The organism is Streptomyces sp. NPDC059906 (assembly GCF_042730645.1).
Taxonomy (GTDB): domain Bacteria; phylum Actinomycetota; class Actinomycetes; order Streptomycetales; family Streptomycetaceae; genus Streptomyces; species Streptomyces rubrogriseus.
Map to the genome: position 1 here is coordinate 1 of NZ_JBHWKU010000026.1, position 55,995 is coordinate 55,995.

Genomic DNA, 55,995 nt, shown 5'->3' on the forward strand with positions numbered 1-55,995 from the left:
GGGGGGAGGTAGACGACGTCGAAGCCCATGGCGGCGATGGCGGGCAGGCGGCGGGCGGCGGTGCGGAAGGTGCCGTGCGGGGTGTCGGGGGTGCCCTCGGAGCGGGGGAAGAACTCGTACCAGGCGCCGTACAGGGCCCGTTCGCGTTCGACGAGCAGCGGGAGCGGGTCGGAGGAGGTGACCAGCTCCCGCAGCGGGTGGCGGGCCAGGACCGCGTCCACCTGAGGCGTCAACGCCGCCGCCAGGCGGGTGGCCACGGGCAGCGTGTCGTCGAGCAGGGCCGTGGCGGCGGCCAGCAGCACGTCCCGCCCGGAGTCCTTCGGCACTCCCGCGGCGGCCCGCCGGTACAGCTCGGCCCCCTCCTCGAGCACGAGGCCCGCGTCGATGCCGGCCGGGACCTTGATCCGCGCGGTGTGCCGCCAGGTGGCGACCGGGTCGCTCCACGCCTCCACCCGGTACGTCCAGTTGCCCGGCGCGCCCGGGGTGACCTCGGCGCCCCAGCGGTCGCTGCCCGGGGCCAGCTCCCGCATCGGGGTCCACGGGCCCGGCCGGCCCTCGGGGTCCTTGAGCACGACGTTGGCGGCCACCGCGTCGTGTCCCTCACGGAACACGGTGGCGGTGACCCGGAACGTCTCTCCCGTCACCGCCTTCGCCGGACGCCTGCCGTACTCCACCACCGGCTGGACGTCCCGGACCGGGATACGTCCGATCCCCACGGTCGCGCTCATCCGCATCTCACCTCCGCCGTGCTCGTGGCCGGGCGCGGGCCCGGCCGACTGGATTGGGCCGATCGGGTCAGGCCGCGCCGGAGGGGGCCCGGTGCCCCGACGGGGCGAGCCGTTCCGGCTGTTCCTGCGCATGGGTGACCAGGTTCGTCCGCAGATACCGTTCGGCCGCGTCCGCCGCCTCGCGTGCGCACCGCTTCCCCATCAGCACGCAGAGGGTGTAGCCGGAGTCCTCGAAGGTGGTCCGGACGGTGACGTCCGTGGGGGACGCCAGCATCGAGCGTTCCCAGGCGCGGTAATGCCGCAGCTGCCGGGCGACTTCGCTCTTCGCGGGGAGCAGCATGGCCGGTCACCTTCCGGACGGTCCGGTGGTACGGACGATCGGGTTCTGGACGTTCGGGATCTGAACGTTCGGGATCTGGGCGATCGAGTTCTTCACACATGGTGCACGGGCGGTCACGCCCCGTCTTGTTGGATCTTCAACCGTTTTTGTCACCCGTTCCCGCCCGGATTCCGGCCCCGAGCTGCTCGTGTTGCACGAATGGACTACCGCTCCCACTCTGGAGTGACTCAGAAGCGATCAGCGCTCACGCTTCGTGATCGGGGAGCCCGTCCCCCAAGGGACGAGGAGGAGCGAGAGCCTTCGCGGTGAGGAGCCACGACGATGAAGACCGCAGTGCCCTGCTACTACCACCTCGACGTGGAAGTGAGCCCGGAACGGGTCGGACAGGTCAGGCGCATCCTGGCCGCTCACCTCCGGTTCTGGAACCTGGAGAACCTCGTCGAACCCGTCTGCTCGGGCGCCGAGATGCTGCTGCTGGCGATCGACGAGCACGCGAGCGACAAGAACACGTCGATCGAGATGTGGTGGAACCGCCAGCACCTCATCACGGCCGTGGGGGGCAACGACCAGGCGCTCCGTCCCGACCACGACCTGCGCACCTGTCTGCAGCACCTCGCGGCCAACAGCGACGGCTGGGGCTGCTGCGCCACCGACACCGGGGCGAAGGTCATCTGGTTCTCACGCCGCGCCCGGGCCGGCGAACGCGTCCCGCTGGTCGCGACGGACCCCGAGCCGATCACCCAGGAGGGGCTGGACGTGCCGCGAGAGATCATGCCGGTGGCCCAAGTGGCCGGCTGGGCACGTACGGGCGGCGGCGTTCTGGAGGAGGCCCGGTGACCCGCGCCAGGCCGAACTGGAAGGGGTCGCCCGTGTGGAGCGGGCACCCCTACCCCCTGGGGGCCGCGTACGACGGGCAGGGCACCAACTTCGCCCTGTTCAGCGAGGTCGCCGAGCGGGTCGACCTCGTCCTCGTCGACGACGACGGCAACCACAGCACCGTCCCGCTGCCCGACGTCGACGGCTTCGTGTGGCACTGCTACCTGCCCGGCGTCGGCCCGGGGCAGCGCTACGGGTACCGGGTCCACGGCCCGTGGGCCCCGGCCGTCGGCCACCGCTGCAACCCGGCGAAGCTGCTCCTCGACCCCTACACACGGGCCGTGGACGGCCTGGTGGACAACCACGCCTCCCTCTTCGAGCGGGCCAGGGGCAAGGCCGACCCGGGCGACAGCGCCGGGCACACCATGCTCGGCGTCGTCACCGACCCCTTCTTCGACTGGGGCGAGGACCGACCGCCCCGGCGCCCGTACTCGGAGAGCGTCATCTACGAGGCCCACGTCCGCGGCCTCAGCCGCACCCACCCCGACGTGCCCGAGGACCTGCGCGGCACCTATGCGGGCCTCGCCCACCCGGCGGTCGTGGAGCACCTGACCTCCCTCGGCGTGACTGCCGTGGAGCTGATGCCGGTGCACCAGTTCGTCCACGACGGCGTGCTCCAGGACCGCGGCCTGTCCAACTACTGGGGCTACAACACCATCGGCTTCTTCGCGCCGCACAACGGCTACGCCGCCCTCGGCACCCGCGGCCAGCAGGTCAGCGAGTTCAAGTCGATGGTCAAGGCCCTGCACGAGGCCGGTCTCGAGGTGATCCTCGACGTGGTCTACAACCACACCGCCGAAGGAAACGAGAAGGGCCCCACCCTCTCCTTCCGCGGCATCGACAACGCCTCGTACTACCGCCTGGTGGACGGCGACTGGCAGCACTACTACGACACCACCGGCACCGGCAACAGCCTGCTGATGCGGCACCCCTACGTGCTCCAGCTCATCATGGACTCGCTGCGGTACTGGGTCACCGAGATGCACGTGGACGGCTTCCGCTTCGACCTCGCGGCCACCCTGGCCCGGCAGTTCCACGAGGTGGACCGGCTGTCCGCGTTCTTCGACCTCATCCAGCAGGACCCGGTCATCAGCCGGGTCAAGCTGATCGCCGAGCCCTGGGACGTCGGCGAGGGCGGCTACCAGGTGGGCAACTTCCCGCAGCTGTGGTCGGAGTGGAACGGCAAGTACCGCGACGCCGTACGGGACTTCTGGCGCGCCGAGGACCACTCGCTCGGCGAGTTCGCCTCCCGGCTGACCGGCTCCTCCGACCTGTACCAGCACAGCCGCCGCCGCCCCCGCGCCAGCGTCAACTTCGTCACCGCGCACGACGGCTTCACGCTGCGCGACCTCGTCTCGTACAACGACAAGCACAACGAGGCCAACGGCGAGGACAACCGGGACGGCGAGAGCCACAACCGGTCCTGGAACTGCGGCGTGGAGGGCGATACCTCGGACCCGGCCGTCCGGGAGCTGCGCGGCCGCCAGCAGCGCAACTTCCTGGCCACCCTCCTGCTCTCCCAGGGCATCCCGATGCTCTGCCACGGCGACGAACTGGGCCGCACCCAGCGGGGCAACAACAACGCCTACTGCCAGGACAACGAGATCTCCTGGATCGACTGGCGGCTCGGCGGCGAGCAGCGCGCGCTGCTGGACTTCGCCCGGCGCCTGATCGCGCTGCGCGCCGACCACCCCGTGCTGCGCCGGCGCCGCTTCTTCCACGGGGAGACCCTCACCCACGCCGACCAGCCGCTGCCCGACCTGGTCTGGCTGCTGCCCGACGCGCGGGAGATGACCGACGACGACTGGCAGCGCTCCGACGCGCACACCGTCGGCGTCTTCCTCAACGGCGACGCCATCGCCGAGCCCGACCCCCGCGGCCGGCCCGTGGTCGACGACTCCTTCCTGCTGCTGCTCAACAGCCACTGGGAGCCGGCCGACTTCCGGCTGCCCGACGCCGGCTACGGCGAACGCTGGACGGCCCTGGTCGACACCGCCGACCCGGACGGCGTCCCCGACGAGGCCGAGCGCAAGGCGGGCACCCGGCTGACCGTCGAGCAGCGCAGCCTCGTGCTGCTCTCCCGGCCCTCCCGCACCGGCCGGTGAGCCGGTGAGATCAGCTGCCGAGGCGGCGCGCGGTCACCGTGAACTGCGCGCCGTCGGCGTCCCGGAGCACCGCCTCGTCCGGGCTCAGCGAGAGCACGCTGCCGCCGTGCCGCTCCGCGACGCGGGCGCAGGCCGTGACGTCCTCGACCGCGAAGTGGATCTGCCAGTGCGGCCGGACGGCCGGGTCGGGAGCCGCTCCCAGCGCCCCCGACTCGATGCGGGCCACGACCTCGCCCTCGTGGCGCAGGACCACCTCGTCGCCCTCGTACCGGACCTCGCAGCAGCCCTGCCCCGACGCCCACTCGAAGATCTCGCCGTAGAAGATGGCGGCGTCGAAGGCGTCGCGGGTGTGCAGCCGGATGAAGGCGGGGCGCTTGGTGCGCCAGGTGTCCCACTCCGAGAACAGCTCGCCCTCCCAGATCCCGAACGTCGCGCCGTCCCGGTCGGCGAGCAGCGCCGCCCGTCCCGGCGGCAGGGAGATCGGTCCGACCGCGGTGGTGCCGCCGCGCTCCTGCGCCCGCGACACGGCCTCGTCCGCACTGCGCACGGCGAAATACGGCGTCCAGGCCACCGCCATCTGCCACATCGCGGCGACGGCGGCGATCCCGGCCACCGGCACCCCGTCGGCCAGGGCGATCCGGAAGGGTTCGCCCAGCCGGGCGGGCCGCCACCGCCAGCCCAGCACGGCGGAGTAGAACTCCTCGGTGGCCTCCAGATCACGGCTGGTGAGACTCACCCAGCAGGGGGCCCCGTACACGGAGTGCGTGGACAGGAGGCTCTCCCCGCGGGCGGAGGAGGTCGTGTCGTGGTTCATGGCAGTCGTGTCCTGGTCTCGTCCACCGGCAGCCACCGGCTCCACACCAGTGTCCGGCCGGGAGTGCGGCGGGCGCCTGGCGAGTACCCCGCACATGGCGCCGAAACGGAGGCCCCGAGGTGACCGTGCCCCCCGCCGACGTGCGCCCGAACCCCGACCCGAACCCCGACCCGGACTCCGACTCGGACCAGATCTTCCGGCTGCAGGAGCAGGTCAGGCAGCTCAAGGAGGCGGTCGTCTCGCACGCCGTCGTCGACCAGGCCATAGGGGTGGTCATCGCCCTCGGCGGGGTGACGCCGGACGAGGGGTGGATCGTCCTGAAGGAAATTTCCCAGCATACGAACATCAAACTCCGCAATGTGGCGGAAGCGATACTCATCTGGGGGCGCACCGGAGTGATACCGCCACAGATCCTGGCCGCCCTGGAGGACCGCCTGGGGCGGCCCGGGCTCAGCGGGCCTCCGTCAGGATCTCCTCGCGTATCCGGTCGAAGCAGCCGGTGAGCAGCCGGGAGACGTGCATCTGCGAGATGCCGAGCTGCTGGGCGATGCGGCTCTGCGTCATCCCTCCGAAGAAGCGCAGGTAGAGGATGGTGCGCTCGCGCTCGGGCAGTGCCTCCAGGCAGGGCCGCACGGCCACCCGGTCCACCACCGCGTCGAAGGCGGGATCGGGGCCGCCCAGCGCGTCGCCGAGGGCGTATCCGTCGGTGCCGGGCATCTCCGCCTCCAGCGACAGGGCCGAGAAGCACTCCAGGGCCTCCATGCCGGTGCGCACCTCGACGGTGGTCAGCTGCGCGTGCTCGGCGATCTCCTCGACGGTCGGGGCGCGCCCCGGCGTGGTCTGCGCCAGTTCCTTCGCCGATCTGCGGACCCGGTTGCGCAGGTCCTGGATCCGGCGCGGCACGTGCAGCGTCCACATGTGGTCGCGGAAGTGCCGTTTGATCTCGCCGGTCACGGTCGGCACCGCGTACGCCTCGAAGGCGTGGCCGCGCTCCGGGTCGTAGTGGTCGACGGCCTTGACCAGGCCGAGGGCCGCCACCTGATAGAGATCCTCCAGGTTCTCGCCGCGGCCCCGGAAGCGGACGGCGATCCGCTCCGCCATGGGCAGCCAGACCCGGATCAGATCGTCCCGCAGCGCCTTGCGCTCCGGTCCCTCGGGCAGCCCGGCGAGCCGTTCGAACGCCGCGGCCGTGTCGGGGGCGTCGTCGTGCGGGTGGGGCTGGGTTCTGCCGGCGACACGCATCACGCGCACCTCCCTCAGCAGGGGTGCTGGCAAGTCCTCGTATATATGGATACTGAGCGCGAATCCCCCGGACGGCCACTCGAACGGCTGCGTGCCGGTGACCGTGCGGTCGCCCCGTGGCGGGACGTGATGTGCGGCACGCTCCCGGTGATCGCGTGGACCGGCGTCGGCGGATCGTTGCTGGGCAACGCTTGATCACCGATCAAAAGGGACGAAGTCCCTGGCCACAGCGCATTCCGCTCATTTGACAGTGCGCTGAGCGTACGGATAGGAAGCAGCGTCGAGAGGTCGAGAGGGGCACCGTGTACGAGCCGAACGTGGTCGGGGACTGGCAGGAGTACGACGAGCACGCCGGCCTGCGGGTCCGCGTCCACCGTCTTGAGCCGGCCGAGCCGCCGCGGGGCCGCGACGACGCCGCCGAGGGGCTGACGTACTTCCGGGTCCGGGTGACCGTCGAGAACCGGGGCGGGCGGCACCTCGGCATCCACCTGGAGGACGGCCAGATCGACGTGCGGATCGGCCCGGACGGGGAGAGCGCCTTCCTCGACTGGCGCAACTCCCAGTTCATCGAGGGCTTCGACGTCTACCCGCTGCGCCGGGCCACCGCCGTGCTCTACGCGGCCGGGCCGGAGGCGAGCCTGAGCCAGGTCGACGTCCAGGTGCAGCTGAGAGTGGACGAGGAGTGGGCCGACCGCCGACTGTGGAGCGGCGCCCCCGGGCTGCCCGACGGCGCCGGCGCCGCCCCGTGCGGCGGGGTGCGGGACGAGGGCCTCGTACACCAGGTGAGCGCGTACCTGCGGGGCCAGTCGGAGGAGGGCCCCGCCTGATCCGCCGTGCGGCCGCCGCTCAGTGCGCGATGCCGTCGATGATCTCCCGGGCTCCCTGCCGCAGCAGGGCCACCGCGACCGATGTGCCCAGGGTCGCCGGGTCGAGGCGTCCGGCCCACTCGTGCGCGTTCAGCCGGACCTTGCCGTCGGGGGTGAACACGCAGGCCCGCAGCGAGAGTTCACCGCTGCGGTCCACCTGCGCGTGCCCGGCGATCGGGCTGTTGCAGTGCCCCTGCAGCACGTGCAGGAACATGCGCTCCGCCGTGGCCTCCCGGTGCGTACGGGGGTCGCCGAGTGCGCTGACCGCCTCGATCAGCGCACGGTCGCCCTCGCGGCACTGCAGGGCGAGGATGCCCGCGCCGATCGGCGGCATCATCGTCTCGGGGGAGAGGACCTCGCTGATCACGTCGGTCCGGCCGATGCGCTCCAGTCCGGAGACGGCGAGCAGCAGCGCGTCCGCCTCGCCCGCGGCCAGCTTCGCCAGCCGCCGGTTGGCGTTGCCGCGGAAGGGAACGCACCGCAGGTGCGGGTGGGTGGCGGCCAGCTGGGCGACACGGCGCACGGAGGACGTGCCGACCCGCGTCCCGTCCGGCAGCTCGTCCAGCGTGAGCCCGCCCGGGTGGACGAGCGCGTCCCGCACGTCGTCCCGCTTCAGGAACGCGGCGAAGACCGTACCGGCGGGCAGCGGCCGGTCGGCGGGCACGTCCTTGACGCAGTGCACCGCGAGATCGGCCTCGCCCGACAGCAGGGCGGCGTCGACCTCCTTGGTGAACGCGCCCTTGCCCGCCACCTGGGACAGGTCCCCGAGCCACTTGTCGCCGGTGGTCTTCACCGGTACGACCTCGGTGCGTACGCCGGGGTGGAGGGACGCCAACTCGGCCCGGACGCGCTCGACCTGAGCCAGCGCCATGGGGGAGTCGCGGGAGACGACGCGGATGAGTTCGGGGGCGGACATGCGGACACGATAGTGCTCCGGCGGAGGCCGGGCCGACCGCTTCGCCCGACCGGCCCACCGCCCGCCCCCGAAGGGTCAGGCGTTCGGGTCGAAGGGGATGCCGGCGGGCTTGGCGGCGGCCAGGTGGGAGGCGAAGCTGCCGTCTTTCAGGCCGAAGCCGGCGCTGCCGAAGTCGTGGGTGCTCAGCTTGTCGCGCAGGCCCGCCGGATAGCCGTTCCAGCCCACCAGGGCCGGGTACTGCCAGGCGCCCTCGTGGTTCTCCGGCGGCTCGTCGCCCGAGGTCGCCAGGCGGAAGCAGTGGGTGCCGATGCCGTCCTTGTGGTAGACGATCTTCGGGTGGCTGCCGTCGAAGCGGACGGCGGAGCGCTCGTGCACGCTGAACGAGCCGTGGTTGGAGGTCGACACGTACTGCGCGGCGCCGTCCCGCACCCACACCACCACGTGCTCCCAGTCGTGCCGGTGGCCGCCGAGGCTCGTCCCGGGCAGGGCCTGGTCCTTCTCGAAGTAGAGGCCGTACATGTAGGCGCACCAGTCGCCGTCGCACTTGGCGCGCGCGTAGCCGTTGGTGTTGTCCAGGTCGGAGGCGTCGCGGCAGTTGCCGTTGAGCGCGCCGGTCGGCTTCAGCCCGCCGTTGACCGCTCCGTCGGCGCCGATGGCCGGGGTGGGATAGCAGCCGTCGGTGTCGTAGTCGTAGGCGGGCTGGTACGCCCGCTCCAGGCTGTCGGCGTTGCCGGGCAGCCCCGGCGGCGGGGCGGCGAAGGCGGTGGCGGGAAAGGCGACGACGAGGGCGAGGGCACCGAGCGGTACGGTGAGCCATCTGTGGCGGGGCGTCGTGGCGGTACGCGGGGACATCGCGTCCTCCTCGGGCTGGCGCAGCCCAACGGCTGTGGGGGGAAGGGGAGTTCAGGGTCCCCTCTTTTCCCTCCCGCGCCAAGGGCGCACGGACGTCCCCGCGGTGAAGACGAGCCCGGCACCCGACCCGGAGTCGCACCTTCACACCAGGTCGTCCGGAAGGTCCGCGGCCGACTCCTCGGGCGCCAGGTCCGGCCGGAGCCTGAGCCAGGACGGCTGGCGCAGCATGCCCTCCCGGGTGCGCGTGCTGTAGCGGACCTCGCCGACCAGCCGGGGCACCACCCAGCGCGCCCCCGGCACCCGCGGCACCGGGTCGAAGGGGCAGACGTCACTCGCGGCGGCCGCCAGCAGCGCGGCCAGCTCGGTGCGCTCGGCCGCGCTCCAGCCGGTGCCGACCCCGCCGACGTAGCGCAGCCGGCCCGCGGCGCGCTGGCCGACCAGGACGGCGCCGGGGAGGCCGCCGAGCCGCCCCTTGCCGGGCAGCCAGCCGCCGACCACGACGTCCTCGCTGCTCATGTTGCGGATCTTGATCCAGGCCCGGGAGCGGACCCCGGGCTCGTACACCGAGTCCAGCCGCTTGCACACCAGCCCCTCCAGGCCATGCTCGCGGGTGGCCCGCAGGGCCTGTGCGCCGTGTCCGACCAGCGCGGCCGGGGTCGACCACGACGGCCCGTTCAACCCGAGGTCCGTCAGCCGCTCACGGCGGCCGGTGTAGGGCAGGCGCAGCAGGGAGCGGCCCGCCAGGTGCAGGGCGTCGAACAGCACCAGGTGGACGGGGACCTTCGCCGCCCGGTGCGCCGCCCGGGACGGGGTGTGCGCGAGGCCCATCCGGGACTGGAGCAACTGGAAGTCGGCACGGCCCTGTCCGTCCAGGGCCAGCACCTCCCCGTCCAGTACGGCACCGGTCCCGCCGAGCGCGGTGGCGAGCGGGGTCAGTTCCGGATAGGCGGCGGTGATGTCCTGGCCGGAGCGGGCACGCAGCAGGACGCTCCCGTCGCCGGGCAGGTAGACCACCACGCGCTGCCCGTCCTGCTTGGTCTCGTAGGCCCAGCGCGCGTCCTGCCCGGCGGGCGGCAGGGTGCCGGGGGTGGCGAGCATCGGAGGGATCGGCGGCAGCTCCACGGGTCAGTACTCGACCCGCCGGGGCGCCGTCACGCGCGTTGCCCGCCAGGTTCGCCTGAACGGCGCCGGTCCCGGGCGGGGCCGGCGCCGTCGCCGTCAGCGCACCGAGGCGGGCTCCGGGGCGACACCGTCGGCCGGAGCCGGGCCCGCCGGGGTGCCGGCCGGGCGGTGCCGGGGGATGAAGGACGCGAGGGCGGTGGCCAGCAGGGCCGCGCCCGCGCCGATGGCCATGACCACCTTGAACGCGTTCTCGGACGGCAGGGCGAAGCCGCCGAGGTCGATGGTCATCTGGGCCAGGATCACACCGGCGATGGCGCTGGCGACCGAAGTGCCGAGCGACCGCATGAGGGTGTTGAGGCTGTTCGCGGCGGCCGTCTCGCTCGGCGGCACCGCGCCCATGATCAGCGACGGCATGGCGCCGTAGGCGAAGCCGATGCCCGCGCTGATGACGCAGGAGACCAGGACCAGGTGCCAGACCTCGGCCATCAGCACGATGTTCAGGCCGTAGCCGGCCGCCACGATCAGGGCGCCGATCATCAGCGTCACCTTCGGGCCCCTGGACTTGGAGACCTTCGCGGAGACCGGGGCGAACGCCATCATCACCAGGCCGGACGGCGCCATCACCAGACCCGTGGTCAGCAGCGAGCGGCCGAGTCCGTAACCGGTGGCCTCGGGCAACTGCAGCAGCTGCGGAAGGACGAGGGACATCGCGAACATCGAGAAGCCGATGGCGACGGACGCCAGGTTGGTGAAGAGCACCTGGCGGCGGGCGGTGGTGCGCAGGTCCACCAGGGGATCCGGGGTGTGCAGCTCCCACCAGCCCCAGACCAGCAGGATCACCACGGCCGCCGCGAACAGGCCCAGGGTGGTGCCCGAGGACCAGCCCCAGTCGCCGCCCTTGGAGATGGCCAGCAGCAGGCTCGCGAGGCCGGCGGCCATGCCGATACCGCCGAGCACGTCGAAGCGGCCACCGGTGCGCACCGCCGACTCGGGCACCAGCGTCAGCACGAGCACCAGGGACACCACTCCGAGCGCGCCGGAGAGCCAGAACAGCATGTGCCAGTCGAGCTTGTCCGCGATCAGCGCGGCGGCGGGCAGGCCGAGCGCGCCGCCGACGCCGAGGGAGGCGCTCATCACCGCGGTGGCACCGGCCAGCCGCTCGACCGGCAGTTCGTCGCGCATGATGCTGATGCCGAGCGGGATCACGGCGGCCGACAGGCCCTGCAGGGCGCGTCCGGCGACCATCGGGACCAGTGCGTCGCTCAGTCCGCAGACCGCGGAACCGGCGATCAGCAGCACCAGGCTGAGCAGCAGCATCCGCCGCTTGCCGAACATGTCGCCGAGCCGGCCGACCACCGGAGTGGCCACCGCGGAGGCGAGCAGGGTGGCGGTCACCGCCCAGGCCGCGTCCGAGGCCGACGCGTCCAGGAGCTTCGGCAGCTCCGGGATGATCGGGATGACCAGGGTCTGCATCAATGCGACGACGATCCCGGCCAGGGCCAGTACCGCCACCACGGCGTTCGGCCGTGGTGAGGCGGGGGAAGCGGGCATGGAAGAGCCTTTCGAGCGATGAGTCCCCCGACGGGCGGGAGCAACCGGAACGCGAACCTTTAAGTCAGTCGCTTGAAGTATCCTACGGGGTGTGCGGAGCGAACGCCCGTCCGGGCCGGTCGGCGATGTCCCGCCGCCGCGCCGTAGGCTTTCGTGAGAACCCGCCGTACGTCGGCGGACCTGCGACGACTCGAGGGGCTGGTCGTCGCGGGCGGTGCGGAGAGAGTCCCGGCGCGGTGGTGATCATGGCGGGCAGGGCGGTCCGGACGGAACAGGTCAGCGCGACCCGGCAGCTGATCCTGACCACCGCTGAGCGGCTGTTCGCCGAGCACGGGGTGTACGCGGTCTCCAACCGCCAGGTCAGCGAGGCCGCAGGGCAGGGCAACAACGCCGCGGTCGGCTACCACTTCGGCACCAAGGCGGACCTCGTCCGGGCCATCGCGCAGCGCCACTCGGAGCGGGTCGAGGAGCTGCGTGCCCGCCAGCTCGCCGCCCTCGGCGACTCGCCGGACCTGCGCGACTGGGTGGACTGCCTGGTCCGTCCCCAGTTCGACCACCTGGCGGCGCTGGGCAGCCCCACCTGGTACGCGCGGTTCTGCGCCCAGGTCATGACCGACCCGGCGCTGCGGCAGATCATGACCGAGGAGTCCCGGGCCTCCGCCTCCCTGCGGGCGATCATCGTGGGGCGCGACCGGTGCATGCCCGCGCTGCCGGACGAGGTCCGCGCGGAGCGGGGCGACATGGCCCGTCACCTCATCGTGCACACGGCGGAGGAGCGCGAGCGGGCCCTGGCCGAGAACCGTCCGACCCCGCGCGCCAGCTGGCAGGACGCGGCCGACGGCCTCGTTGACGCGATCGTGGGCATGTGGCTGGCGCCCGTCACGCCCCGGGGCGGGGGGGTGACGGGCGCCAGAAGGTGAGGGGGTGCGGTCAGCGGGCGAGGCGGATCCGGGTCACGGTGTCCTCGGCGGCGCTTGCCCCCGACTTGTCGACCACGTAGGCGGTGCCGTCGGCGATCTCCACGTGGTTGGGGTTGGCACCGGTGGTCACGGTCTCCTCCACGACACCCCGACGCGGGTCCACCCGGGTGACGGTGGCGTCGGTGCGGTTGACGACGAGGACGTCGCCGGACCGTTCGTCGGTCGCCACGGACAGGGCGCCGGCGCCGGTCGCCACCGACTTGGTGACGACACCCTTGCGCAGGTCGACCACGGACACGGTGCCCGAGGTCTGGTCGGCGGTGTAGGCGGTCCGGCCGTTCCTGGACAGCGAGACCGAGATCGGGCCGTCGCCGGCCGGCAGGAAGCGCGGGGTGGTGGAGCCGCGGCGCAGCTCGATCAGCCGGTCGTTGCCGAGGTCGGCCGCGTAGAGGGCGCCGGTGCGCTCGTTGACGGCGAGGCCGGTGGGGGAGGCCCCGTCGACGGTGATCCGCTGCTTCTCCTCCAGCGACTTGGAGTCGTAGGCGACCAGGGTGCCGTCGCCGAAGCCGCTCGCCCACACCGTGTTGTGCCGCTCGTCCACGACGATCTCGCGGGCGTGGGCGACGTCCGGCAGGCTGGCCAGGTGCTCTCCGGTGCGCTGGCTGTAGACGGAGACGGTGTTGTTGCGGGTGTTGGTGGTCCAGACGGTGTTGTGCTCGTCGTCCACCGCCACGCCGTAGACGGCCTCGACGGCGCCGGTGGCCGGGTCGGTGACGGGCGGGGTGAGGTCGGCCCGTACGGCGAGGGTCCTCGGGTCGACCTTCAGCAGGTGCGACTCGGTGACCGGCGGGCGGCCCACGGCGGCGGTGACCCACAGCACGTTGTTCCGCTCGGAGTAGGCCGACTGGTACAGGCCCTTGGTGAGCTTGGCGGTGGTGACCTTCGAACCGGTGGAGTGCGAACCGGTGGTGTGCGCGGACGCGGTGCCGGCCAGGGTCAGGGTGGAGCCGGCGGCGACCGCCACGGCGACGGCCGCGGTCAGCGCGGTGCGGGGGCGGCGGGTGCGGACGGCGGGGATGGGCATGGTGGTGGGACTCCCTCTGCTCGGGATGGTTCTCGATGTGATCGGCGACCCGTTGATCACTTAAGATCAAGTAAGGTAAGGCTAACCTAACTAAAAGATGACGGACGGTCAATTGGATCCCGCACGCACGTTCACCTCGGTCCCTCCCGAAGGCACCGCGCACCACCCGCCCCGCACACCCCGCCCCCACCCCGTGCCGCGACTCGCCGACCCCGTGTGCGCGCTGCCCGGCCCCGGTGGCGCCGACGGCTTCTGGGCGGGCGTACGCGCGCACGGCACCCCCCTGGTCGGCCCCGACCCGCTGGGCGACGCGCAGTACCGGGCGGTGACGTTCCTGTGGCGCGGCGGCCCCGCGACCCGTGCGGTCCAGGTCCTGCCGAACAAGCTCGGCGACCCGCACGACCCCGCCGGAAACCTCATGGCGCACGTTCCCGGCACCGACGTGTGGCACTGGACACTGCGCCTGCGCCACGACTGGCACGGCACGTACGACCTGTACGTCGACGAGGGCGAGGGGCTCGAGCCGGGAACCGCCGCGTACTGGCGGTGGCTGCGCACCCGCAGGCGCGGCGACCCGCACAACTCCCGCACGCTGCCCCACCGCTGGGACGGCGGTACGGTGCCCTGCGCCGCACTCCCCGCCGCGCCGGACGCGACGGACTGGGCGCCCCGGCCCGGCGTCCCGCGCGGCACCCTCACCGAGCACACCGTGCCGAGCGCGCGTCTCGGCGGGAGCCGCCGGGTCTGGCTCTACGCGCCGCCCGGCGCCGCCCGGCAGCCGGACCGGCCGGAAGGGCTGCCGGTCCTGGTCCTGCTCGACGGCGAGCACTGGGGGCCGCGTCTCGGCCTGCCCCACCTGCTCGACAACCTCGTCGCCGACGGCCGCCTCCCACCGCTCGTCGCACTGCTGCCGGACGCCGTGGACGAGGCCACCCGCTGGGCGGAACTGTCGTGCCGGCCCGAGTACGTCGGCTTCCTCGCCGACGAGCTGCTGCCCTGGGCGGCCGAGCGGCTCCCGCTCACCGTGGACCCGGCCCGCACGGTCGTCGCCGGGCAGAGCCTCGGCGGGCTGACCGCCGCCTACGCGGCCCTGGCGGCTCCGCACCGCTTCGGCAACGCCCTCGTCCAGTCCGGGTCCTTCTGGTGGCCGGCCGGACCGGACGCGGAGTGGCTCACCCGGAGCCTCGCCGCCGGGCCGCGTCCGCGGGTGCGCTTCCGGCTCTCCTTCGGGGAGCAGGAGTGGGTGGCCCTGCCGGCCGCCCGCCGGCTGCGCGACACGCTGGCCTCGCTCGGCTCTCACGACTCCTCCTACCGCGAGTACAACGGCGGTCACGACTACCTGTGCTGGCGCACCGAACTGTCCGACGGACTCGTGGAACTCCTCGGCCGGTGAGGACCGCGGCGCTCACCCGTCGAGTTCCTTGAGCCGCGCGGCCAGTACCGCCGCGATGTCGTCCAGGTGGCGGTCCCGCATCAGCTCCGGGTGGGTGCAGTCCAGGTCGTGGTTGACCAGCGCGCCACGCACGTACGGCCGCCACGCCTCACGCGTCAGCCAGTCCTCGGCACGCGGGGCGGCGGCCGTGAAGAACAGCACGTCCCCGTCGTAGGCGGCGTGCTCGTGCTCGCGCATCATGCGGGCGTGGTTCGGCACGATGTCGACGATCCGCGCCAGGGCGCGCCCGGAGAGGCCGGCGAGGGGACTGCCCGCCCGGCGCAGCGTGGCCAGCACGTCCTCGCGGTCGCGTTCGCCGGTGCGCTCGAAGCCCGCCATGCGCAGCACCGCGGTCAGCGCGTCGCCCTCCTCGGGCGCGGGCCGGTGGCGCCACTGCTCGGACGGGAACGCGTCGACCAGCGCGAGGAGTTCGACCTCCTCGCCCGCCTGCCGCAGCAGTACCGCCACGGTGTGCGCGAGCACCCCGCCGACCGACCAGCCCAGCAGCCGGTAGGGGCCGTGCGGCTGGACGCCGCGGATCCGGCCGGCGTAGTCCTCCGCCTCCTCCTGGAGCGTGCGCGGCAGCCGCTCGTCGCCGGTCAGGCCGCGGGCCTGGAGTCCGTAGACGGGCTGCTGCGGACCCAGTCGCGCGGCCAGCCCCGCATAGCACCAGGCGAGGCCGCCCGCCGGGTGGACGGCGAACAGCGGTGCCCGCTCGCCCTCGGCGCGCAGCGGCAGTACGACGCCCAGCGCGTCCTCGCCCGCCGGGCCAGCCGGTCCCACCGCCTCCAGCCGGGCGGCGAGCGCGGCGGGCGTCGGCGCCTCGAACAGGGAGCCGATGGTCAGCTCCGTGCCGAACTCCTCCCGCACCCGCGCCACCAGCCGCACCGCCAGCAGCGACGTGCCGCCCAGGTCGAAGAACGCGTCGTCCGGGCCGGCCCCCGCCACCCGGAGCACCTCGGCGAACAGCCGGACCAGCGCCGCCTCGTGGGCGGAGGCCGGGGTCCGGGCGCCCGCGCCGCCGCCGAAGACCGGGGCGGGCAGCTCGCGGCGGTCCAGCTTGCCGTTGGGCGTGAGCGGGAACTCCGCGAGGGGCACCACGGCGGCCGGGACCAGATGCTCCGGCAGCTCACGGGCCAGCGCCGCCCGCAGGTCCGCCGGGTCCGCTTCCCCGGTCACATAGCCGACGAGGCGGTCGTCCCGCACCACGGCACAGGCGCCGTCGACCCCGGGCCGCGCGGCGAGCGCCGCCTCGACCTCACCGAGTTCGACGCGCTGTCCGCGCAGCTTGACCTGGTCGTCGGTGCGGCCGAGGTACTCGACCTCGCCCTGATCCGTCCAGCGCGCCAGATCACCCGTCCGGTACATCCTGGCGCCCGCGGGCCCGAACGGGTCGGGCACGAAGCGGGACGCCGTCAGCCCCGGCCGGCCCAGGTACCCGTCGGCGAGCTGCACGCCCGCCAGGTACAGCTCTCCCGGCAGGCCGGGCGGGCACGGCCGGAGCGCCGCGTCGAGCACGTACAGGCGGGTGTTCCACACCGGCCGGCCGATCGGCACCGGGCCGGTGTCCGAGGGAGCGCAGCGGTGGTACGTGACGTCCACGGCGGCCTCCGTCGGCCCGTACAGGTTGTGCAGCTCCACGCCCGGCAGGGTGCGCGCGAAGGCCCGCGCGCTCTGGCGGGGCAGCGCCTCGCCGCTGCAGAACACCCTGCGCAGCCCCTCGCCGCACCCGGCCGCCTCCGGGGCGGACAGGAACACCTGCAGCATCGACGGCACGAAGTGGCAGGTGGTGACCGCCTGTTCGCGGATCGTCCGAGCCAGGTACACCGGGTCCCTGTGCCCGCCCGGTTCGGCGACGACCAGCGCCGCGCCCTCCCGCAGCGGCCAGAAGAACTCCCACACCGACACGTCGAACGACGAGGGAGTCTTCTGCAGCACCCGGTCCCCGGCGCTCAGACCGTACGCGTGCTGCATCCACCGCAGCCGGTTGTCGATCGCCCGGTGCGGGACGACCACGCCCTTGGGCCGCCCCGTGGAACCGGACGTGTAGATGACGTACGCGGGATGGGCGGGGGTGAGCGCCCGGGGCGGGTTCGTCCAGGCGTGCGCCGACACGTCGAGGCCGTCCAGGACGACCGTCTCGGTGCCCGTGCCGTCCGGGAGGCGCCCGGCGCGGTCGGTGACCGCACAGACGGGCGCCGCGTCCGCGAGCATGTACGTCAGCCGCGGCGCCGGGTAGTCCGGGTCCAGCGGCAGATAGGCGGCACCCGCCTTCAGCACCGCGAGCAGGGTCACGACCAGCTCGACGGAGCGCGGGACCGAGACGGCGACCACCGTGCCAGGCCGGGCACCCAGGGAACGCAGGTGCCGGGCGAGGCGGTTGGCGCGGGTGTTGAGCTGCCCGTAGGTCAGGACGGCGTCCCCGAACACCACGGCGGTGGCGTCCGGGGTGCGGGCGGCCTGCGCCTCGATCGGCCCGATCAGCGTGGTCGGAGGGAGGGCGCGTTCGGTGCGGTTGAACTCCTCCAGCACCAGGCCCTGTTCGGCCGGGGTGGCCACGCCGTGCACGGCGAGCGGGAGGTGCGGGTCGGCGCCGGTGAGCCGGTCCACCAGGTGCAGGAAGCGGTCCTGGTGCGCGGCGAGGTCGCCGTCGTCGTACAGGGCCGGGTTGCCGTCGTGGTCGATGCCGAGGCCGCGGCCGTCGGCGCGGTCGTGGATGTTGACGGTCAGGTCGTCCACGGGGCCCGCGGACAGGTTCCGGGCGCGGGCGGGCGCGCCCGCGAAGTCCACGCCGTAGTCGAAGGGCATGACGTTCACAAGCGGGCCGACCAGGGCGCGGCCCTCACCGAGCAGCCCGAGGTCGCGGCGGATGTCCTCGTAGCGGTAGCGCTGGTGGCGCCGGGCCTCGCGGATGCCGAGCACCACCTGCCGCACCAGCTCGGCGAAGGTCGCCCCGGGGGAGACGGCGAGCCTGAGCGGCAGCACGTTCATCACCATGCCGGGCACGCGCAGTGACGCCGAGCCCATGCGGCCCATCATCGGCAGGCCCAGCACCACGTCCCGCCGTGCGGCGGCCCGGGAGGTGTAGAGGGCCTGCGCCGCGATCAGCACGTCCGGCCAGGTCGCACGGAGCCGGGTGGCCAGCTCCCGCAGGCGCCGCGTGGCCTCGGGCGACAGCTGGGCGCCGCGCCGCAGGAACGTACGGGACGGCAGCGCCCCGCGCCCCGCGAGCCGGGGCGCCTGCGGGCGGTCGGCGAACGCGTCGGCCCAGTGCGCGCGGTCCGCCTCGAAGGCCGGTGAGGCGCGGTAGGCGGTGTCGTCGGCGACCAGGTCGGCGAGGGAGCCGAAGGAGCGCGGGGCGGGTGCGTCCCCGCGGGCGAGTGCCGAGTACACCTCGGCGGTGCGGCGCACCAGCAGGGAGTAGCCGTAGCCGTCCATGACCAGGTGGTGGATGCGCTGGTACCACAGCCAGCGGTCCGGCCCGACGCGGAACAGCGCGTGCCGGAACAGCGGTCCGCGCCCCAGGTCGAAGGGCTCGGCCAGGTCGGCGCGCATCCACGCCTCCGCCTGCGCACCGGTGGCCGGCTCCCGCACCGTCAGCGGGGGTTCCACGCGGTCGGCGACGTACTGGCGCGGCCCCTCGGGCGTGTCCTCGACGCGGACGACGCGCAGCGCCTCGGCCTCCGAGGTCACCCGGCGCAGCGCGGCGGCGAACAGCTCCGGGTCGAGCGGCCCGTCGATCTCCAGACACTCGGCGGTGTTCTGCGCGGGGCTCAGCGGGTCCAGGGCCTGTGCGAACCACATGCCCGACTGGGCGGCCGTCAGGGGCAGGGACGTCAGGGGCAGGGAGGCCACGGGCAGGGACGTCGGGGCCGGGGACGTCATGCGGCCCCCAGCAGTGGGGCCCAGGCCGCGATGGCCGGCCGCTCGGCGAGGTCCGCGAAACCGGCCGTGACCGCGTGCTCGCGGCGCCAGCGTTCCAGCAGCGTCATGATGCGGACCGAGTCGAGGCCGTAGTCGACGAGGCTCTCGTCCACGGGTATGTCCGCCGGGTCCTCGCCGAGGCAGTCGGCGACGTCGGCCCGGATCCGCGCCACGGTGAGCGGGGTGGGTGCCACGGCTCAGACCTCCTTCAGGAGCGCGTCGGTGGTGGTGACGACCGCGCAGCGACCGGCGGCCCAGCGCAGTGCCAGGTCGTGGTCCTCGCGGGAGAAGTCGGCTACGGCGTCGGCGACCACGAACGCCTTCAGGTCCCGCTGCCAGGCGTCGGCCGCGGTCATCAGCACGCCGATGTGCGCGTACACGCCGACGATCACGAGCTGGTCGCGGCCCGTCCCGCGCAGCAGGTCCGCGAGGCCGGTGCGGACGAAGGCGCTGTACTTCCACTTGGTGAGCACCGTGTCCCCGTCCTCGGGCGCCACGGCGTCGGGCACGGCGAGTTTCTCCGCGTCGTCGGCGACGCCGGGGCCCCAGAAGTCGAGCTGGAGTCCGCGCTCCTCCGGAGTCTGGCCGCCGCGCTGGGCGGAGTAGACGACCGGGACGCCGAGCCGCCGGTACTCCTTCAGCAGGCGGGCCGTGTTGCCCAGCATGCCGGTCAGGGGCTGCTCACCGGCCGGGAAGGCGGACAGGAAGTGCTGCTGGAGGTCGTGCACGAGCAGAACGGCACGCGCCGGATCCACGGCCCAGGACACGCGGTTCGCGGGGAGTTCGTCCGCCGCCGGGAGCGGATAGGGGGTGATGGCGGGCAGGGCCATGGGGGAGGGCCTCTCGGGGTCGGACGCACCGGCGGCGGAGCGCAGCCGCTTCTTGCTGATCTTGCCGATGCCGGTCTGCGGGAAGGCGTCGACGAACTCGACGAGGTCGGGCACCTTGTAGGCGGCGATGCCGCGTTCGCGCACGAACCGTTTGACCGCGACCGGCCGCAGCGGCTCGGCTCCCTCGCGCAGGATCACATAGGCCAGGGAGCGTTCGCCCAGGTAGTCGTCGGGCACCGCGACCACCGACACGTCGTGCACCGACGGGTGGGCGAGGACGATGTTCTCGACCTCCTCCGGCGCGATCTTCTCGCCGCCGCGGTTGATCTGGTCCTTGGCCCGGCCCTCCACCACGAGATGACCCGACGGCGTGCGGCGCACGATGTCACCGGTGCGGTAGAAGCCGTCCTCGGTGAAGGCCCGCCGGTTGTGTTCCGGGGCCCGCCAGTAGCCGCGGATCGTGTACGGGCCGCGGGTGAGCAGGTGTCCGAACTCCCCGTCGGCCACGTCCCGGTCGGCGTCGTCGACGACGCGGATCTCGTCGTCGGGGGAGATCGGCCGGCCCTGGGTGGTGACGACGGTCTCGGTGTCGTCGTCCAGCCGGGTGTAGTTGACCAGGCCCTCCGCCATCCCGAAGACCTGCATCAGCCGGCAGCCCAGCGCCGGTTCCAGCCGACGGGCCGCCTGCTCGCTGTACTTGGCGCCGCCGACCAGCGCCAGCTCCAGGCTGGACAGGTCGTGCGCGGTCTCGGTCGCGGCCTGCGTCCACACCAGCGCCAGCGGCGGCACCAGCCCCGTCATGGTGATCCGCTCCCGGGCGATGAGCGGGAACGCGGTGTCGGGGTCGGGCTTCGGGCAGAGCACCACCGTGCCGCCCGCGTACAGCGTGCCCAGCCAGCCGGGGGAACTCATCGGGAAGTTGTGCGCGGCGGGCAGGACGACGAGGAAGCGGGTGTCGCCGTCCACGCCGCAGATCTCGTTGGAGCCCCGCAGCGAGTACAGATAGTCGTCGTGGGTGCGCGGGATCAGCTTGGACACACCCGTCGTCCCGCCCGAGAGCTGGAGGAAGGCCAGCTCGTGCGGCTCGGGCCCGTCGAACGGACCGGCCGGCTCGCACGGCACGTCGGACAGCGCGGTGTGCTCGCCGGGGTCGCCCGCCACGAACACGTGCCTGAGCCCGGGCGCCGCCTTCCGCATGCGGGAGGCGAGTTCGCGGTGGTCGTAGCCCGCGTGCACGTCCGGGACGACGTACGCGACGGCCTCGGTGAAGGAGCAGAAGTGGGCGATCTCCGTCTCCCGGTGCGCGGGCAGCGCGTACACCGGCAGCGCGCCGACGCGGAACAGGGCGAAGACCACCTCGGCGAACTCACCGACGTTGGGCAGTTGTACGACGACCCGGTCGCCCTTGCCGATGCCGCGGGCGAGGAACCCGGCGGCGAGCCGGTCGGCCCGCTCGTCCAGCTCCCGGTAGGTCCAGGTGCGCCGGTCGGGGGCCGGGGCCACCAGGGCGATCCGGTCGGGGTGCGCTTCGGCGCGTTCGCGCAGCATGCCGCCGAAGGTCTCGCCGCGCCAGTGACCGGCGGCGCGGTAGCGGGCGGCGAACTCGTCCGGCCAGGTGGGCGCGTCCACGCCCGGGGTGAGGGTCACAGCGCCGCTCCCACCGCGTCCAGGAACGTACGGAACTTGGCGGCGGTCTCCGCCGTCTCGGCCTCGGGTGTGGAGGCGGCGACGACGCCGGCGCCGGCGAACAGCCTGAGCAGCCGTCCCTCGGCCTCGGCGCAGCGGATGGTCACGACCCACTCGCCGTCGCCGTCGGCGTCCTGCCAGCCGACCATGCCCGTGTAGGCGCCCCGGTCGAAGGGCTCCGCCTCGGCGATCACGGCCCGCGCCGCCTCGGTCGGCGTGCCGCACACCGCCGGGGTGGGGTGCAGCGCGGACGCCAGGTCCAGCGCGGTCGCCCGGGCGTCGGCGAGTTCGCCGGTGACCGTGGTCGACAGGTGCCACATGGCCGCCGTACGCACCAGGGTGGGCCGCTCGGGCACCTCAAGGACCGTGCAGTACGGCGCGAGCGCCTCCCGTACGGCGGCCACGACGACGGCGTGTTCGTGCAGGTCCTTGGGGGATTCGAGGAGGGCGACCGCGCGGCGTACGTCCTCGGCCAGGTCCGCGCTGCGCGGTGCCGAGCCCGCGAGCGGGTTGGCGGTCAGCCGGCCGCCCTGCCGGGCGACGAGCAGTTCGGGGCTGGCGCCGACCAGGGTGCGGCCGGGGCCGCTCGGCACGGCGAAGGTGTATCCGGCCGGGTCGCGGTGGGCCAGGCGGCGCAGCATCGCGGGCAGGTCCGGCTCGCGCGCCGAGGTCAGCTCCAGGGTGCGGGCGAGTACGACCTTGTCGAACTCCCCGGCCCGCATCCGCGCCACCGCCGCCGCGACGGCCTGCCCGTACCGTTCGGGCGCCGGTACCTCCCGCACCCGCCAGCGCGGCCGGTCCTCGTCGGCGGCGACGGGCAGGGCGATCAGCGGGTCCTCCCGCAGCGGCGGCGCCCACCGCACCGACCGGGGCACGGCCAGCGCGGGCGGGGCGTCCGGGGCGAACGGCAGCGCGCCGACGACCACCGGCGCGGGGACGCCCGCACGGCGCGCGGTGTCCAGCACCTCACGCACCCGGACGGCGGCCGGGCGGGAGTCGTGGGGCACCGCGGCGGCGGTACCGCGGCCCAGGAGGGTGCGGTGCGGGGTGGCGAGGAAGCGGTCGGTGGCGGGCCGGTAGGACTCCAGGAGGGCGGTGGCCGCGCCGGGCTCGGCCGGGGCGGCGGTGGGCGGGGGCGTGTGCAGGGAAAGGGACATGGCTGTCTCCAGTGGGGGTGGCGTGCGCGGTCCCGGGGCGGGCGCGGGCGGATCAGGCCCGCAGGGTGGCGCCGCCGTCGACGTACAGGTCGTGCATCGTGATGTGCCGGGCGCGGTCGGAGACCAGGAAGACGACCGCGTCGGCGATGTCGGCCGGATCGGCGATGCGGCCCAGCGGGATGCCCGTGCGGTACGCGGCGGGGTCTCCCTCGACCACGCGCCGCACGGAGGCCCTCTCGTCACCGGCCGTCCACAGGGCGCGCTGCATGTCGGTGAGGGTGGAGCCGGGGGAGACCGTGTTGCAGCGCACGCCCCGCCCGGCGACCTCCAGGCCCAGGCACTTGGTGAACATGACGGCGGCGGCCTTCGAGGCGGCGTACGCGGCGAGGCCCGCCCGGGGGACACCGGCCGCGTTGGAGGCGACCGTGACGATGCTGCCGTGCCCGCGTCCGGTCATCCGGCGGGCCGCGGCGCGCGAGACGTTCAGGACGCCGGTGGCGTTGACGGCGAAGGTGGCCGCCCAGTCCTCGTCGGCCAGGTCCACGACGTGCGACGGGCGCAGGATCCCGGCCACGTTGACCGCGATGTCCAGCGGACCGAGGGTGTGCTCCGTGTCGTCGACCAACCGCTCCACCGCGTCGGCGTCGGTGACGTCGAGGGCGTGGGCGGTGATCCGGCCGTCGCCCTGCCCGGAGGCGAGCCGCTCGACGCCCTCGGGCGCGCGGTCGGTGGCGACGACGCGGGCGCCCTCGTCGACGAGCGCGGTGACCACGGCCGCGCCGATGCCCCGGCCCGCCCCCGTCACGAGGGCGAGCCGGCCGTCGAGTCCGGCCGTCACGAGGTGAGCGCCGCGGTCAGGTCGTCCAGGACGACACGGGCCGCGAGCGGGCCGCCCGCGCTGTTCCACGCGGAGCCCTGGACCACGACGACGTGGCCCTCCTTCTCGGCCTTCAGCCTGCCGAAGTTGGGCACCTGCTTCGCCTCGGCGTACGCCTTCTCCCCGTCGGCCTTCTCACCGAGGGCGCCGAAGAACAGCCAGTCGCCGTCGATGGTGGAGAGCTTCTCCAGGCTGACCGGCTCGCTGTGGCCGGTGCCGACGCCCTGCTGGTCCTCCGGGCGGTCCAGGCCGAGCGCGGTGAGGGTGGCGCCCACGTGGCCCACGCCCCGGCCGACCGCGGACGGCGCCTTGTTCTGCCAGCGCACCACGCTGACCACCGCGCCGGCGTTCTCGCCCAGCTTGCCCTTGGTCGCGGCCACGTCGGCGTCGAAGTCGCTCAGCAGCTTCTGGGCCTCGGCCTTCTGGTTCAGCGCGTCGGCCGTGGCCGTGAACGCCTTCTTCCAGTCCTCGTTGAGCTTGGCGGTGACCACGGTCGGGGCTATGGACTCCAGCTTGGAGACCTCCTTCTTCACCGCCGTGGTCTCGTCGAGGAGGATCAGGTCGGGCTGGAGCGCGGCAAGCTTCTCCATGTCGGCCTCGGCCACGGTGGCGACGACGTCCGCCTTGCCCGCCTTGCCGGCCAGGTAGGTGGAGACGCCCTGCTGCCCGCGTCCGGCGGTCGCGCCGACCGGCTCGACGCCGAGCGCCAGGGCGGCGTCGAGGGTGGGCTCGCTCAGGGTGACGACCTTCTTGGGGGCGGTCGGTACCTCGACCTGGCGGCCCGTGGCGTCGGTGACCCGACGGGTGCTCGACGCCTGGCCGCCCGCGCTGTCGCTGCCGCCGTCGTCGTCACCGCAGCCGGTGAGGAGCAGGGCTCCCGCCACGACGGCTGCGGCGGACGTCACGACGGTTCTGCGGGAGGCACGCACGAGGGACATGAGAAGGGGACTCCTTGGTGATAAGGGATGGAGGCGATGAAGGGATGGAGGCGATGAAGGGATGGAGGCGATGCAGGGATGGAGGCGATGAAGGGGCGAGTGGTTCAGGGGGCGGGGTCGGCGCCGTCGGCGCCCAGCAGACGCACCAGGCCGGAGGCCAGGGCCCCGTGCCAGCAGGCGTAGTCGTGGCCGCCGTTGTACGTGTCGCGGGTGACCCGGTGCCCCGTCGCGCGCAGGGCGTCGTACAGGGCGAGGGTCTGCCCGACCATGGAGCCCTCGTGCAGGCCCACGTCCAGATGGACCGTCAGGGGCGCGGCCGCACCGGAGGCGTAGCGGCCGACCAGCCACGGGGCGCCGCGCACCGGTGGTTTGACCGCACCCGGGGGCGGCAGGCCGGGGCGCCACCACAGGGAGGCGGACTGGGCGAGGACGTTGCCGAAGCGGTCGGGGCGCAGCCGGCCCGCGTGCAGCGCCGTCATGGCGCCGAGGCTCTGCCCGGCGACCACGGTCCGGCGCGGGTCGGTGGTCAGCGGCCAGCGCCCGGCCGCCCACGGCAGCAGGGCGTCGGCCAGGAAGGCGACGAAGGGGTCCCGGCAGCCGAGGTCGCGCCACCGGGTGCGCCGGTCCACGGCGTCCGGCGCCACCACCACGAGGGGCGGCAGCGCGCCGTCCGCGATCAGCGCGTCCAGCGTGTCGCCGAGACCGAGCCGTCCGAGCCACATGTCGCCGTCGCACAGCACCACGACCGGCAGCGGCGCGGCCGGGGCCCGGTCGCGCCCCGGCGGCAGATAGACCCAGACGTCCCGGTCGCCGACTGGAGCCGAGCCCGGTACCCGGTGCCGCTCCACCCGCCCCGCCGGCACCGTGCCCCGGCGCCCGGCCCACGGCTCGGCCGGGGCGTCGGGCAGGGCGAAGACCGAACTGTCGGCCCTCTGCCAACGGGTCGCGACCGTACGGCGGCCCAGCGGGTCGGCCGCGGCGTGCGCGGACAGCGACCGCAGCCGCTGCTGGAGGGCGGCGGGGTCGGCGGGCGCGTCCCCCAGCGAGAGGTCGGCGGCCAGCCGGTACGAACCGCGGTGGTCGGAGCGCAGGCGCAGGCCCAGGTGCCAGACGTCGGTGCCGGGCACCCGCTCCAGGAGCGAACCGGCCAGCCGGTCGCGGTCGGTGATGCGGTTGCCGCACAACAGGACCCGGCGGGTGGCGCGGTGGCCGCGCCACAGGAACGTGACCGCCCGGTGGTGCGGCTCCCCGTCGAGTTCCTCGACGAGCGGGCTGCCCAGGTGCTCCGCCTCGCTCCAGAAGGCGTCCGTCAACGCCGCCCGCCGCGCCGCGTCGGCCCCCTCGGTCTCCTCCAGGAGGCGTGCCAGGCGCGGGCCCGTGACCCGGACGGGGCGGACGTCCGGCGTGGCGGCGCCGTGGGAGGCGGGGCGGGGGAGGGTGGTCATCGGTGTTCTCCGTGAACCGCTGGTCGGAGGCAGGGCAGGGGTCAGGAACTGACGACGAAATCGTCAACAGCTAAGGTAAGGCTAGCCTAAGCTAAGCACATGTCCATTGGAACATGTACAGCGCATCCGGCCGATCCCGTGCCGCCCGACGCCGCGCACGGAGCGAAGCGGCCGCGCCCCCGAGGCTCCCTGCGCGCGGCCGGACTGCTCCTCGGTGTCGCCCTGTTGGTGGTGGCCGCCGCACTCTCGCTGGCCGTGGGTGCCAAGCAGATCCCCCTCGACCAGGTCTGGTCGGCGCTCACCGCGCCCGCCGGCACGGAGAACGACGCGATCGTGCGGGACCTGCGACTGCCGCGCACCCTCGTCGGCGCCGCCGTCGGCATCGCGCTCGGCCTCGGCGGCGCGGTCATGCAGACCCTGACCCGCAACCCGCTCGCCGACCCCGGGCTGCTCGGTGTGAACGCGGGCGCCTCCGCGGCCGTCGTCACCGCCATCGGCGTCCTCGGCATCACGTCGTTCACCGGCTACCTGTGGTTCGCGCTGGCCGGAGCCGCCCTCGCCGCCACCGCCGTCAACGCCCTCGGCGGCGGCCGGTGGGCCACACCGGTGCGGCTCGCGCTGGCCGGAACCGCCGTCAACGCCGCCCTGTTCGGCTACGTCAACGGCCTGTCGCTGTGGCACCTGAGCACCCTCGACGAGATGCGGTACTGGTCGGTCGGCACCCTCGCCAAGCGCGACGTCTCGCTGCTGCTCACGGTGGCACCGCTGCTCGCGGCCGGCGCGCTGCTCGCCCTGGCGCTGGCCCGGCCGCTCGGCGCGCTCGCCCTCGGCGAGGACCACGCGCTGGCACTGGGCACCCGCGTGCGGCGCGTGCGGGTGCTGTCCGTCCTCGCCATCACCCTGCTGTGCGGCGGCGCCACCGCCGTGTGCGGGCCGATCGGCTTCGTGGGCCTGATGATCCCGCACGCCGCCCGCGCCTTCTGCGGCCCCGACCCGCGCTGGATGTTCCCCTACTGCGCCCTGTACGCGCCGGTGCTGCTGCTCGTCTCCGACGTGGTCGGACGGATCGTGGTGCCACCCTCCGAGATCGAGGTGGGCACGGTCACCGCCTTCCTCGGCGGACTGCTGTTCATCCATCTCGTCCGCCGTCGGAAGGTGGCCCAGCTGTGAGCTCCGTGAAGGACGGCACCGTGCGGCCCGGACTCCTGCACGCCGGACGCTGGTCGCTGCGCTACGACGTCCGCGCCCTGCTGGTCTGCGTCGCGCTCGCCGCGCTGACGGCCTGCGCCATGGTGCTGGCCATCGGCACCGGGACGTACGAACTGTCCCCGCCCGAGGTGCTGCGCACCCTGACCGGCGGCGGCCCGCCGGGCGCCGGGTTCGTGGTGCTCGACCTGCGGCTGCCGCGGGCCCTGGTGGCCGGGCTGGTCGGCTTCGGCATGGGGATGGCGGGCGCGGTGTTCCAGTCGCTGACCCGCAACCCGCTCGGCAGCCCCGACATCATCGGCTTCGGCAACGGCGCCTCGGCGGGCGCCCTCGTCGCGATCATCCTCCTCGACGCCGGCGCGGCACAGACGGCGCTCGGCGCGGTGTGCGGCGGCCTGGCCACCGCCGTCGCCGTCTACCTGCTGGCCTGGAAGCGGGGCGTGCACGGCTACCGGCTGGTCCTCGTCGGCATCGGTGCCTCCGCCGTGCTCGGCTCCGCGACCAGTTTCCTGTACGTGCGCGCCGACATCGGCAAGGCGGCGCAGGCCGCGAGCTGGATGATCGGCTCGCTCAACGCCCGTGACTGGGCCGACGTCCGTGTCGCGGCGCTCGGACTGGTGGTGCTGGTCCCGGTGGTCCTGGTGCACGGGCGGCGGCTGACCATGCTGGAGATGGGCGACGACACCGCCGCCGCGCTGGGGGTCCCGCCCGAACGCAGCCGTCTCGTCCTGCTGAGCGCCGGTACGGGACTGACCGCGATGGCCGTCGCCGCGGCCGGTCCGATCCCGTTCGTCGCCATGGCCGCCCCGCAGCTGGCCCGCCGGGTCACCCGCGCCGCCGGTCCGGGAGTGCTCAGCGCCGGGTGGACGGGCGCCTTCCTGGTGACCGCCGCCGACCTGGCCACCCAGCGGCTGACCGGGTCCGCCCTGCTGCCGGTGGGCGTGGTGACCGGAGTGGCGGGCGGCGCCTACCTCGCCTGGCTGCTGCGCGGGGAGCGCCGGGGCTCGCGGCTGTGAGGGGCGGGCGGCGGGCCGGCCGGTCGCAAGCGCGTCGCACGTCGGCGTCACACCGCGGCGTCGCACGGCGTCGTCGCTCACCGCACGTCGGCGTCGCGTGCAGTCGGTGACCGGACGGCGGGCGGCGCCGGGGGCGGGACCGGTTCGGGCGGGATCCGCTCACCCTCGGTCCTCGCCTGGCTGCTGCGCGGGGAGCGCCGGGGCTCGCGGCTGTGAGGGGCGGGCGGCGGGCCGGCCGGTCGCAAGCTCGTCGCACGTCGGCGTCACACCGCGGCGTCGCACGGCGTCGTCGCTCACCGCACGTCGGCGTCGCGTGCCGTCGGTGACCCGACGGCGGGCGACGCCGGGGGCGGGACCGGTTCGGGCGGGAGCCGTCCACCCCCCGGTTCTTACCGTCGAGTAATATCGCGCGGCAGGCCCCCCATGAGGAGGAACCGTGTCACGGTCCGAACGCTCACCCCTGCTGCTCGCCGGCCTGCTGGCCACCGCGGGCGTCGCCCATTTCGCCCAGCCCCGCCCCTTCGACGCCACCGTCCCGCGCTCCCTGCCGGGCACCCCCCGGGCCTGGACGTACGCCAGCGGCGTCGCCGAACTCGCGCTGGCCGCCGGACTCGCCGTGCCGCGCACCCGCAGGGCCGCCGCGCTGAGCGCCGCGGCCTTCTTCGTCGGGGTGTTCCCCGCCAACGTCAAGATGGCCTGGGACTGGCGGCACCGCCCCGCCCCGCAGCAGGCCGCCGCCCTCGGACGGCTGCCCGTACAGGTGCCGCTCGTGCTGTGGGCCCGCGCCGTCGCCCGGAGCAGCGGGAGCCGGTCATGAGCGCGCTCCCCGCCGTGGGCGACACCGTCGAGGACTTCACGCTGCCGGACGAGACCGGCACCCCCCGCCGCCTGTCCGACCTGCTCGCCGACGGCCCGGTCGTCCTCTTCTTCTACCCCGCCGCCCTGACCACCGGCTGCACCGCGGAGGCCTGCCACTTCCGCGACCTCGCCGCCGAGTTCGCCGCGGTCGGCGCCCGGCCCGTCGGCGTCAGCGGCGACCCCGTCGAACGCCAGCAGGAGTTCGCCGGGCGCCACAGCCTGGGCATGCCGCTGCTGTCCGACACCGACGGTGCGGTCCGCGAGCGGTTCGGGGTGAAGCGGGGCTTCAGCCTGGCTCCCACCAAGCGGGTCACCTTCGTCGTCGGGCAGGACCGCACCCTGCTGGACGTCGTCCGCAGCGAGATCAGGATGAACACGCACGCCGACCGCGCCCTCGCCGCGCTCCGCGCTCACCGACCGTGACGGGACCACCCGGGCCCCGCCCCGGTTGATACCGCATCGTCCTGGGATGATCCTGGACGGCATGGAGGATTCCTCCGCCGCGATGACCGTCGACGCCCGCGGACTGGTGACGGGCTGGAGCGACGGCGCGCGGCGGCTCACCGGACACGCGGCCGAGGAGGTCGTAGGACGCCCCGCGCGGGACCTGCTCGCGCGGGGCGCACCCACCGGCCCCCTGTCCCGCACCGACCCGGCCGGCACCGCCCTGTCCGGCACCGTCGTGGTCCGCCACCGGGACGGCCACCCGGTGAGCCTCGGGCTGCGGATCCGCCCCCTGCGGGGCGCCGACGGCGCCCCCGTCGGCTACCTGGCGACCGCCGACGCGCCCGGCGGCCCGGCGCCCGCCCTGATCGGCGACGCCGTACGGCAGGCCTCCCTGTCCATGTCCGTCCTCGACCCCGAGCTGCGCTTCGTGCACGTCAACGACACCGCGTGCCGGATGATCGGCAGGCCCGCGGAGGAACTGCTCGGCCGCAGCCTGTCCGACACGCTGGCCGATTTCGAGGGCGACCCCCGGAGTTTCCTGCACCACCTGCGGGTGGCGGCCGACCGAGGACGGCCCGTCCAGTACGAGAGCTACGCCCCCGCGCCCGCCGGCAGCTGCCTGCACGCCTGGACCGTGGAGATCTGGCCGGTCCACGACGCCTCCGGCACGCTCACCGCCGTCGCCATGGCGGCGCTGGAGAGCACCGAACAGCACCGGGCCCGGGAGCGGCTGGCCCTGCTGAACGCGGCCGGGGCGGTCGGCAGCACCCTCGACGTCGTCCGCACCGCCGAGGAACTGGTCGGCCTCCTCGTGCCCCGGTTCGCCGGCTTCGCCAGCGTCGACCTGCTCGACTGGGTGCTCGGCACCGACGAGCCCCTCGCCGTGCCGCCCGGGACCGGCCAACTGCGCCGGGTGGCCCACGCCTCCGCCACCGAGGGCTTCCCCACCCCCGCCGTGCACCTCGGCGGGCAGGAGATCCACCCGTCCGACAGCCCGCCCGCCCGGGCCGTCCGGGAGGGCCGCGTCGTCCTCAGCGGCCCCGGCGACCCGGACTTCGACCGGTGGATGCGGACCCGCGAGGCCGAGGCCCCGCACAACCGCCCGTTCCGCGAAGCCGTCTGCTCGACCCTGTCCGTCCCCCTGCGCGCCCGCGGCACCACCCTGGGCGTCGCGCTGGCGGCCCGGACCGCGCCCCGGGAGCCGTACGCCACCGAGGACGCCGTACTCGCCGAGGAACTGGTCTCCCGGGCCGCCGTCTCCGTGGACAACGCCCGCCGCTTCGCGCGCGAGCGCTCCACGGCCCTGGCGATCCAGCACAGCCTGCTCCCCAGGGACCTGCCCGGTCAGGCCGCGGTCGAGGTGGCCCACCGCTACCTCCCCTCCGCGTCCGCGGCGGGCATCGGCGGCGACTGGTACGACGTCATCCCGCTCTCCGGCACCCGCGTCGGCCTCGTCGTCGGCGACGTGGTGGGCCACGGCATCCCGTCCACGGCGACCATGGGCCGCCTGTGCACGGCCGTACGCACCCTCGCCGACGTCGATCTGCCCCCCGACGAGCTCCTCACCCACCTCGACGACCTCGTCACCCACCTCGCGGCCGGCGGCGCCGACGACGGCGGCGACACGGAGGTCGCCGAACTGGGCGCCACCTGCCTGTACGCCGTGTACGACCCCGTCTCCCGCCGGCTGGCCCTGGCCGCCGCCGGTCACCCCGCGCCCGCCCTCCTCCTCCCCGACGGCACCACCCGCCTCGTCGACATGACCGCCGGGCCGCCGCTCGGCGTCGGCGGGCTGCCCTTCGAGGCGACGGAGCTGGAACTGCCGGAGGGCTCCGTCGTCGCGCTCTACACCGACGGACTCGTCGAGGACCGGGACCGCGACGTCGACCACGCCACGGCGGAACTGCGCCGGGCGCTGACCGCGCCCGCGACCTCCCTCGACGCGCTGTGCGACGGCGTCCTCAAGGCCGTGCTGCCCGAGGAACCCGGCGACGACGTCGCGCTGCTGCTGGCCCGCACCCGGGCCCTGGGCGAGGACCGGGTGCGCACCTGGGACGTCCCTCCCGACCCCGCCGGAGTGGCGGCCACCAGGCGGTCCGTCGGCGAACAGCTGACGGCCTGGGGGCTGGACGACACGGCCTTCGTCACCGAACTCGTGGTCAGCGAACTGGTCACCAACGCGATCCGGTACGGCGAGCCGCCCATCCAGTTGCGCCTCATCCGCCACACCGCCCTCATCTGCGAGGTCTCCGACGCCAGCTCCACCTCGCCCCACCTGCGCCGCGCCCACGCCTTCGACGAGGGCGGCCGGGGCCTGCTCCTGGTCGCCCAGCTCACCCAGCGCTGGGGCAGCCGCCAGACGGACACCGGCAAGACCATCTGGGCCGAACAGCCCCTGCCCCCGGAGTGAACCGCCCGCCTACCCCTGGCCGTCCTCCGCCGCCACCCGGGCCAGCGTCCGGCCGGTGCGCGCGGACCGGGCCCGCCGGGGATCGGGGGTGCCGTGCCCGCGCCCGCCGCCGGCCGTCTTCACCAGCAGCCATGCCGCGTCCGCACCGGCGCCGCCGTCCGGGCCGCCGCGGAACCGGGTCAGCGCGTACTCGCCGTGCAGCTTCGCGCCGTGCAGCCGGAACCGGGCGTGCCCGTGCGCGAGCGACTCGGCGAAGTCGACGGGCCGTCCCCGCCGGTCGTGGCTCAGCGGCTCGTAGGTGCCGTGGTCCCACACGATGACCGTGCCGCCCCCGTACTCACCCGCCGGGATCACGCCCTCGAACTCCTCGTACTCCAGCGGATGGTCCTCCGTCGGCACCGCGAGCCGCTTGTCGCTCGGGTCCGCCGACGGCCCCTTCGGCACGGACCAGGACTTCAGCACGTCGGCCACCTGCAGGCGGAAGTCGAAGTGCAGGGTGCTCGCGTCGTGGATCTGCACGACGAAACGCGGTGGCCCGTCCCCGTCCGGGGCCCCGCCCTCGCCGGGCGCCCCCGGACCCGCGGGCTCCCCGGTCCGGCCGAAGTCCCGTTTGCCGTGGTAGTCCCGCAGCCCGTCGTCCTCGCCGTCCACCTGCCGCTCCTTCCCGGGAGACCTCGATCCTCGCCGACCCGGACCGGGTACCCCGCTCAGAACTCCTCGTGCACCTCCGGGTCGCCGCCGATCCGCCGGTGGACGCGGTCCGCCACCGCGCGCATCTGCCCGGCGTCCAGTTCGAAGCCGAAGACGTCCAGGTTCGCCCGCTGCCGCGCCGGGTCGGCGGACTTCGGGATCGGCACCGCGCCCAGCTGGGTGTGCCAGCGCAGGACCGCCTGGGCGGGCGTCACACCGTGCGCCGCGGCGACCGCGGCGACGGCGGGGTCGTCCAGCAGATCGCTGCCCCGGCCCAGCGGGCTCCAGCTCTCGGTGCGAATGCCCTTGCGCTCGTGGAAGGCGCGCAGCTCGTCCTGCGGGAACAGCGGGTGCAGCTCGATCTGGTTGACGGACGGCAGGACACCCGTCTCCTTCTCCAGCCGCTCGATGTGCTCCGCCGTGAAGTTGGAGACGCCCACCGACCGCACGAGGCCGTCCTCGCGCAGCTTGACCATGGCCTTCCAGGAGTCGACGTACTTGTCCACGCGCGGCAGCGGCCAGTGGATCAGGTACAGGTCGACGTACTCCAGACCGAGACGGGCGCGGGACTCCTCGAAGGAGGCGAGGGTCTCCTCGTAGCCGTGGTGCCGGCCGGGCAGCTTGGTCGTCACGACGATCTCCTCGCGGGGGAGAGCGGCGGAGGCGACCCCGCGGCCGACGCCGGTCTCGTTGCGGTAGTTCGTCGCCGTGTCGATCAGGCGGTACCCCGTCTCCAGGGCCGCGCGGACCGCCCGTTCGGCCTCCTCGTCCTTCATCGGCCAGGTGCCCAGACCCAGGGCGGGGAGGCTGGTGCCGTCGTTGAGCGTGTACGCGGGAATGCTGATCACCGTGGGACCTTCCCTCGACTGGGCGCGGCGGTGTGCCGCCCGTCCAGCCTCCCCCAGGCAACGACCGGTGATCAACCGGACGGCGCGGCGGAGGGTCTGCCACGATCTCCGCATGACGACGGAGAGCGCGAAGGACAGCGCGAGGGAAAGTGCAAGGGACACGGCAGCGGACGGGACGACGGGAATCGAGGTGGCACCGGTCGCCGGACACATCGGCGCCGAGATCCGCGGCGTCGACCTCGCGGCGGGCCTCGACGCCGCACAGGTCGCGGCGGTGCGGTCGGCGGTACTGCGCTGGAAGGTGGTGTTCTTCCGCGACCAGCGCCTCGACCACGCCGGGCACGTCGCGTTCGCCCGTCTCTTCGGCGAGCCGGTCGTCCTGCCCCGGCGCGGCAAGGCCTCGCCGGCCGGCTTCCCGGAGGTCGAGACGACCGCCGACCGGCTGGAGCTGGGCGGGCGCTTCGGGATGGAGCACGACGAATGGCTGCGGCGCCGGCGCCACACACTGCTGCGCGGCTGGCACTGCGACCACGGGGCCCGCGTCGACCCCCCGGCGGCGACGATCCTGCGCGCCGAGACGGTGCCCCCCTACGGCGGCGACACCACCTGGGCGAACCTCGCCGCCGCCTACGCCGGGCTGTCCGCCCCGCTGCGCGCCTTCGTCGACACCCTGCGCGCCGAACACCGCCTCGGCGTCGGCTACCAGCCACGGCCCGGCGACGACGCCTACGTCCGGCACCTCCTGGACCACCAGACCGCGACCGTGCACCCGCTGGTCCGCGTCCACCCGGAGACGGGGGAGCGGGTGCTGTTCGTCAACGGCTACTACGTCGAGCAGATCGCCGGGCTCTCCCGCCCCGAGAGCGCGGCGATCCTGGACCTCCTCCTGGAGCAGGCCACCCGCCCCGAGTACACGGTCCGCTTCCGCTGGGAACCCGGCAGCGTCGCCTTCTGGGACAACCGGGCCACCATCCACCTCGCCCCCGGCGACCACGCCCACCTCGACCACCCCCGGACCATGCACCGGGTGATGCTCACCGGCGACGTACCGGTGGGCGTCGACGGCACCCCGTCCGAGCCGGTCGTCGGCAGCGGGGCGGGCCGCTGGTGAGACGGGGCCCCGGCGAGGAGGGCCCGGCACCGCTCACCCGAGGGGGATCGTCACCTCGTCCTCGACCGGCGGGTCCTCCTCCTGCGCCCGGTTGCCGGTGGCGGCGTAGCAGCGCAGCCGGACCGCCTCCGGCGTCACGTCCAGGCGCAGGAAGCACTTGAAGAAGGGCGGGCTGTACGTCGCCGACCCCGGCGAGAACACCGACGTGTAGATCTTGCGCACCGGCAGCCGGAACCGCTTGCGGCGCTCGGGCCGCCGCGCGGTGCCGAGCAGCCCGGCCACGATCCGGGTGCGCCGGGTGACCCGGGCGCCCTCCCCCGGCGCGCGGCCGGTGCGGATGCCGAGGCGTTCGGCGATCACGGCCGTCGCCTCGGCCTCCGTGAGGGTGAACAGGCGCCGCAGCCGCAGCCTGCGGCCGTACAGCGCGCTGTAGAAGGCCAGCGAGTCGCCGCGCAGCGGATAGGAGCGGAAGTCGTCCTCGGTGACGCCGGCCACCGAGACGCGCGGGATGGTGTGCGTGGCGTGCATGAACGCACCCCCGCCGCCCGCCACGACGTACTGCACGGTGCGGCCGTCCACGTCGACCGGGTAGCGCTGATAGTTGTGGATGTCGCCGCCGACCGCCGCGACGTAGTGGTGGGCCGGATCGCGCACGATGTCGTCGACCGTGCCGCCGCCCTCGATCTCGCACGGGTGGTGCTCGCCGTCCACGTACAGGGGCGAGCCGGTGACCAGGATCTTCGGCCGCTCTCCCGCCGACACCTCGCGCAGCCAGGCACCCTGCTCGGCGTCGACGGTGCCCAGCAGCCCGGTGTCGATGCCGACGATCCTGACCGGACCGGCGTCGACGGCCCAGTACGGTCCCGGCTGGGCGGACTGCTGTGCGGGGGCCGGGCGCAGCTCGCGCGCCTCGGCCAGGCGGGCACCGTCGTCCGGACGCGGCCGGTGCCACAACAGGGACCGCAGCCACGCGCGGCTGAACCGGCGCGGCGCGGCTTCCGGGGCAAGGGGCGGGGCGTCGTCGCAGAAGACCCGCATGAAGCCGCCCAGGTCCTCGTACCAGTCGTGGTTGCCCGGTATCGCGTATATGGGTGCCCGGTAGTCGCGGTAGGGGCGGAAGAACTTCGTGCCGTAGTCGTCGGCGCTGCCCACCGGGTAGATCACGTCGCTCGCGAGGACCGCGAACCGGGTGTCCCGGCCGGCCTCCAACAGCCCTGGCACGACGGCGTACTGGGGGTCGTCGCCCTCGCCCGTGTCACCGATGACCAGGAAGGAGAACCGGTCGGGGTCGTCCCGGCGGATCACCTTGTCGGCCGGTGCCCCGGCCGCCGCCCGCTGCGCCACCCAGCGGGAGCGGGTCCGGCCCGTGGGGTCCCCGAACCAGGAGGCCAGCACGCCGTTGCGGGCGGCCCACAGCGTTCTCGGGCTCAGCCAGGACAGCTTCTCGGTGCGCCCCGGCATGAGCGCTCGGTAGGCGCCGGGCTTGGCGGAGCCCCAGCCGGCGCCTTCGGCTGAATCGCGTGAGGAGTTGGACACCCGGGCACGGTAACAACGCCCGCACCCGGGGCCGGACGGGGGAGGCGCGCCAACTCCCGCCCAGGACGGGCCGTTCCGGGGCGTCCGGAGTCGGAACGGCCGCTTCAGGAGGCCGAGCAGGGCCGCCCAGCGCCGCTCGGTCGCCTCCGGGTCGTAGGCAGCGGTGCCGGCCTGCGTGTAGCCGTGGCGGGCGCCGCCAGTTCGGCGCCGTGGAACCCGGCGCCCGTGCAGTAGCCGACGAGCGCGACCGGACCGTCGGCCGCCTCCGGACGGCCGGCGGACGTCTCGCTACTCGAACCGGGTCGTGTCGCCCGCGCCGTGCCGCACGATCTCCGCCTCGCCGCCGGAGAAGTCGACGACCGTGGTGGGCTCGGTGCCGCAGTCCCCGGAGTCGACGACTGCGTCCAGCACGTGGTCGAGCCGGTCCTTGATCTCCCAGCCCTGCGTCATCGGCTCCTCCTCGTCGGGCAGCAACAGCGTGCTGGACAGCAGCGGTTCACCGAGCTCGGCGAGCAGGGCCTGGGTGACGACGTGGTCGGGGATGCGCACGCCCACCGTCTTCTTCTTCGGGTGCTGGAGCGCGCGCGGCACCTCCCTCGTCGCGGGCAGGATGAAGGTGTAGCTGCCGGGCGTCGAGGCCTTGATCGCCCGGAACACGTCGTTGTCGATCTGCACGAACTGCCCGAGCTGCGCGAAGTCCTGGCAGACGAGGGTGAAGTGGTGCCGGTTGTCCAGCTGCCGGATCGACCGGATGCGGTCGATCCCGTCGCGGCTGCCCAGTCGGCAGCCCAGCGCGTAGCAGGAGTCCGTCGGATACGCGATCAGCGCGCCGGAGCGGACGCTGTCGGCGACCTGGGCGATGCTGCGCGGCTGGGGGTTGTCGGGGTGCACGTCGAAGTACTTCGCCATTCACCGAGCTTATGCCCGTTCGCCCGCCCCGCCCGACAGGCCCGGCGCGGCCCCGTCGCCGACGCCGGGAGGGGTCCCGTGCGCGGAGCCATGAGGTAACGTCCCGGACCTGGGCCGGGGACGAGGCGAGGCGAGGCGAGACGAGACGAGGAGAAGGCCGACGTGGCGGGCCGAGAGGACGGCGGACGGCAGCGGGCGTCCGGGGCCGGTGAGCACGCGGGATGGGAGCAGGAACTGCTCGACCACCTGCGGCCGGCCGGCCGCGACCTGAACCGGGTCGTGGCGTGGCTCGCGGGCATCGCGCGGGCCACCGTCGCGCTGCAGGACGACACCGGCCGGCTGCTGGCCGGCACCCGGGTCACGCTGGACGACGTCCTGGTCGCCGACGTCACCTCCGGCCGGATCGCGTCCGCCGCACTGGAGGACGGGGGCCGCCATCTGCGGCTGGTGCGCGTGGAGCGGTCCCGTCCGGCACCGGCCGCCGTCCTCGCGGTCGCCCGCGAGGAGCCCTTCGACCGGCGCGTCTTCGACATCGTCACGCACGCCGCCCAGGTGCTGGAGCTGCTGCTGGCCGGCCACGAGTCGACCGCGGCCGGACACCGGCTGCGGCGGGCCACCTCCGACCTGCGCCTGGCCATCCTGCAACTGCTGATGGTGGAGGACACCGTCTCCGCCCGCCGGGTGGCCGCCGGACTCTGGCCCGGCCTCCTCGACACGGACACGGCGTGCGTGTACGTCGTGGAGAGCAGCCCCGCCGAACGGGACCGCCTCGCCGAGGAGTGCCTGACGGCGACGGGGGAGCGGGCGCTGGTCGTGCGGTGCCCGGCGGTCGACGGACACGTCATCGTGCTCGCCCCGCGCGACACGGCCGGGCGGGAACTGCGCACGCTCGTCGGACGCCGCCCCGGCGTGTTCGTCGGCGGCAGCGCCCGGCAGGGCCTCGCCCGCACCGCGGCCGCCTACGGACAGGCCGTCAGCGCCCTGGCCGTGGCCCGGTTCCGCCCGGAGAAGGCGGCCCTGTACGCCGAGCGGACCCGCCCCGAGCGGCTGATGGACCCGGCGGCCCTGCACGACTGGACGGCGGACGTGCTGAGCCCGCTGGACGGCCTGTCGCACCACACCCGCGCCGAACTGATCGCCACCACCCGGCTGGGACTGGAGTTCACCGCCGTCAACACGGCGAAGGTCCTCGGCGTCAGCCGCAACACGGTCCGCGCCCGCATGGACCGGGTCGAGTCGCTGCTGCGCACGGACTTCGCCGACCTGACCGTCCGGGCCGCCGTCCACCTGGCCCTGAACGCCCAGGTGGTCCTCGCCGAACCCCCGCCGGGCGCCGGCGCACGGGCCGCCGCCCGGCTCACCGACCTGCTGGCCGGGCCCGCGCTGCGCACCTGGGCCGCCGACCTGCTCGGCCGCCTCGACCCGGACGGCCGGGACCTGCGGCGCAGCCTGCGCACCTGGATCGCCGCGGGCGGCAACGCCGAGCGTGCCGCCCAGAAGCTCGGCATGCACGCGCAGACCGTCCGCGAGCACGTCCGCAGCGCCGAACCCGTCCTCGAACGCCAGCTGCTCGCCGCGGGCAGCGACCTGTACGAGGTCGTGCTGGCCCACCTGGCGGCCGGTGATCTCGGCCAGCCGCTCCTGCACGGGACGAAACCGGGTCATCCGGACTCACCTGTGCACGAGTGAGTGCTCCGGGCCCGGCAGCGGGCACCGGCACGATTCACAACGGCGGACCCGTCCACGTAGGTTCGACGGGACGGGGGCACGACCGGAACGGGGGACCGGTCGCGCCCCCTCGGCCGCCCCGGCGGATCGTGCCGCGGCCGTGGGGTCCGGCCCGGTCAGCCGTGGGGCAGGATCACCGCGCGCCCGTTGACCCTGCCCTCGTGCAGCCGCTCGTAGGCGAGCGGGGCGTCGTCCAGGGAGTACGTCTCGGTGTGCACCGAGACGGCACCGGAGCGGGCCAGGTTCAGCACCTCGATCAGCTCGCTGCGGCTGCCCCAGTAGGGGGCGTTGACCGACACCTCGAACGGCAGCATGCCGAAGCCGACGGGCAGCGATCCGCCGCCGATACCGACCAGCGTGACATCGCCCTCGACGGCCGCGACGGCACCGGCGGTCTTCACCGTGGGCGCCACGCCGACGAAGTCGAACACGGCCTCGGCACCGAGACCGCCGGTGATCTCGCGCACCGCGTCCGCGGCCTTCGCGTCCGACAGCACGGCCTCGTGCGCGCCCACCGCACGGGCGAGGCGCAGCTTCTCCTCGCTGACGTCCAGGGCGACGACCCGGGCGGAGGTCAGGGCGCGCAGCAGCTGGATGGCGACGTGGCCGAGACCACCGGTGCCGATGACCACCGCGGTGGAGCCGGGGACCAGCTTGGGCAGCGACCGCTTGATCGCGTGGTACGGCGTGAGTCCGGCGTCGGTGAGCGGCACCGCCGCGACCGGGTCGAGCCCGTCCAGCGGGACCAGGTGCCGCGGGTCGTCGATCAGCAGGTACTCGGCCATGGACCCCGGGCGGCCGAGCCCCGGCGGGCGGATGCCCAGCTCGTCGGCGCGCAGGCAGTAGTTCTCCTTGCCCTCCGCGCACTTGGCGCAGGTGCCGCAGCCCCAGGGCCCGTACACGGCGACCGCGTCGCCCTCGGCGAGCCCCGTCACCCCGGCGCCGAGCGCGGCCACGGTGCCGACGCCCTCGTGGCCGAGGGTGAGCGGCAGCTCGTACGGGAAGCCCTCGGCGGGCCAGCTCATCACCGCGATGTCGGAGTGGCAGACTCCGGCCGCGGTCACCTTCAGCAGCACCTGGCCGGGGCCCGGTTCCGGGTCCGGGACCGTGACGACCTCGGGCGGGGCACCGATGGTGCGGTACTGCAGTGCCTTCATGATCGAACTCCTTTGTTCTCTTCCCCCCTGACTTCCCCTGGCTTCCCCCGGACTGCCCGCGGACTTCCCCCCTCGGGCGGGCGAGTGCCGGTCAGACGGCGGTGTAGGCGCCGTCGACCAGGTGATAGCTGCCCGCGACGAAGGACGCGCGGTCGGACAGCAGGAAGGCGATCAGCTCCGCGACCTCCTCGGCACGCCCGAGGCGGCCGGCCGGGTGCAGGGCGACCAGACCGTTGTAGGCGGCCTCGTCCATGGTCTTCAGCAGCGGGGTGTCGATGAAGCCCGGACCGACCGCGTTGACCCGGATGCCCCGGGCGGCGTACTCGGCGGCGGCCGCCTTCGTCAGCCCGACCACGCCGTGCTTGGCGGCGACGTAGGCGGGGGAGCCGGCGAAGCCGACCGAGCCGAGGATGGAGGCGACGTTCACGATCGAGCCGCCCTTGCCGGCCGCCTCGATGGCGGGCAGTTCGTAGCGCATCGAGTAGAAGACGCCGTCGAGGTTGGTGCGCACGACGCGCTGGTAGGCCTCCACGTCGTACTCGCCGGTCGGGGCGCTGGGGCCGCCGATGCCGGCGTTGTTGACGGCGAGGTCCAGCGAGCCGAACGTGTCGACGGCGAACCCGACGGCCGCCTCGACGGACTCCGGGCGGGTGACGTCCAGCTCGACCGCGGCGGCCTCGACGCCCTCGGCCCTCAGCTCGGCGGCGGCCTTCTCGGCGCCCTCGGCGTTGAAGTCGGCGACGACGACCCGGGCGCCGCCGGCGCCGAGCCGGCGGGCGGTGGCCAGGCCGATGCCGGAGGCGGCGCCGGTCACGAGGGCGGTCCGGCCGGTGAACTCGGCGGCGTGTCCGGTGGTGGCGGGGGTGGTTCCGGTGGTGGTTCCGGTGGTGCTCATGGTGCTGTTCTCACTCTTCGGTGGTGCTTTCGGGGGTCGCGGCCGCGGCCTCCGAGGTCAGGGCGTCGTAGGCCTGCTCCACGAGGGCGGCGAGGTCTGCGGGTGCCGAGTCCCCCTCACCGCCGCGCGCCCACAGGCGCAGGGCGGCGATCAGGACCCCGGCGGCGGCGTCGACGACGGCGGCCGGGCGCACGTCCCGGGCGTCGTCGCTGCCGAGCCGGGCGGCGACGATGCGGATCGACTCCTCCTGGGCGTCGACCCGGATGCGCTGGTAGGCGGCGAACAGCTCGGGCTCGGTGTCGGCCAGGGCCAGCAGGCGGCGCATCCGCGGACGCACGTGCCAGGCCGGGTCCTCCCGGTCCGCCAGCCACTCCCGTACGGCCCTGCGATAGGCCAGCAGGGGCGGCTCCGAGGCGGGGCGGGACCGCAGCAGCGCGTTGATCCGGTCGCCGTCCCGGCGGACGAAGTCGAGCGCCGCGTCCTCCTTGCCGGCGAAGTGCCGGCTGAACGTGCGGCGCGTGACGTCCGCACGCTCGGCGATCGCCTCCACCGTGGTCGCCGCCGGCCCGCGCTCCAGGATCAGGTCGCAGGCGGCGGTGGCCAGCGCGTCGCGGGTCCGCCGCGCCTTGCGCTGCCGCCGGTCCTCGGTGGCGGGGGAGGGCTTCGTTGCCGTCATGCCTCCGAGCGTACACCTGAAAATGTCCCAATGGGACATGTGACTCGTTGGGACATGAGTACTCGGGGTGTCCCTGCCGCCGACCCGGTGAAAAGCGCCCGGTGTGCCGATCGAAGGGCCCCGGCGCGGGGGAGCAGTGGGACTATGACCAGTTCAGCGTTTCATCGCACCATCGTTCTGCCCGCCCCCGTGTGCCGGCAGGCCGCACAGCACCTCGAACAGGCCGTGCACAAGGCCATCGACGGTGCCGCCACACCGTGGCGCGCCTTCCGCGGGGCCGGCGGCGACGACTTCGCCTTCTCCGTCCCGGTCGTCGAGCAGGCCGCGGGCTGCCTGCTGGTGCTGGCCGCCGAGAGCGCCCAGAGCCTGCGGCCCTCCGCGCTGCGCGCCCTGATCACCGTCGCGCTGCACCTGCGGGACGCCGCCGAAGCGGTCCGGCGCCCCGCGGTCCCCAGCCCGGCGTGGTGAGCGCGGGCCGGGCGCGGGGGTGCGGGGACGCCGGGCACGTGGAAAACGGCGTGCCCCGGGCCTGACCGTGTGTTTGGCTCGGCGGCATGGAGTTCACCCGCTTCCTCGACTGCCTCGCGACCGACCACGACCGGCTGCGGGGCGCCGTCGAGACCGACCCCGACGCCCCGGTGCCCACCTGCCCCGGCTGGACCGTCGCCGATCTGACCCGGCACGTCGGCGAGGTCTACCTGCACAAGGCCGCCGCCATGCGCGACGGGGCCGAGCCCGAGCCCTGGCCGCCCGAGGAGTTCGCCGACGAGGCACCGACGGAGCTGCTCGACCGGGGCTACGCGGCGCTGCGCGCCGAGTTCGCCGCCCGCGCCCCCGAGGACCCGGCCGGCACCTGGTACGGGCCCGACCAGAGCGTCGGCTTCTGGATCCGGCGGATGGCGCAGGAGGCCGTCGTCCACCGCATCGACGCCGAACTCGCCACCGGACGGCCCGTCACCGCCGTACCCGACGACCTCGCCGTGGACGGCGTCGACGAACTGCTGAAGGTCTTCGCCGCGTACTCGGTGGCGGAGTGGGGCGACTACTTCACCGAGATCCTGGACGGCTCGCCGGGGCGCACGTTCCTGGTGCGGGCCGGCGACCACGCCGCCTGGCGGGTACGGACCGGACCGGGCGAGTTCACCGTCACGGACGGCGCGGGCGACGGCACGGCCGACGCGACGCTGAGCGGCCCCCCGGAGAGTGTGCTGCGGTCGCTGTGGAACCGGGCGGGCGCCGACGGGGACCGCGGTGTGACCGTCGAGGGCGACCTCGGGGCCCTGGCGGAGCTGCGGCGCTGCATCGTCGTGGCGACCCAGTGAGCGGATGTCCGGCGGACGGCGGTGCCGCGGGCGTCGTCAGGCCCCGATGAGGCGCAGCGCCCCCCACAGGGCCACCGTCGACGCGGCGACCGTGGCCGGCACCGTGAGCAGCCCCAGCGCGGTGAACCGGCCCAGCTCCACCTCGATGCCGTGCCGGTGCAGGATGCGCCGCCACAGCAGGGTCGCCAGCGAACCGACGTAGGTCAGATTGGGCCCCAGGTTCACCCCGATCAGCACGGCGAGGACCTGGGCCGGACCGGCGGGCGCGGCCAGCGGGAGCAGGGCGAGTACGGCGGGCAGGTTGTTGACGACGTTGGCCAGCACCGCCGCGACCGCCGCCACCCCGAGCAGCGCCGGCAGCGAGTCCCCGTCCGGCAGCAGCCGCCCCAGCCCGGTCGCCGACGCGCCCGCCAGCACCCCCTGCACCACGATGCCGAGGGCGAGTACGAACAGGCAGAACAGCGGCGCGGCGGCGCCCGCCAGCTCGCGGGGCGTGACATGGCGGCGGGCCAGCGCCCGTACCCCGAGCACCAGCACGCCGCCCAGCGCGGCCCAGGCGGGGTCCACTCCGGCCGGCGAGGCCACCGCGAACCCGGCCAGGGTCAGGGCCACGACGACCACGGTGAAACGGGGCACGGCGGGCCCGGGCGGCGCGGACGCCGCAACCGGCCCGGCACCGGGTGCATCGCCCCGAGCCTTCGCGGGGGCGGGACCGGTGGGACCGGTGGGACCGGAGGGACCGGTGAGGGGACCGGAGGGACCGGGAGCGACGGACACGGAGCCGGCGCGGGCGGGGGCCGCGGACACCGGCTCGGCCAGGTCCGTGCGGAAGAAGCGGCGGAACACGGCGTACTCGACCGCGATCGCGGCCAGCCAGGGCAGCGCCATCAGCGCGGCGAACCGGGTGAAGGTGAGCCCACTGGCCGTGAACGCCAGCAGGTTGGTCAGATTGGAGACCGGCAGGAGCAGGGAGGCGGAGTTCGCCAGATGCGCGGTCGCGTACACGTGCGGGCGGGCCCGCGCACCGGCCCGCGAGGCGGTGGCCAGGACCACGGGGGTGAGCAGTACGGCGGTCGCGTCCAGACTGAGCACGGCCGTGACCGCGCAGGCCACCGCGAAGACCCCGGTCAGCAGCTGCCGCGGACTGCCGCCGCACCGGCGGGCCACGGCCGCGCCGACGGCCTCGAACAGGCCCTCCTTGGCGCACAGGTAGGCCAGCATCAGGACGAGCGCGAGGAAGACGACGACCGGCAGCAGCGTACGGGTCTGCTCCCACGCCCGGTGCGGGGAGACCATGCCGAGCGCCACCACCAGCACGGCGGCGGGCACGGCGGCCACCGCCTCCGGCAGCCCCCGCGGGCGCAGCACGGCGAAGGCCAGGACGCCCAGCAGCAGGACGACGGGCACGGCCTCGGAGAGGACGGTGGTACTCAGGACTGTTCCTCCACACCGGTGGGCCGGGCGGGACTCCGCTGATCGGCGAACGCGCTCCAGGATCGCATCCCCCGGGTGGGCAGGGATCCGTACGACATGGTGTGGCCCACGGACCCCGTGTTCCCCACGACGAGCAGTTCGGACGGCCCGGCAGTGCACACAGATCTCTCCCCCGTCATCGCGGCGACCGCACAGTGGCTCACCCGCGCCTACCCGGCGTCCGGTGGCGCCCTGGCCGACGCCCTGTGCGAGGTGCAGGCCCGGCAGGCCGTGACGGTCGCGGCCCGACTGCGCCATCCGACCCCGATGGACGTGGCGCTGCTGGGCGTGACGGGCCCCGGAGGCTCGGCCCGGCTCGACTGGATCACGGGAGCCGACGGCGCGACGCCCGCCGACCCGGACGCGCACGCCTGGCGGACCTGGGTGGACGAGGTCGTCGCCGGCTGGGCGGCCTGCCTGCTGACCGACCCGGCGCTCGCCGGGCCGGCCGTGGCCGCGCCGGCCGAGGACGGCCCCTCGGCCGGGATACCGGCGGAGTTCCGCCGCCTGCTCGCACCCGACGACGCCGACCGCCGGGCGGCGGCCCTGCTGCGCCCCCCGGACCTCGTCGCCCCCGTCGCCGCCCTGCACCACGCCGGGCTCCTGGCCCGGCTGGATCCGGGTCGGGCCCTCGTCGCCCGACCCGCGGCTCGCGACGGGCGCGGACGTCCGCGCGGAGCCGGGCGGGCCCTCAGGCAGCCGTCTCCGGGTTCGCCACCGGGGGCGGTGGCCCGCCCGGTCAGCCGGACTTGCCCCGCCCCGACAGCGCGTCCCGCACGCGGTCGACCATGCCCGCGCCGGGGGCGAGGAGCTTGTTCATCGGCGGCTTGTCCGGGGCCGACGGGTGCGGCCGGGTCGGCGCCGTCTTCTTCGCCCGACGGACCTTCTCGCCCAACTCGTCCAGGGCGTCCTCGGGGCACGCCTGGCGCAGCCGCGGGAACAGGTTGCCCTCCTCGTCGGCGAGGTGCTCACGGATCTCGCTCATCAGCTTGCCGATCAAGCGGTCGAACTCGGCGTCGTCCGCCGCGCGGCCCTCCAGCTCCTTCATGATCCGCTCGGCCCCGGCGTGGTCCTCGAGTTCCTTGTCCGCGAGGGCGCCGCCGCCCGGCACGTGCTCCCGGACGGCCGGGTACAGATACGCCTCCTCCGCCACCGAGTGCCGGACCAGCTCGATCGTGGCCTGATCGGCGTACAGCTTGCGGTCCTTGTGACCGGACGGCAGTGCCTCGATCCTGCCGAAGAGCTCCTCGACCTCACGATGATCGGTCGTCAGCTCGTCGATGACGTTTCCTCCGTTTCCCATGTTCCACCTCCGTAAGGGGCGTGGCGGTTACGGGAGCGATCCGCCACGGACGTTCGGTCGGCCGGGTTCCCCCGTGCGCGGTGGGTCAACGTCCGGTTCAGGCCCCCAGCCTGGCGCGGACGCCGCCCGCGCGCGCGGCGGGGCCGGCCGTGGCGCGCACGGAACGGTGCACCAAGTGGGCGTCGTGGCGCAGGTCGTGGGCGGCGTGCCGGCCGCGCCACAGCAACGAGGGGGCGCTGCCCGTGTCGTCGGCCGCGATCAGCAGCCCGCCCATCATGGACAGGTTCTTGAGGAAGTGGACGCGCTGCTGGGCGCGGTCGGCGGGGTCCTCCGCCTCCCAGTACCGGTGCGCCGCCAGCGTGGTGGGGACCAGCGTCACGGCGAGGGCCAGCGCGGCCAGCCGCGGACAGCGGCCGAGGCCGAGCATGATCCCGCCCACCACGTGCACGGCGCCGTTGAGCCGTACGAGTTGCTCGGTGCTGTCGGGCAGCACCGGCACGCGGTCGGCCACCGGCCGCACGACCGGCTCGGCCGCCGGTGCCACGTCCTGGGGCCTGCGCAGCGACTGCAGGCCGCCCGCGACGAACATCGAGGCGAGCATCGGCCGGCCGGCCAGACGCAGAAGACTCATGACGCTGTCTCGCTCTCTTGGAGGGGGTGCCGACGGGAACACCAGCGGGGTGGTGCCCCACTGGGATCATCAGGTGCCGCGGCCCGCCGCCGCCATTCGGCGTCCGGTGGCGCACCGGCGGTGCCGGGCACCGCACCCGGCGGGCAAGACGCAGCTCAGAGGCTGGTGAGGATCTGCGGCGCCAGGTTTTTGATCATGGTGTTGGTCCAGCGCATCTGGCGCAGCGTCCCAGGGTGGCAGGAGGAGGCGAGCGTCAGCAGTGCGCTGTCCCTCGACGCCTGGGCGGCCTGGGCCGGCATCTCCCAGTGCAGCGAGTTCTCCGCCGCGCGGACATGCAGTTCCCGCAGGTCGCGCAGGAGGAGCAGACCCGGCTCCGGCCGGTGCACGACCGCCTCGGACGCCTTCTCGCGCAGGGTCGCGAAGACGCCGTCCGCGGAGTGGTCCGGCGGCTCGCCCAGCTTCACACCGCGCTCCGCGGCGGTCACCAGGTCGTGGGCCAGATGCCGTTCGCCGCGGTGCGGCGTGCGCAGGGTCAGGTCGATGCCGTTCACCGGGCGCGGCCGTTTTGAACAGCGGCTGCTTGGAGGCCGGGTCCCAGTCGGTGACGGTGGTCTCGTTCGCGGCCCGCCCGGGGGTGCCCGGGCCCGGTCCCGACCCGCCCGCGGTGTCCCAGTAGCCGTAGTGGAACGGCACGAACAGCAGCCCTGTCCGGATGGCGGTCACCCGCAGCCGCCCGCGCAGGGCGCCGCGCCTGCTGGTGACCTCGACCAGGTCGCCCTCGCCGAGGCCGAGCCGCTCCGCGTCCCCGGCGCAGACCTCCACCCACACGTCGGGGGCGGCGTCGTTGAGCTGGGGCGCGCGCCCCGTCTTCGTCCGGGTGCGGAAGTGGTAGAGCGTCCGCCCCGTCGTCAGCTGGAACGGGTACTCCTCGTCCGGCTCCTCGTGCGGCGGCAGATAGGCGGCGGCCTTGAGCATCGCCCTGCCGTCGGGGTTGAGGGAGGGGTACCCCACGACCTCCTGCGAGGCCCCGGTCTCCAGATCCTTGCCGTAGCTCGGTCCGCGTTGGTGAGCGCGCCGGTCTTCTCGCCCCAGGTCGCGGCGGGCAGTACCACGTCGGCCAGCCGCGCCGTCTCCGTCAGGTAGAGGTCCTGTACGACCGTGAACAGCCGCTCCCGCGACAGGATCGAGCGGATGCGCGGCAGTGCGGGCATCGAGACGGCGGGGTTGGTTCCGCTGATCCACAGCATCCGCAGCGAGCCCTGCTCGGCGTACCGGAAGATCTGCATCGCGTGGGTCGGCGGCGCGAAGTGCGGGATGGTCTCCGGCTCGACGTTCCACACCCGGGCCAGGTCGGCCACGTGGGCGTCGTTCTGCCAGTTGCGAAAGCCCGGCAGGTCGCCGTTGGCCCCGCACTCGCGGGTGTTCTGGGCGGTGGGCTGGCCGTTCATCTGGAGCAGGCCGGCGCCGGGGCGGCCCAGCATCCCGCGGATCAGGTGCAGGTTGTTGACCGCGTTGAGCAGCGCGACGTTGGTGCCGCCGCGGGGCGCGAGGTGCACGGCGGCGTGTTCGGCGACGCGGGTGGGGCGCGGGTCCACGCACAGCAGCCGCGGCGGGTCGGCGCCCGCCAGGCGGTCGAGGAGCCGCGTCCACTGCACGGGCTGGGTCTCGGCGATGTTGTGGCCGAACAGCGCGACCACGTCGGCGTGGTCGAAGTCGTCGTAATCGCCGGGCTGCCCGTCGCAGTCGAAGGTCTCCTTCAACGCCCCCGCGGCCGTGGCCGTGCACAGCCGGGTGTTGCCGTCGAGGTGGTTGGTGCCGATGCCGGCCCGGGCCAGGACCGCGAGCGGGTAGTACTCCTCCAGGAACAGCTGACCGCTCGTGTAGAAACCGATCGAGCCCGGCCCACATGAGTCCAGCAGTTCGCGCGAGCGGGCGGCCACCAGGTCCATCGCGGTGTCCCAGTCCGTCTCCACCAGTTGCCCGCCGCGCCGCACCAGCGGACGGGTCAGCCGGTCACGGGAGGCGTTGGCCTGCCGGCCGAACAGGTCCTTCGGACCGAGCCGCCCCCGGTTGACCCGGTCCACGTCCCGGCCCCGTACGCCCACCATGCGGCCGTCGGCGACCGCGATGTCCATGGCGTCGCCGTCCGAGTGCAGGATCGACGCGGACTGCACCCACCGCTGCACCGCCCCGGGCTCCACCCCGTCGGCGAGGAACGTGTCCACCCGGGCCGGCCAGGTCTCGTGCCGCCCGTAGGGCACCCGTGCGCCCCACGGCCGCGCGATCCGGTCCGTCGCATCCGCCATCGCCGGCCTCCCGCCAACATCCGCCACACAGCGGGCCGCCGGGTACCCGGGCGCCGCCGATCGAAGCGAACCGCTTGTGGGAGCGCTCCCAAGAGGGCAGGATGCCGAGGTGACAGCGACTGCCTCGGTACGCCCCTACCGCCCCGCCGACGCCCCGGCCCTCGACGACATCTGCATCCGGACCGCGCACAACGGCCGGGACAGCCGGCCGGTGTACGCGGACCCCGCCGTCCTGCCGGCCATCTTCGCCGCGCCCTACGTCCACCTGGACCCCGGCCTGGTCTTCGTGCTGGACGACGGGCGGGGCCGCGCGGTCGGCTACATCCTCGGCACGGCGGACACCGCGCGCTTCGCCGCCGAGTTCCGGGCGAAGTGGCTGCCGAGGGTCGCCGACCGGTATCCGGCCCCGCAGCGACCGCCCGGCACCCGGACCCCGGACGAGGTCATGGCCGCACTGCTGCACGACCCGGAGCGCATGGTCGTTCCGGAACTGGCGGCCTACCCCGCCCATCTGCACATCGACCTGCTGCCCGACTGGCAGGGGCAGGGCCACGGCCGCACCCTGATGCGGACGTTGTGGCGGGCCCTGCGCGAACGCGGCGTCCCCGCCGTCCACCTGGTCATGGCGACGGCCAACACCCAGGCGAGGGCCTTCTACGACCGCCTCGGCTTCCACGAGATCGCCGCGGCGGGCCTCGACCCCGCGGACGTCACCTGCCTGGGCCGTACGACGCAGGATACGCAGGACACCGAGAACACACAGGTCACGGAACGGACCTGACGGCCGGACGGGCAGGCGGGCGGTCAGTCCCCGTCCAGCCGGTAGACGTTGAAGGCCCGGCGGATGACCGGCTGCGCCACGTTGCGCACCCGGACTCCGCCCGCCGTCATCCCGTGCTCCGTGCCCAGGTGGGCGTGGCCGTGGACGGCCAGGTCGGCGCCGGCCGTGTCGATCGCCTCCGCCAGGAGGTAGCTGCCGAGGAACGGATGGATCTCCGGCGGCTCCCCGGCGAGCGTGTCCGCGACGGGGGAGAAGTGGGTCAGGGCCACCCGCGTCGCGCAGTCCTCCTCGTCCAGCTGCTTCAGCGCGGCGTGCAGGCTGTCCGCCGACCGCCGGGTGGTCCGCACGAACTCCTTCATCACCGGCTCACCGAACTCACCGGCGCTGCGCCCCACGAACCCGCCGCCGAAGCCCTTGGTCCCGGCGATCCCCAGCCGGCCTCCGGCACACTCCACGACGGTTCCCTCGCCCTCCAGCACGGTCACCCCGGCGTCCCGGAGGATCGCGGTGACCTCCTCGGGCCGTTCGTCGTGGTGGTCGTGGTTCCCGAGGACCGCCACCACCGGAACCGGCAGACCCCGCACCTCCCGGGCGACCACCCGCGCTTCCTGAGGGGTGCCGTGCCGGGTGAGGTCCCCGGCGAGCAGCAGCACGTCGGCACAGTCGGGCAGGGTTTCGAACGCCGGCCGCAGCAGCCCTTCGCTGTCGGGTCCCATGTGGATGTCCCCGACGGCGGCGACCCGGATCGTCACAGCTCCTCCGCGTGGTCGGGGCGGGTGGCCTGAGCCACCACGACGTCGGCGTGCACGGTCAGCCCGGCCAGCTCCTGACGGGCTAGGCGCAGCACCCTCTCGCGGCACTGCGCCGAGGGCACCGTGCCGGTGAGCGCGACCGCCCCGGCCCGCACCTCGGCACGGACACCGAGTTCACCCAGTTCCTCCGCGGCGAGCCGGTCCTGCAGGTGCGCCACACGGTATTCGACGTTCTGGACGCCGGGGTCGCTCATCGCTGGTCCTCCTTCGAGGCGGTGGCCGGCGGACCGGCCGCAGGGATGATCTCCAGCCGTTCGAGGATGAAGAAGAACGCGGCGGGCATCGGGTCGTCGCCGCAGTCGCGGCGCAGCGCCTCCCAGTCGATCTTCTCGCGCAGGGTGCGGGCGATCGGCAGTACCGCGCCGAAGTCGCAGTGGTGCTCCGAGAAGGCGGCCAGCAGACCGCGCAGCAGGTCGGTCGGCGACAGGACCGGCATCAGGACCGAGTCGACCGACAGATCCCGGGCCCTGTCCAGCAGAGCCGTCGTGACCGGCTCGTGCGCCAGCTCGAAGATCAGGTCGACCTGCTGCCCCAGGCAGTCCGCCTTGAGCAGCCAGTCCTCGGGCGGCGTGTACACCGTCAGCCCCGCCTCCCGCAGCGTCGCGGCGACGGCGTCGGCGTCCTCGGGACGGATGCAGAAGTCGACGTCGTGCTGGAGGTTCTGGGTGCCGCCGTGTGCGTACACGGCGACACTGCCGGCCAGCGCGAACGGGTGCTCCGCCTTCTTGAGGGTCGAGCCCACCTGCTTGGCGGCCTGGAGGATCGCCTGGTTGCGGTCGAGCGGGAGATCCTCGTGAGGTGCCTCGCGGCGGGGCGCGGGGCCGCGGTCCCCGTCGGCCGGGTGCAGCTCGGAGACGCCGGCCCGTCGGCCGGTTGCCTGATCGTCGGCGGGCTGCCTCATCGCTGTCCCCTTCCCGGGCTGTCGCCGTCGGCGGAACGGACCGGACCGGCCCTCCCCTTCTCGCCAGGCGGGTACCCGGCGCCGTACCGCCGACACCGCGGCAGGTGCCGGTGTGAGGCGCGCGGGGATCGCGGGCACTCGGCCGGCATGAGCGACGAGCGGATGCCACAGCGGACCGACTCCGCCGACCGCCGGACCGTGGAACGGCTGGTGGCGGCCTGGCTGGCCGAGACCGAGCGGCACGATCCCGAGGCCGCCGGCGAGGCCCGGGACGGATGGGAACGGGACGCGCTGTCCGACCGGTCCGCCCAGGACCTGGCCACCTGGGTCACCGCCAGGGTCACGGACACCGGCTTCACCGAGGACGAGGGCCCCTACGTGGCGGGCCCCGTGCGGATCACCCCGGCGGACAAGGACACCGTGCACGCCTGGCTGCGCGCCCGCGGGCACGCCGTGTGAGGCGGACACCGGTGCCGCCTCACGAAGGCGGCCGCCACTCGAACATCAGCAGCGTCGCGTCGTCCCGCAGCCGGTCCTCCTGCATCGCCAGGATCGAGTGGATCAGCCGGCGCAAGGACTCCGGCGCCAGCTCACCGCCGGCCGTGGCCCGGATGACGTAGTCGGCGAAGCGTTCGAGGCCCAGCAGCTTGGCCTCCCTGGTCCGGGCCTCCACGACGCCGTCGGTGTACATCAGCACGCGGTCCCCGGGTTCCAGTGAGATCTCGTGCGTCCGGCGCGGGTGCGGGCTGAGCAGGGACGGCATGCCCATGGGCGGGTCGGCGTCGCGCTCCATGGCGTCGATGATCAGCCGCTGGTCGCGGATCAGGATGGGCGCGGGGTGACCGCAGTTGGCCCAGCGCAGCACGCCGGTGACCAGGTCGAGCTGCGCGATGACGGAGGTGCAGAACTTGTCCGGAAGCCAGCTGGACAGCGCCTCGTCCACGCCGCGCACCAGCTCGGGCAGGTCGGCGCCGGTGCGCCGGGCGTTGCGGCAGGCCGCCAGCGAGACCGTACTGGTCAGTCCGGAGGCCAGGTCGTGTCCCATCGCGTCCAGCACGGCCACGTGCAGGGTGGTCTCCGTCAGCGCGTGGTCGAAGGCGTCGCCGCCGATCTCGTAGGCGGGTTCCAGCACGGCCGTCGAGACGACGTCGCCGTTGCCGATGGTGCGCGGCGGCAGCAGGGCGCGGAGCATCTCGGCGGGCAGCCGCATGCGCTCGGTACGGGTGCGCCGCACGAAGGAGTCCTCGTAGAGCCGCTTGGACGTGATCGCCATGGCGAGCAGCGAGGCGAGCGCCCGGCCGCGGGTCAGCGAGGAGGCGGTGAGGGCCGTCTCGTGCACGGCCAGCACGCCGAGCCGCTCCGCGCCGTCCAGCAGCGGGAACCAGGCGGTGATGCCGCCGCCCGTTGCGGACTCCTCCACCCGCAGCGACTGGGTGCGGTACGCCCACCCCGCCGGCGAGCCGTCGACCGGGACCGACGGGGCCACGGCCGTCTGGGGCACGAGGTGGCGCTGCTGGAGGTCGACGAGGTAGACGACGGCCTGCCGCAGCCCCAGCGCCTTGGCAGAGCGGGCCGTGGCGGTGCGCAGGTCCAGGGTGAGGTGGGCCGGATCGGCGAGGAACTCGCGCAGCCCCGCGTCGCCCGGGTCCGACGTGGACACCTCGTCTCCTCTCGTCGAGAGCCCGCCGCGGCGGGGACGATGCCCAGCAGTCTGGCACCGCCCGCCCCACCCCGCCCGTCGTGCCGCCCAACCGTGTGGCGCTTCGCTCCCGCCAGAAGGGGCACGCGTCACCTCGTACGACCCCGAGCGCCGAGGAGTGGTGCCGCATGACCGAGTACGAGCGTTCCCGCACCATGCCCGCCCAGCCGGAGCAGGTCTTCGACCAGGCCGCGAACGTGGGACAGCTGGAGACCTGGCTGCCCCGGGACCTGCACGTGGAGCCGGAGGAACCGCCCGCCGTCACCGTGCACGAGGACCGCACCGACCAGGACACCTCGGCGCTGCTGAGCGCCCGGCCCGAGCAGATGCGGCTTGAGTGGGGCACCCGCGAACAGGGCAGCTACGCCGGCTGGCTGCAGGTCGCCGGGCTCGACAGCGGGGCCAGCGAGGTCACGGTGCACCTCTCGTTCTTCGACGACACCCACGACCCGGGCCGGCGGACGGTCGCCGAGGCCCTCGACGGCAGCCTGCGGCGGCTGGAGGAACAGGTGAGGCTGCGCACCGACAACGCGGCCGGCTGAGAAGGACGACGAGGCGTCCCTCAGCAGTCAGGAACGCGGGCGATCCTCTCGCCGCCTCGTCGTCACCGGCTGCGCGTGCCCTGACCAGGCGTCAGAGGACCCGTGGACGGCGCGTCACGCGGCCACCGGTGCAGGGCCGGTTGGCTGATCGTTTGCAGCCCTGCGGGTGTGCGTCCGCCCCGGGCGGCCGATGCGGCCGTCACCCGAATGGCCCCCGCACGCTACTGGTCACGGCCGAACCGGTGTCTCCTGGAGAGTGTCAGCGGCGTCCAGGCTGGGAGGCCGATCATGTACGAAATGTGCGTGGGCCCGGAGAAGGCGGGCGGAGCGTTGGTGTGGCACGTACTGTCCAAGCAGGCCGCGGCCACACTCTGCGGACAGCAGCTCCGCGAACGTATCGAGGCATCCGACGGTGAACGGGCGCGTCACTGCCCGGACTGCATGGCTTCGTTCGAGAAGTTGATGGCAACCACACCGTGCTGACGGACCGTCCGCAAGCCGTCCGCCCCGTCGCATCCCGCGGCGGGGCGGACGGCGTACCCGGGGCGGACGGCGTTCGCGGGGCGGCGTGATCGTCGGCCCGCGAACCGGTAGCGGGAGTGCGGTACCTGACGATCACTCGGTTGGTGCAGTGTCGTGATGGGGAGCCGGGGAATTCGCCGGTCAAGCCCCGGCGCGCGTCGTCCTCCCGCACCCGGGGCGCCAGGAGGCGCCGCGGCCGGGATCCCCGAGTCGGCCGCGGCGCCTCCTCCTCGGGCCGCCGAGCGGCCTCCCCCGCGGGCGCGATGGGTGTCGGCCGCCGGACCATTTGGGTGTCGTCCCCGATGGCCGCGCGGTGCCCCGGCGTGTGATCGTGGACCGGCGCCGCGCCCCGGCGGTCCTTGCGGGTGCCGGGGGAGGGCGTGGGCCGGCGGCTGGTGCCGCCCGTTCAGGGGCGTTGCCGCGTGGTTCGTTCCGGGTGTGCGGTGTGCGCGGTGTGCACCCCGGGTGTCGGGGGCGGTGTCGTGGGACGGACGCCCCGGGCGGTGTGTCCGCCGCATGCTCCGGCGTCTGTATGCCTGTATGCCCGTCTGTCCGTCTGTCCGTCTGTCCGTTCGGCCGTCGGCCCGGCTTCCCGGCCCGGCCGTCTGCTCGACCGCCCGCTGGTCCGTCCGTCCCTCCGCTCGCTGGTCCGTCCGCCCGTCCGATGACGCATCCCCGAAGAAGGAGAACCCGCATCCATCCCCGTCAAGTGAAGCCCTCCCGAACCTCCGCGCGGTCGAAGGCGGTGACCCGTGGGACACGCTGACACCCTGCTCGCCATGGGCGGCGCCTTCGTCGCCGCCGCGTTCCTCGCCCGCCTCGGCGGGAGAATCGGACTTCCGACGATCCCTCTGTTCATGCTCGCCGGCATCCTGCTCGGCCCTCACACACCGGGCTTCGTCCTGGTCGAGGACGCGCACGACTTCGAGATGCTCTCCGCACTCGGACTGGTGCTGCTCCTCTTCTACCTCGGGCTGGAGTTCCACCTCGACGACCTCAAGAGCGGCGGCAAAAGGCTGCTCACCGCCGGGGGCATCTACCTGCTCCTGAACGTGGGCGCCGGACTCGGCTTCGGGTTCGTCCTCGGGTGGGGGGTGCGCGAGGCCCTGGTGCTGGCGGGTGTGCTCGGCATCTCCTCGTCCGCGATCGTCACCAAGATCCTCATCGACCTGGGCCGGCTCGGCCGCCCGGAGACCCGGCTGATCCTCGGTGTCATCGTCGTCGAGGACATCTTCCTCGCGCTGTACCTGGCCGCCCTGCAGCCGGTGATCTCCGGCGCGCACGGCGTCGCCGACACGGCCCTCCAGGCAGGCAAGGCCTTCGGCTTCCTGCTGGTACTGGCGGCCGCGGCCCGCTACGGCACCCGGCTCGTGGGGCGACTGATCCACACGCGGGACGACGAACTGCTCGTCATCAGCTTCCTCGGTGCCGCGGTGCTCGTCGCCGGTGTCTCCGAAGTCCTGGGCGTCGCCGACGCCATCGGCGCCTTCATGGTCGGTCTGATCCTCGCCGGCACCCCCTCGGGGCCGCGGATCCGCGAACTGGTGCACCCGCTGCGCGACGCCTTCGCGGCCATCTTCTTCTTCGCCTTCGGGCTCGCCATCGACCCCGGCGACCTCGCCTCCGTCGCCGGTCCGGTGGCCGCGGCGGCGGCCCTTACCGTCGTCATGAACATCGTCGCCGGGCTGTGCGTCGCCCGGGTCTACCACTACGGTTCCGAACCGGCCGCGGAGATCGCCACCACCCTCGTCGCCCGCGGGGAGTTCGCGCTGATCCTGGCCGCCATGGCCGCGGGCGCCGGACTCGACGCCCGGCTCGCTCCCTTCATCGCCGGATACGTGCTCGTCCTCGCCGTCCTCGGCCCCATCGTCGCGGGACGCGCCCACGTCCTCGCCGCCGCGCTGCGAGCCGTCGGCGGACTTCTGCCGGGGACGAGGACACCGGTCGTGGAGGCGGGTGGCGGGAGCAGCGCGGAGACGGAAGGCGACGGCCGCCCGGAGCCGGGCCCGGTGCCGGTGCCGGTGCCGGCCCAGGCCTCTCCTTCGTCCGGGTCGTCGTCCTCCCCGGAGCACACGGAGACGGAGCACTAGCCGGGGCGCGAAGGCCCACGCAACGAGGCCCGTGGGCGTGGCCGGTCCTCGCCCCAGGCGGCACGGCGGCCCGGCTCCCGGTGGGACAATCTGCCCACAGGGTCGTTGTCCGACGCCGTGGTCGGACGCGTCCGGGACCGGAAGGAGCCGTCAGCATGATCGAGTGGGTGCCCCTGGGCAGCGGTGCCAGACCTGTTCCCCGGCCGGTCGCGGCTCCCCTGGTGTGGGCGGGCGCGTTCGGCGGCGCCCTCCTCCTGGTCGGGCTGCTCAACGGCATCGTGGGAGCGGGGCGTCCGGGGCTCGCCCTGGTCGCGCTCTCCCTGCTGGCGGCCCTGCTCGGCCTCTGCGCCCGGTTCACGGCCGCACCGGGGACGGCCGTGCTGTGCTGGCTGTCCCTCAACGGCTTCGCCATACCGCCGGC

The 55,995-nt window shown here is 74.2% G+C and carries 51 protein-coding genes and 4 pseudogenes (1 of these 55 only partly in view); 21 read left to right on the forward strand and 34 right to left on the reverse strand.

All coding sequences use genetic code 11. The annotated features are described in order from the left end of the window. Both ACFV9J_RS30320 and ACFV9J_RS30325 read right to left on the reverse strand, forming a co-directional pair. Positions 1-734: maltotransferase domain-containing protein (locus ACFV9J_RS30320; protein WP_385359334.1), on the reverse strand; the 734-nt coding region annotated here is incomplete at its 3' end. Positions 735-795: 61 nt separating this feature from the next. Then, the gene (locus ACFV9J_RS30325; protein WP_385359336.1) at positions 796-1,068 is read right to left on the reverse strand and encodes a DUF5133 domain-containing protein; all 273 of its coding nucleotides are present in this window, start codon (positions 1,066-1,068) and stop codon (positions 796-798) included. Positions 1,069-1,389: 321 nt separating this feature from the next. Here ACFV9J_RS30325 and ACFV9J_RS30330 point away from each other — a divergent pair, with 321 nt between their 5' ends. Both ACFV9J_RS30330 and glgX read left to right on the forward strand, forming a co-directional pair. Next, positions 1,390-1,905: a pep a2 gene (locus ACFV9J_RS30330; RefSeq protein ID WP_385359338.1), complete on the forward strand. Its 516-nt coding sequence runs from the start codon at positions 1,390-1,392 to the stop codon at positions 1,903-1,905. Then, positions 1,902-4,049, forward strand: coding sequence for a glycogen debranching protein GlgX (glgX, locus tag ACFV9J_RS30335; protein WP_385359340.1), 2,148 nt, complete (start codon positions 1,902-1,904; stop codon positions 4,047-4,049). Before ACFV9J_RS30330 ends, glgX begins: the two co-directional genes overlap by 4 nt. A 10-nt stretch (positions 4,050-4,059) precedes the next feature. Here the strand turns inward: glgX and ACFV9J_RS30340 are convergent, their stop codons facing one another. Further along, positions 4,060-4,863 carry a VOC family protein gene (locus ACFV9J_RS30340; protein WP_385359343.1) on the reverse strand — a complete coding sequence of 268 codons (804 nt, stop codon included), beginning with the start codon at positions 4,861-4,863 and terminating at the stop codon, positions 4,060-4,062. A 119-nt stretch (positions 4,864-4,982) separates the two neighbouring features. Here ACFV9J_RS30340 and ACFV9J_RS30345 point away from each other — a divergent pair, with 119 nt between their 5' ends. Further along, positions 4,983-5,366 carry an ANTAR domain-containing protein gene (locus ACFV9J_RS30345; RefSeq protein ID WP_385359344.1) on the forward strand — a complete coding sequence of 128 codons (384 nt, stop codon included), beginning with the start codon at positions 4,983-4,985 and terminating at the stop codon, positions 5,364-5,366. On the opposite strand, the gene ACFV9J_RS30350 is transcribed toward ACFV9J_RS30345, so the two are convergent. Then, complete coding sequence (locus tag ACFV9J_RS30350; RefSeq protein WP_385359567.1) at positions 5,314-6,105, reverse strand: SigB/SigF/SigG family RNA polymerase sigma factor; 792 nt, start codon at positions 6,103-6,105, stop codon at positions 5,314-5,316. The genes ACFV9J_RS30345 and ACFV9J_RS30350 overlap by 53 nt on opposite strands. A gap of 302 nt (positions 6,106-6,407) precedes the next feature. On the opposite strand from ACFV9J_RS30350, the gene ACFV9J_RS30355 reads away from it, so the two are divergent. Continuing rightward, a complete protein-coding gene (locus ACFV9J_RS30355; protein ID WP_385359346.1) occupies positions 6,408-6,932 on the forward strand; it encodes a hypothetical protein in 525 nt (174 codons plus the stop codon). A gap of 19 nt (positions 6,933-6,951) precedes the next feature. On the opposite strand, the gene hemC is transcribed toward ACFV9J_RS30355, so the two are convergent. From hemC to ACFV9J_RS30375, 4 genes are all read right to left on the reverse strand, one after another. Then, complete coding sequence (gene hemC / locus ACFV9J_RS30360; RefSeq protein ID WP_385359348.1) at positions 6,952-7,887, reverse strand: hydroxymethylbilane synthase; 936 nt, start codon at positions 7,885-7,887, stop codon at positions 6,952-6,954. Positions 7,888-7,962: 75 nt separating this feature from the next. Then, on the reverse strand, positions 7,963-8,739 hold the full coding sequence (locus ACFV9J_RS30365; RefSeq protein WP_385359350.1) for an NPP1 family protein: 777 nt from the start codon (positions 8,737-8,739) through the stop codon (positions 7,963-7,965). Positions 8,740-8,880: 141 nt separating this feature from the next. Then, positions 8,881-9,861, reverse strand: a complete 981-nt coding sequence (locus tag ACFV9J_RS30370; protein WP_385359353.1) for an ATP-dependent DNA ligase — start codon at positions 9,859-9,861, stop codon at positions 8,881-8,883. A 96-nt stretch (positions 9,862-9,957) separates the two neighbouring features. Then, entirely contained in the window at positions 9,958-11,412 is a 1,455-nt protein-coding gene (locus ACFV9J_RS30375; protein ID WP_385359356.1) for an MFS transporter, read from the reverse strand. 245 nt (positions 11,413-11,657) lie between these two features. On the opposite strand from ACFV9J_RS30375, the gene ACFV9J_RS30380 reads away from it, so the two are divergent. Beyond that, complete coding sequence (locus ACFV9J_RS30380) at positions 11,658-12,332, forward strand: TetR/AcrR family transcriptional regulator (RefSeq protein WP_385359358.1); 675 nt, start codon at positions 11,658-11,660, stop codon at positions 12,330-12,332. Between the two features lie 10 nt (positions 12,333-12,342). Here the strand turns inward: ACFV9J_RS30380 and ACFV9J_RS30385 are convergent, their stop codons facing one another. Next, positions 12,343-13,416 carry a YncE family protein gene (locus ACFV9J_RS30385; protein ID WP_385359360.1) on the reverse strand — a complete coding sequence of 358 codons (1,074 nt, stop codon included), beginning with the start codon at positions 13,414-13,416 and terminating at the stop codon, positions 12,343-12,345. 97 nt (positions 13,417-13,513) lie between these two features. Between ACFV9J_RS30385 and fes (ACFV9J_RS30390) the strand changes: the two genes are divergently transcribed. Further along, the gene (gene fes, locus ACFV9J_RS30390) at positions 13,514-14,809 is read left to right on the forward strand and encodes an enterochelin esterase (protein WP_385359362.1); all 1,296 of its coding nucleotides are present in this window, start codon (positions 13,514-13,516) and stop codon (positions 14,807-14,809) included. 12 nt (positions 14,810-14,821) lie between these two features. Here the strand turns inward: fes (ACFV9J_RS30390) and ACFV9J_RS30395 are convergent, their stop codons facing one another. The 8 genes and pseudogenes from ACFV9J_RS30395 to fes (ACFV9J_RS30430) form a co-directional block, all read right to left on the reverse strand. Next, positions 14,822-18,733, reverse strand: coding sequence for an amino acid adenylation domain-containing protein (locus ACFV9J_RS30395; RefSeq protein ID WP_385359364.1), 3,912 nt, complete (start codon positions 18,731-18,733; stop codon positions 14,822-14,824). After that, positions 18,730-18,966, reverse strand: a complete 237-nt coding sequence (locus tag ACFV9J_RS30400) for a phosphopantetheine-binding protein (RefSeq protein WP_385359367.1) — start codon at positions 18,964-18,966, stop codon at positions 18,730-18,732. Before ACFV9J_RS30400 ends, ACFV9J_RS30395 begins: the two co-directional genes overlap by 4 nt. Before the next feature lie 3 nt (positions 18,967-18,969). Continuing rightward, positions 18,970-19,602 (reverse strand): isochorismatase family protein, encoded by a 633-nt coding sequence (locus ACFV9J_RS30405; RefSeq protein WP_385359569.1) that lies wholly within the window; start codon positions 19,600-19,602, stop codon positions 18,970-18,972. 15 nt (positions 19,603-19,617) lie between these two features. Next, positions 19,618-21,249 (reverse strand): annotated as a pseudogene (locus ACFV9J_RS30410) ((2,3-dihydroxybenzoyl)adenylate synthase); the annotation flags it as partial. Further along, the gene (locus tag ACFV9J_RS30415; protein WP_385359369.1) at positions 21,246-22,445 is read right to left on the reverse strand and encodes an isochorismate synthase; all 1,200 of its coding nucleotides are present in this window, start codon (positions 22,443-22,445) and stop codon (positions 21,246-21,248) included. The pseudogene ACFV9J_RS30410 and the gene ACFV9J_RS30415, both read right to left, overlap by 4 nt. A gap of 52 nt (positions 22,446-22,497) precedes the next feature. Beyond that, positions 22,498-23,283, reverse strand: a complete 786-nt coding sequence (locus ACFV9J_RS30420; protein WP_385359371.1) for a 2,3-dihydro-2,3-dihydroxybenzoate dehydrogenase — start codon at positions 23,281-23,283, stop codon at positions 22,498-22,500. Then, positions 23,280-24,260: an ABC transporter substrate-binding protein gene (locus ACFV9J_RS30425; RefSeq protein ID WP_385359373.1), complete on the reverse strand. Its 981-nt coding sequence runs from the start codon at positions 24,258-24,260 to the stop codon at positions 23,280-23,282. The genes ACFV9J_RS30420 and ACFV9J_RS30425 overlap by 4 nt, the downstream gene beginning before the upstream one ends. Before the next feature lie 104 nt (positions 24,261-24,364). Beyond that, positions 24,365-25,705: an enterochelin esterase gene (gene fes / locus ACFV9J_RS30430; protein WP_385359375.1), complete on the reverse strand. Its 1,341-nt coding sequence runs from the start codon at positions 25,703-25,705 to the stop codon at positions 24,365-24,367. Between the two features lie 99 nt (positions 25,706-25,804). On the opposite strand from fes (ACFV9J_RS30430), the gene ACFV9J_RS30435 reads away from it, so the two are divergent. From ACFV9J_RS30435 to ACFV9J_RS30455, 5 genes are all read left to right on the forward strand, one after another. Next, a complete protein-coding gene (locus ACFV9J_RS30435) occupies positions 25,805-26,875 on the forward strand; it encodes a FecCD family ABC transporter permease (RefSeq protein WP_385359377.1) in 1,071 nt (356 codons plus the stop codon). After that, a complete protein-coding gene (locus ACFV9J_RS30440) occupies positions 26,872-27,927 on the forward strand; it encodes a FecCD family ABC transporter permease (RefSeq protein ID WP_385359380.1) in 1,056 nt (351 codons plus the stop codon). Before ACFV9J_RS30435 ends, ACFV9J_RS30440 begins: the two co-directional genes overlap by 4 nt. Positions 27,928-28,363: 436 nt before the next feature. Next, entirely contained in the window at positions 28,364-28,744 is a 381-nt protein-coding gene (locus ACFV9J_RS30445) for a DoxX family protein (protein ID WP_385359382.1), read from the forward strand. Then, the gene (locus ACFV9J_RS30450; protein ID WP_385359385.1) at positions 28,741-29,208 is read left to right on the forward strand and encodes a peroxiredoxin; all 468 of its coding nucleotides are present in this window, start codon (positions 28,741-28,743) and stop codon (positions 29,206-29,208) included. The genes ACFV9J_RS30445 and ACFV9J_RS30450 overlap by 4 nt, the downstream gene beginning before the upstream one ends. A gap of 61 nt (positions 29,209-29,269) precedes the next feature. After that, positions 29,270-31,642 carry a SpoIIE family protein phosphatase gene (locus ACFV9J_RS30455; RefSeq protein ID WP_385359387.1) on the forward strand — a complete coding sequence of 791 codons (2,373 nt, stop codon included), beginning with the start codon at positions 29,270-29,272 and terminating at the stop codon, positions 31,640-31,642. A gap of 9 nt (positions 31,643-31,651) precedes the next feature. On the opposite strand, the gene ACFV9J_RS30460 is transcribed toward ACFV9J_RS30455, so the two are convergent. Together ACFV9J_RS30460 and ACFV9J_RS30465 are read right to left on the reverse strand one after the other, a co-directional pair. Further along, positions 31,652-32,293 (reverse strand): DNA polymerase ligase N-terminal domain-containing protein, encoded by a 642-nt coding sequence (locus tag ACFV9J_RS30460; RefSeq protein ID WP_385359389.1) that lies wholly within the window; start codon positions 32,291-32,293, stop codon positions 31,652-31,654. Positions 32,294-32,349: 56 nt separating this feature from the next. Further along, positions 32,350-33,180 (reverse strand): aldo/keto reductase, encoded by an 831-nt coding sequence (locus ACFV9J_RS30465; RefSeq protein ID WP_385359391.1) that lies wholly within the window; start codon positions 33,178-33,180, stop codon positions 32,350-32,352. A 112-nt stretch (positions 33,181-33,292) separates the two neighbouring features. On the opposite strand from ACFV9J_RS30465, the gene ACFV9J_RS30470 reads away from it, so the two are divergent. Further along, positions 33,293-34,291: a TauD/TfdA dioxygenase family protein gene (locus ACFV9J_RS30470; protein ID WP_385359393.1), complete on the forward strand. Its 999-nt coding sequence runs from the start codon at positions 33,293-33,295 to the stop codon at positions 34,289-34,291. Positions 34,292-34,324: 33 nt separating this feature from the next. Here ACFV9J_RS30470 and ACFV9J_RS30475 read toward each other — a convergent pair whose 3' ends face one another. The 3 genes and pseudogenes from ACFV9J_RS30475 to ACFV9J_RS30485 all read right to left on the reverse strand — a co-directional run bounded on the left by ACFV9J_RS30475 (position 34,325) and on the right by ACFV9J_RS30485 (position 36,736). Beyond that, the gene (locus ACFV9J_RS30475; RefSeq protein ID WP_385359395.1) at positions 34,325-35,827 is read right to left on the reverse strand and encodes a metallophosphoesterase family protein; all 1,503 of its coding nucleotides are present in this window, start codon (positions 35,825-35,827) and stop codon (positions 34,325-34,327) included. Positions 35,828-35,920: 93 nt separating this feature from the next. Next, positions 35,921-36,105 (reverse strand): annotated as a pseudogene (locus ACFV9J_RS30480) (hypothetical protein); the annotation flags it as partial. 10 nt (positions 36,106-36,115) lie between these two features. Further along, positions 36,116-36,736, reverse strand: coding sequence for an L-threonylcarbamoyladenylate synthase (locus ACFV9J_RS30485; RefSeq protein ID WP_016328048.1), 621 nt, complete (start codon positions 36,734-36,736; stop codon positions 36,116-36,118). Between the two features lie 162 nt (positions 36,737-36,898). Between ACFV9J_RS30485 and ACFV9J_RS30490 the strand changes: the two genes are divergently transcribed. Next, positions 36,899-38,425: a helix-turn-helix domain-containing protein gene (locus ACFV9J_RS30490; protein ID WP_385359397.1), complete on the forward strand. Its 1,527-nt coding sequence runs from the start codon at positions 36,899-36,901 to the stop codon at positions 38,423-38,425. A gap of 155 nt (positions 38,426-38,580) precedes the next feature. Here the strand turns inward: ACFV9J_RS30490 and ACFV9J_RS30495 are convergent, their stop codons facing one another. The 3 genes from ACFV9J_RS30495 to ACFV9J_RS30505 form a co-directional block, all read right to left on the reverse strand. Beyond that, positions 38,581-39,621, reverse strand: a complete 1,041-nt coding sequence (locus ACFV9J_RS30495; RefSeq protein ID WP_385359399.1) for an NAD(P)-dependent alcohol dehydrogenase — start codon at positions 39,619-39,621, stop codon at positions 38,581-38,583. 91 nt (positions 39,622-39,712) lie between these two features. Next, on the reverse strand, positions 39,713-40,516 hold the full coding sequence (locus ACFV9J_RS30500; RefSeq protein ID WP_385359402.1) for an SDR family NAD(P)-dependent oxidoreductase: 804 nt from the start codon (positions 40,514-40,516) through the stop codon (positions 39,713-39,715). A gap of 10 nt (positions 40,517-40,526) precedes the next feature. Beyond that, positions 40,527-41,192: a TetR/AcrR family transcriptional regulator gene (locus tag ACFV9J_RS30505; protein ID WP_385359404.1), complete on the reverse strand. Its 666-nt coding sequence runs from the start codon at positions 41,190-41,192 to the stop codon at positions 40,527-40,529. 144 nt (positions 41,193-41,336) lie between these two features. On the opposite strand from ACFV9J_RS30505, the gene ACFV9J_RS30510 reads away from it, so the two are divergent. Next, entirely contained in the window at positions 41,337-41,660 is a 324-nt protein-coding gene (locus tag ACFV9J_RS30510; RefSeq protein ID WP_385359406.1) for a hypothetical protein, read from the forward strand. A gap of 86 nt (positions 41,661-41,746) precedes the next feature. Then, entirely contained in the window at positions 41,747-42,514 is a 768-nt protein-coding gene (locus ACFV9J_RS30515; protein WP_385359409.1) for a maleylpyruvate isomerase family mycothiol-dependent enzyme, read from the forward strand. Between the two features lie 36 nt (positions 42,515-42,550). On the opposite strand, the gene ACFV9J_RS30520 is transcribed toward ACFV9J_RS30515, so the two are convergent. Then, complete coding sequence (locus ACFV9J_RS30520; RefSeq protein WP_385359411.1) at positions 42,551-43,921, reverse strand: SLC13 family permease; 1,371 nt, start codon at positions 43,919-43,921, stop codon at positions 42,551-42,553. A gap of 180 nt (positions 43,922-44,101) precedes the next feature. Here ACFV9J_RS30520 and ACFV9J_RS30525 point away from each other — a divergent pair. After that, positions 44,102-44,626, forward strand: a pseudogene (locus ACFV9J_RS30525) (hypothetical protein); the annotation flags it as partial. A 100-nt stretch (positions 44,627-44,726) separates the two neighbouring features. On the opposite strand, the gene ACFV9J_RS30530 reads toward ACFV9J_RS30525, so the two are convergent. The 4 genes and pseudogenes from ACFV9J_RS30530 to ACFV9J_RS30545 form a co-directional block, all read right to left on the reverse strand. Further along, a complete protein-coding gene (locus ACFV9J_RS30530; RefSeq protein ID WP_385359413.1) occupies positions 44,727-45,290 on the reverse strand; it encodes a hemerythrin domain-containing protein in 564 nt (187 codons plus the stop codon). Between the two features lie 97 nt (positions 45,291-45,387). Beyond that, positions 45,388-45,921 (reverse strand): DoxX family membrane protein, encoded by a 534-nt coding sequence (locus ACFV9J_RS30535; protein WP_385359416.1) that lies wholly within the window; start codon positions 45,919-45,921, stop codon positions 45,388-45,390. Between the two features lie 155 nt (positions 45,922-46,076). After that, complete coding sequence (locus ACFV9J_RS30540) at positions 46,077-46,472, reverse strand: hypothetical protein (protein ID WP_385359571.1); 396 nt, start codon at positions 46,470-46,472, stop codon at positions 46,077-46,079. Further along, positions 46,414-48,227 (reverse strand): annotated as a pseudogene (locus ACFV9J_RS30545) (molybdopterin oxidoreductase family protein); the annotation flags it as partial. The pseudogene ACFV9J_RS30545 and the gene ACFV9J_RS30540, both read right to left, overlap by 59 nt. Before the next feature lie 109 nt (positions 48,228-48,336). Between ACFV9J_RS30545 and ACFV9J_RS30550 the strand changes: the two are divergent. Next, complete coding sequence (locus ACFV9J_RS30550; protein ID WP_385359419.1) at positions 48,337-49,008, forward strand: GNAT family N-acetyltransferase; 672 nt, start codon at positions 48,337-48,339, stop codon at positions 49,006-49,008. A gap of 23 nt (positions 49,009-49,031) precedes the next feature. Here the strand turns inward: ACFV9J_RS30550 and ACFV9J_RS30555 are convergent, their stop codons facing one another. Genes ACFV9J_RS30555 through ACFV9J_RS30565 form a run of 3 tightly spaced genes read right to left on the reverse strand, consistent with a single transcriptional unit; the run spans position 49,032 to position 50,721 of the window. After that, positions 49,032-49,760 carry a metallophosphoesterase gene (locus ACFV9J_RS30555; protein ID WP_385359422.1) on the reverse strand — a complete coding sequence of 243 codons (729 nt, stop codon included), beginning with the start codon at positions 49,758-49,760 and terminating at the stop codon, positions 49,032-49,034. Further along, positions 49,757-50,014, reverse strand: coding sequence for a BON domain-containing protein (locus ACFV9J_RS30560; RefSeq protein ID WP_127894883.1), 258 nt, complete (start codon positions 50,012-50,014; stop codon positions 49,757-49,759). Before ACFV9J_RS30560 ends, ACFV9J_RS30555 begins: the two co-directional genes overlap by 4 nt. Then, a complete protein-coding gene (locus ACFV9J_RS30565; RefSeq protein WP_385359425.1) occupies positions 50,011-50,721 on the reverse strand; it encodes a nucleotidyltransferase family protein in 711 nt (236 codons plus the stop codon). The genes ACFV9J_RS30560 and ACFV9J_RS30565 overlap by 4 nt, the downstream gene beginning before the upstream one ends. A gap of 147 nt (positions 50,722-50,868) precedes the next feature. Between ACFV9J_RS30565 and ACFV9J_RS30570 the strand changes: the two genes are divergently transcribed. After that, positions 50,869-51,180, forward strand: coding sequence for a hypothetical protein (locus ACFV9J_RS30570; RefSeq protein WP_385359428.1), 312 nt, complete (start codon positions 50,869-50,871; stop codon positions 51,178-51,180). Positions 51,181-51,199: 19 nt separating this feature from the next. Here the strand turns inward: ACFV9J_RS30570 and ACFV9J_RS30575 are convergent, their stop codons facing one another. Further along, positions 51,200-52,513: a PP2C family protein-serine/threonine phosphatase gene (locus ACFV9J_RS30575; RefSeq protein ID WP_385359430.1), complete on the reverse strand. Its 1,314-nt coding sequence runs from the start codon at positions 52,511-52,513 to the stop codon at positions 51,200-51,202. 35 nt (positions 52,514-52,548) lie between these two features. Between ACFV9J_RS30575 and ACFV9J_RS30580 the strand changes: the two genes are divergently transcribed. The 3 genes from ACFV9J_RS30580 to ACFV9J_RS30590 all read left to right on the forward strand — a co-directional run. Beyond that, the gene (locus tag ACFV9J_RS30580; protein ID WP_382884242.1) at positions 52,549-52,962 is read left to right on the forward strand and encodes an SRPBCC family protein; all 414 of its coding nucleotides are present in this window, start codon (positions 52,549-52,551) and stop codon (positions 52,960-52,962) included. 1,274 nt (positions 52,963-54,236) lie between these two features. Continuing rightward, positions 54,237-55,574, forward strand: coding sequence for a cation:proton antiporter (locus tag ACFV9J_RS30585; RefSeq protein WP_385359433.1), 1,338 nt, complete (start codon positions 54,237-54,239; stop codon positions 55,572-55,574). Between the two features lie 155 nt (positions 55,575-55,729). Continuing rightward, a protein-coding gene (locus ACFV9J_RS30590) for a hypothetical protein (protein WP_385359435.1) crosses the window boundary here: on the forward strand, positions 55,730-55,995 show its 5' portion. The gene runs 184 nt beyond the window's last position; 266 of the gene's 450 nt are visible here — the first part of the coding sequence; it begins with the start codon at positions 55,730-55,732; its stop codon lies off the right edge, out of view.

Coding starts and splice junctions, on each gene's coding strand:
- ACFV9J_RS30325 (WP_385359336.1), bottom strand. CDS start 1,068: ATGCTGCTCCCCGCGAAGAGCGAAGTCGCCCGGCAGCTGCGGCATTAC.
- ACFV9J_RS30330 (WP_385359338.1), top strand. CDS start 1,390: ATGAAGACCGCAGTGCCCTGCTACTACCACCTCGACGTGGAAGTGAGC.
- ACFV9J_RS30340 (WP_385359343.1), bottom strand. CDS start 4,863: ATGAACCACGACACGACCTCCTCCGCCCGCGGGGAGAGCCTCCTGTCC.
- ACFV9J_RS30350 (WP_385359567.1), bottom strand. CDS start 6,105: ATGCGTGTCGCCGGCAGAACCCAGCCCCACCCGCACGACGACGCCCCC.
- hemC (WP_385359348.1), bottom strand. CDS start 7,887: ATGTCCGCCCCCGAACTCATCCGCGTCGTCTCCCGCGACTCCCCCATG.
- ACFV9J_RS30365 (WP_385359350.1), bottom strand. CDS start 8,739: ATGTCCCCGCGTACCGCCACGACGCCCCGCCACAGATGGCTCACCGTA.
- ACFV9J_RS30375 (WP_385359356.1), bottom strand. CDS start 11,412: ATGCCCGCTTCCCCCGCCTCACCACGGCCGAACGCCGTGGTGGCGGTA.
- ACFV9J_RS30380 (WP_385359358.1), top strand. CDS start 11,658: ATGGCGGGCAGGGCGGTCCGGACGGAACAGGTCAGCGCGACCCGGCAG.
- ACFV9J_RS30385 (WP_385359360.1), bottom strand. CDS start 13,416: ATGCCCATCCCCGCCGTCCGCACCCGCCGCCCCCGCACCGCGCTGACC.
- fes (WP_385359362.1), top strand. CDS start 13,514: ATGACGGACGGTCAATTGGATCCCGCACGCACGTTCACCTCGGTCCCT.
- ACFV9J_RS30395 (WP_385359364.1), bottom strand. CDS start 18,733: ATGACGTCCCCGGCCCCGACGTCCCTGCCCGTGGCCTCCCTGCCCCTG.
- ACFV9J_RS30405 (WP_385359569.1), bottom strand. CDS start 19,602: ATGGCCCTGCCCGCCATCACCCCCTATCCGCTCCCGGCGGCGGACGAA.
- ACFV9J_RS30415 (WP_385359369.1), bottom strand. CDS start 22,445: ATGTCCCTTTCCCTGCACACGCCCCCGCCCACCGCCGCCCCGGCCGAG.
- ACFV9J_RS30425 (WP_385359373.1), bottom strand. CDS start 24,260: ATGTCCCTCGTGCGTGCCTCCCGCAGAACCGTCGTGACGTCCGCCGCA.
- fes (WP_385359375.1), bottom strand. CDS start 25,705: ATGACCACCCTCCCCCGCCCCGCCTCCCACGGCGCCGCCACGCCGGAC.
- ACFV9J_RS30435 (WP_385359377.1), top strand. CDS start 25,805: ATGTCCATTGGAACATGTACAGCGCATCCGGCCGATCCCGTGCCGCCC.
- ACFV9J_RS30450 (WP_385359385.1), top strand. CDS start 28,741: ATGAGCGCGCTCCCCGCCGTGGGCGACACCGTCGAGGACTTCACGCTG.
- ACFV9J_RS30455 (WP_385359387.1), top strand. CDS start 29,270: ATGGAGGATTCCTCCGCCGCGATGACCGTCGACGCCCGCGGACTGGTG.
- ACFV9J_RS30470 (WP_385359393.1), top strand. CDS start 33,293: ATGACGACGGAGAGCGCGAAGGACAGCGCGAGGGAAAGTGCAAGGGAC.
- ACFV9J_RS30485 (WP_016328048.1), bottom strand. CDS start 36,736: ATGGCGAAGTACTTCGACGTGCACCCCGACAACCCCCAGCCGCGCAGC.
- ACFV9J_RS30495 (WP_385359399.1), bottom strand. CDS start 39,621: ATGAAGGCACTGCAGTACCGCACCATCGGTGCCCCGCCCGAGGTCGTC.
- ACFV9J_RS30500 (WP_385359402.1), bottom strand. CDS start 40,516: ATGAGCACCACCGGAACCACCACCGGAACCACCCCCGCCACCACCGGA.
- ACFV9J_RS30505 (WP_385359404.1), bottom strand. CDS start 41,192: ATGACGGCAACGAAGCCCTCCCCCGCCACCGAGGACCGGCGGCAGCGC.
- ACFV9J_RS30510 (WP_385359406.1), top strand. CDS start 41,337: ATGACCAGTTCAGCGTTTCATCGCACCATCGTTCTGCCCGCCCCCGTG.
- ACFV9J_RS30515 (WP_385359409.1), top strand. CDS start 41,747: ATGGAGTTCACCCGCTTCCTCGACTGCCTCGCGACCGACCACGACCGG.
- ACFV9J_RS30530 (WP_385359413.1), bottom strand. CDS start 45,290: ATGGGAAACGGAGGAAACGTCATCGACGAGCTGACGACCGATCATCGT.
- ACFV9J_RS30535 (WP_385359416.1), bottom strand. CDS start 45,921: ATGAGTCTTCTGCGTCTGGCCGGCCGGCCGATGCTCGCCTCGATGTTC.
- ACFV9J_RS30560 (WP_127894883.1), bottom strand. CDS start 50,014: ATGAGCGACCCCGGCGTCCAGAACGTCGAATACCGTGTGGCGCACCTG.
- ACFV9J_RS30565 (WP_385359425.1), bottom strand. CDS start 50,721: ATGAGGCAGCCCGCCGACGATCAGGCAACCGGCCGACGGGCCGGCGTC.
- ACFV9J_RS30570 (WP_385359428.1), top strand. CDS start 50,869: ATGAGCGACGAGCGGATGCCACAGCGGACCGACTCCGCCGACCGCCGG.
- ACFV9J_RS30580 (WP_382884242.1), top strand. CDS start 52,549: ATGACCGAGTACGAGCGTTCCCGCACCATGCCCGCCCAGCCGGAGCAG.